The sequence below is a fragment of the Pseudomonas sp. RIT778 genome (assembly GCF_019718735.1).
In the GTDB taxonomy this organism is placed as follows: Bacteria; Pseudomonadota; Gammaproteobacteria; order Pseudomonadales; family Pseudomonadaceae; genus Aquipseudomonas; species Aquipseudomonas aphyarum.
In genome coordinates this window covers 1-42,149 of sequence record NZ_JAIHBA010000025.1, presented here as the reverse complement: position 1 = coordinate 42,149, position 42,149 = coordinate 1, and the positions used below count along the sequence as shown (strand labels likewise).

The window sequence follows — 42,149 nt, the reverse complement described above, 5'->3', positions numbered from 1 at the left end:
TCGATCTGGGTTGGCGAGGCATCGCGCTCGATGACGACATCGCCGACATTGTCGACGAAGTAGCTGTCGTTGCCCGCGCCGCCGTCCATGGTGTCGGCGCCTGCCATTCCGTTCAGGGTGTTGTCCTGGGCGTTACCGATGAGCACGTTGTCCAGACTGTTGCCGGTCAGACTGGCTGCGTTGCCGATCAACTGGCCTTCTTCGATATTGGCGCTCAAGGTGTAGTTGACGCTGGCCTGTACTGTGTCACGGCCCTCGTTCGCGGCTTCAACGATGATGTCGCCGGTATTGTCGACGATGTAGGTGTCGTCACCCAGGCCGCCGACCATGCGGTCGCCTCCTGCACCACCGTTGATCACATCATTGCCAGCGCCGCCGAACAGGTTGTTGGCCAGGGCATTGCCGATCAACACGTTGTCCAGTTCATTGCCGGCCAGGCTGATGGCGTTGCCGATCAACTGGCCTTCTTCGATGTTGGCACTCAAGGTGTAGTTAACGAAGCTGAGCACCGTATCGTAACCTTCGTTCGCCGCTTCGATGACGATATCGCCCGCGTTGTCGACGGCGTACGTGTCGTTACCCTTGCCGCCACTCATCGTGTCGACGCCGGCACCCCCGTTGATTTCATTGTTGCCGTCGTTGCCGATCAGAACGTTGTTCAATTCGTTACCGACTGCATAGGTATTTGCGGTGCCGGTCAGCGTCAGGTTTTCCAGGTTGGCACCCAGTTTCCAGCTGATCGATGATTTGACCGTGTCAATTTCGTTCGCCAGGATACTGGTTTCACTGATGACGTCATTGACGTTGTCGACGATGTAGGTGTCATTGCCGGTACCGCCAGCCATGAAGTCGGCACCCAGGCCGCCGTCGAGGATGTTGTTTCCGCTGTTGCCGGTGATGCGGTTGTTCAATGCGTTGCCGGTGCCGTTGAGGTTGTCGCTGCCCAGCAGGTTGAGCCACTCGACATTGGCGCCCAGGGTGTAATCGATCACCGAGTTGACGGCGTCGATCTGGGTTGGCGAGGCATCGCGCTCGATGACGACATCGCCGACATTGTCGACGAAGTAGCTGTCGTTCCCCGCGCCGCCGTCCATGGTGTCGGCGCCTGCCATTCCGTTCAGGGTGTTGTCCTGGGCGTTGCCGATGAGCATGTTGTCCAGATCGTTGCCGGTCAGGCTGGCGGCGTTGCCGATCAACTGGCCTTCTTCGATATTGGCGCTCAAGGTGTAGTTGACGCTGGCCTGTACTGTGTCACGGCCCTCGTTCGCGGCTTCAACGATGATGTCGCCGGTATTGTCGACGATGTAGGTGTCGTCACCCAGGCCGCCGACCATGCGATCGCCTCCTGCGCCACCGTTGATCACATCATTGCCAGCGCCGCCGAACAGGTTGTTGGCCAGGGCATTGCCGATCAACACGTTGTCCAGTTCATTGCCGGTCAGGCTGATGGCGTTGCCGATCAACTGGCCTTCTTCGATGTTGGCGCCGAGGGTGTAGTCGATATAACTCACTACCGTGTCGTAACCCTCGTTTGCAGCCTCAATGATAATATCGCCGACGCTGTCGACGGCGTAGGTGTCGTTCCCTTTGCCGCCGCTCATAGTGTCGCTGCCGGCGCCACCATTAAGAGTGTTGTTTCCGTCGTTACCGATGAGTACGTTGTTCAGCGCATTACCGATGGCATAAGTGTCTCGGGTACCGGTCAGAGTGAGGTTTTCGAGATTGGCACCCAGTGCGTAGTTGACCGACGAGTTAACCGTGTCGATCTCGCCGATCAGGGTGCTGGTTTCACTGACGATGTCGTTTACGTTGTCGACAATGTAGGTGTCATTGCCTGTGCCGCCAGCCATGAAGTCGGCACCGATGCCGCCATCAAGGATGTTGTTGCCGGCATTACCGTTGATACGGTTGTTGAGCGAGTTACCGGTACCGTTCAAGTTATCGGTGCCAAGCAAGGTCAGGTTCTCGACGTTGGCGCCCAGGGTGTAATCGATTGTGCTCATGACGCTATCGATTTCCGTAGGCGATGTGCCGCGTTCGATGACCACGTCGCCAACGTTGTCGACAAAGTACGTATCGTTACCGGCGCCACCATCCATGGTATCTGCACCTTCCAGACCCACCAGCGAATTATCCAGAGCGTTACCGATCAAGGTGTCATTGAAATTCGAGCCGAAGGCGTTTTCGATATTGGTGCCGTAAGCGATGGCCAGGCCTGAATTGAACAAGCTGCCATCTGGAGCCAGGAATGCTTTGCCGATAGTGCTGAACTGGCCTGGATTGAGGTTGATGCTGACGCCTGAAAGCTGATTACTGGCATCGATCGTGTCGGAGCCGCCACCATCCCAGATAGTTTCGAATACGGACTTTGTCGGCGCCCAGGAGTAGACGTTATTGCCTGCCTGCCACTGAGTATTGGCGCCATACAGACTCTGGATGGCGAGAATATCCAGCAGCATCGGAGTCGTGGGTTGATAGGAGTAAGAGTCGTTGTAACTCATGACGGTGAAGCGTACGTCGTCCAGTGACGGATCCAGCAGCAGCTTGTTGTCCGGCGTGGTGTCGAATGGGTGCTTGAGGCCCAGCGCGTGGCCGATTTCATGCACGAACGTCAGGTAGTCGAACGAGCCTTTTACCGGGTTTGGATCGTCGGTGGATGGGCCGATCCAGACATCGCCACCAGCAGGTGTTTCGTCGGGGAAGTACGCCCATGCGGCGTATTTGCTATCCATGCCCATGTAACCACCGAAGCGCAGATCTCCGACATTGGCAGCCGATTCAGGCACCAGGGAGAATTGCACGTTGGCGACAGCGCTCCAGCCACTCAACGCGCTGATGACAGCCGATTGTTGTGTGTTGGACAGCGTGAAACCGTTCAAATACTCATTCGACGGACTGTAGTCACGGGCGAAAAACGAACCGGTGTCGATGAAACTGTAGGTGAGTTTGACCGGCATTCCTCTCTCGTCCCAGCGGCCGGTCCAATGATCATCCGCCAGCAAGGCGTCGACAGACTTGTTACCGGTCATACTTGTAAAAGTGGTAAACGAATAGCGGAGAGGGCTTGGCATGGGACGTTCCTGGTTGATATCTGCGGTCCTTCCTGAACGCGACCGCTACAAAAATATGATTTTGCATGAGAAATTGTACATTTGACATCATTGAGCCACTATTTTCTGATTAGTGGCGTCAATTCTCTGACCTGGCGATCTGTGTCGGCGAGTGAAGTAGAATCCTTAGGCAAAACCCCAGCCGTTCGTCCAGGAAACTCATGACCTTGCCAAGCCCGTTCATTCGAGAAACCTTCCCCGTCGGCCCCTTGCAGTGCAATTGCACGATCATCGGCGATTCGATCACCAAAAAAGCCATCGTCGTCGACCCGGGCGGCAATCCTGATCTCATCATGGCCAGGCTCGACGCCCTGGGCCTGAAGGTTGTCAGCATCATCCACACCCACGCGCACCTCGATCACTTCCTCGCCTCTGGTCAGATGAAAGAGAAGACCGGCGCCACCCTGCACTTGCATAAAGAAGATCAGTTCCTGTGGGACAACCTCGAGATGCAATGCCAGATGTTCGGCGTGCCATATACGCCGGTGCCGTCACCGGATCGCTGGTTGAGCGACGATGAAGAGCTGGCCTGCGGCTGCGGCGTGGCCTTGCACACACCGGGGCATACGCCAGGTTCCATGAGCTTCTGGTTTTCCGAGGCTAAGCTGTTGATTGCCGGCGACACGCTGTTTCGTCGCGGAGTAGGGCGCACGGATTTGTGGGGCGGCGATCAGGCGACCATCGTGCGATCGATCAAGCAGCGGCTGTACACCCTGGATGAAGACGCGACTGTTGTGGCCGGGCATGGTCCGGATACGCGTCTGGGGGATGAAATGCGCGAGAACCCGTTTGTGCGTGCCTAAACATTTTGTCACGGGTGCCCAGCGGAATTTTTGTGCATTGTCATGATCCAACGCCCGCACGGGCCAGTTGCCAATGGCCGCTGCACCACAGAATGCAAAATGTAGGAGCACTCCATGTTCACCACGCGTCGTTTGATTATTGTCGCTACTGCCGTGGCCGTCTTGTCCGGCTGCGCCTCGCCCAACCCGTATGACAATCAGGGTCAGGCCGACGGTGGCTCCCAGGGCATGAGCAAAACCGCCAAGTACGGTGGGCTCGGTGCGCTGGCCGGCGCGCTGGCCGGTGCCGCCATCGACCACAACAACCGCGGCAAGGGTGCGCTGATCGGCGCAGCCGTCGTCGGTGCCTCGGCCGCCGGTTACGGCTACTACGCCGACCAGCAGGAGAAAAAACTGCGCGCCAGCATGGCCAACACCGGGGTTGAAGTGCAGCGTCAGGGCGATCAGATCAAGCTGATCATGCCGGGCAACATCACCTTCGCCACCGATTCGGCGAACATCGCTTCCAGCTTCTATCAGCCGCTGAACAACCTGGCCAACTCGCTCAAAGAGTTCAACCAGAACCAGATCGAAATCGTCGGTTACACCGACAGCACCGGCAGCCGTCAGCACAACATGGACCTGTCCCAGCGTCGTGCGCAGAGCGTGGCGACCTACCTGACTTCGCAAGGCGTCAGCGGTGCCAACCTGAGTGCTCGCGGTGCCGGTCCGGATAATCCGATTGCCAGCAATGGCGACGTCAATGGCCGCGCGCAGAACCGCCGCGTCGAGGTTAACCTCAAGGCCATCCCTGGCCAGCAGTACGGTGGCCAGCAACAGCCGGGTACGGTTCAGCAGTACCCGTAACCGTCAGGTACAAAAAAGCCCCCGGACAAGTGATTGTCTGGGGGCTTTTTGTTGGCGCGAAGGCTGATTACTTCTTCAGGCCGTAATGCTCGTCGAGCATGCCCGGCGAGTTCGGGGTCTTCGGCGCGTAGTCACGCGGCGGTTCCTGATCCCGTGGTGGCGTCAGGCGTTCCCGTGGAGCCTGTGCCGCGTCGGCGTGCAGCGAGGCGAGCAAGCGTTGACGGGTCTGCTCGTCCAGGGCCAGGCGGTTGGCGCCCTCGGCGAGGTGGTCCTGCACTTCCTGATAACTCTGGGTCAGTTTCTTGACCAGATTGGCGGTGCTGTTGAAGTGGGTCACCACTTCGTTCTGATAACTGTCGAAACGTTCCTGAATATCATCCAGTTGACGCTGCGTGCGGCTGGGCGCGGCGTTCGGCGCAACGCGAGCGATCAGGAAACCAATGGCGACACCCACAACCAGGGCAAGAGTCGGTAACAACCAAACTAAGAGCGAGTGTTCCACGAGTCCTTCCTCTATAAACGGCTTTGCTTTACGTTAACGGCTCGAACCTGCGCTGTATACCGCGATTCACTCGCAATAGACTGGCACAGACAATTTGCTAGACGAGTCGACCCGATTCGAGGTCACGGAGTTCCTTCCTTGCTGATGCGTGAAACCCCTGTAGTGATTGATGGCCCGGTGGGTCAACTTGAGTCTTTGTATCTGGACAATGAGCAGCCACGCGGCATCGCGCTGATCTGCCACCCGAACCCGGTGCAGGGCGGCACCATGCTCAACAAGGTCGTCTCGACCCTGCAGCGCACCGCGCGTGACGCGGGCCTGATCACCTTGCGCTTCAACTATCGCGGCGTCGGTGCCAGCGAGGGTTCCCATGACATGGGCACCGGTGAAGTCGACGACGCCCAGGCCGCTGCCGCATGGCTGCTGGAAAAACACCCGGATCTGCCGCTGACCCTGTTCGGTTTCTCCTTCGGCGGATTTGTTGCAGCAAGTCTCGGCGGTCGACTCGAAGCCCAAGGCATCACGCTCAAGCACCTGTTCATGGTTGCGCCGGCGGTGATGCGTCTGGGTGATCAGGATCAACTGCCGCAGCAGGGCGAGCTGACCGTGATCCAGCCGGAAACCGACGAAGTGATCGATCCGCAGCTGGTCTACGACTGGTCTGACAAACTCCAGCGCCCCCATGAGCTGCTGAAAGTGGCAGAATGCGGACACTTTTTTCATGGCAAGCTGACCGATCTCAAGGATCTGATCCTGCCGCGTCTCTCGAATTGATTGCAGTCTGACAAGCGATTACCCATGACGAACCGTACCCGCATCCTCACCGGCATCACCACCACCGGCACCCCGCACCTGGGCAACTACGCCGGCGCCATCCGCCCGGCGATTCTCGCCAGCCGCGACAGCAATGCCGACTCGTTCTACTTCCTGGCCGACTATCACGCCCTGATCAAGTGCGATGACCCGCTGCGCATCCAGCGCTCGCGTCTGGAAATCGCCGCGACCTGGCTGGCCGGTGGCCTGGATGTGGATCGCGTGACCTTCTACCGTCAGTCCGACATTCCGGAAATCCCCGAGCTGACCTGGTTGCTGACCTGCGTCGCCGCCAAGGGCCTGCTCAACCGCGCCCACGCCTACAAGGCTTCGGTGGACAAGAACGTCGAGACCGGCGAAGACCCGGATGCCGGCATCACCATGGGCTTGTACAGCTATCCGGTGCTGATGGCGGCGGACATTCTGATGTTCAACGCGCACAAGGTGCCGGTCGGTCGCGACCAGATCCAGCACGTGGAAATGGCCCGTGATATCGGCCAGCGCTTCAACCACCTGTTCGGCCAGGGCAAGGAGTTCTTCACCATGCCCGAAGCGCTGATCGAGGAAAGCGTGGCCACGTTGCCGGGCCTGGACGGTCGCAAGATGTCCAAGAGCTACGACAACACCATCCCGCTGTTCTCCAGCGCCAAGGAAATGAAGGACGCGATTTCGCGCATCGTTACCGACTCCCGCGCGCCGGGCGAAGCGAAAGATCCGGACAACTCGCACCTGTTCACTCTGTTCCAGGCTTTCTCCACACCGGCGCAGGCCGACGAATTCCGCAGCGAACTGCTGGGTGGTCTGGGTTGGGGCGAGGCGAAGAACCGTCTGTTCCAATTGCTGGATAACGAACTGGGCGAGTCCCGCGAGCGTTATCACCAGTTGATCGAACGCCCGGCAGATCTGGAAGACATCCTGCAACACGGCGCCAAGAAGGCCCGTGCGGTGGCGACGCCGTTCCTCAACGAACTGCGCGAAGCGGTCGGCCTGCGTTCTTTCGTCAATCAGGTTCAGGTGGCCGCGACCACCAAGAAGAAAGCCGCGAAAGCCGCACGTTTCGTCAGCTTCCGTGAAGACGATGGCAGCTTCCGTTTCCGTCTGCTGGCGGCTGACGGCGAGCAACTGCTTCTGTCGCGCAACTTCGCCGACGGTAAAACCGCCGGTCAGGTGACCAAGCAGCTGCAATCGGGTCAGGCGCTGGATGTACGCAGCGAAGACCTGAGCTTCAGCGTCTGGCTGGAAGGCGAGTGTGTCGGCGACAGCCCGGCGTTCGCCGACGTGGCTGCGCGGGATGCAGCTGTCGAGGCGTTGCGGATCGCTCTGACACCGGTTCAGGAATAATCAACGGGCCGGCCCGACCAAGGGCCGATTGCCATTCCCACGGGCCATCGCTACAGTGACGGCCCGTTTTTGTTGCCTTGCTAACGAATTATGACGCCCCTAGAACGATATCAAGCTGATCTGAAACGCCCGGACTTCTTCCATGATGCGGCGCAGGAAACTGCCGTGCGTCATCTGCAACGCCTGTACGACGATCTGATCGCGGCCGAGCAGAACAAGCCGGGTTTGCTGGGCAAGCTGTTTGGCAAGAAGGATCAGACGCCGGTCAAGGGCCTGTACTTCTGGGGCGGCGTGGGTCGCGGCAAGACTTACCTGGTGGACACCTTCTTCGAAGCACTGCCATTCAAGGAAAAGACCCGCACTCACTTCCACCGCTTCATGAAGCGCGTGCACGAAGAGATGAAAACCCTCGGCGGCGAGAAAAACCCGCTGACCATCATCGCCAAGCGCTTCGCGACGGAATCGCGGGTTATCTGCTTCGATGAGTTCTTCGTCTCCGACATCACCGACGCCATGATCCTCGGTACGCTGATGGAAGAGCTGTTCAAGAACGGCGTGACCCTAGTCGCCACGTCGAACATCGTGCCGGACGGCCTGTACAAGGACGGCCTGCAACGCGCGCGCTTCCTGCCGGCCATCGCACTGATCAAGCAGAACACCGAGATCGTCAACGTCGACAGCGGCGTCGACTACCGTTTGCGCCACCTCGAACAAGCGGAGCTGTTTCATTTCCCGCTCGACGAAGCTGCTCACGAAAGCCTGCGCAAGAGCTTCCGCGCGCTGACGCCTGAATGCACGGCGGCGGTGGAGAACGATGTGTTGATCATCGAGAACCGCGAAATCCGTGCCCTGCGCACTTGCGACGACGTGGCCTGGTTCGACTTCCGCGAACTGTGCGACGGCCCGCGCAGCCAGAATGACTACATCGAGCTCGGCAAGATCTTCCATGCCGTGCTGCTCAGTGGCGTGGAGCAGATGAGCGTCACCACCGACGACATCGCCCGCCGCTTCATCAACATGGTCGACGAGTTCTACGACCGTAACGTCAAACTGATCATTTCTGCCGAAGTCGAGTTGAAAGACCTGTATACCGGCGGGCGTCTGACGTTCGAGTTCCAGCGTACCCTCAGCCGTCTGCTGGAGATGCAATCCCACGAATTCCTGTCCCGGGCACACAAGCCTTAAGCGGATTCGGCAAACAAAAAGGGCCTGCAGATGCAGGCCCTTTTTTGTGTCTGGTCGAATCGTCAGGCAGCTTGCTGGAACTGCTGCCGGTACTGGTTCGGCGACAGTTCAGTGTGCTGGCGGAACAGGCGTGCGAAGAAGCTCGCATCGTCGTAGCCGACTTCGTAGCTGATGGTCTTGATGCTCTTGCGACTACCGGAGAGCAAGCCCTTGGCGGTCTCGATGCGCAGCCGTTGCAGATAGTGCAGCGGTTTGTCGCCGGTGGCGGTCTGGAAGCGGCGCATGAAGTTGCGGATGCTCATGCCGTGCTCGCGGGCCACGTCTTCGAAGCGGAACTTGTCGGCGAAATGCTCTTCGAGCCAGTGCTGGATCTGCAGGATGATCACGTCCTGGTGCAGCTTCTGGCCACCGAAACCGATGCGGCCCGGTGCGTAGCTGCGCTGCACTTCATAGAGAATGTCGCGGGCTACCGCCTGGGCCACATTGGCACCGCAGAAGCGCTCGATCAGGTAGATGTAGAGATCGCAGGCGGAGGTGGTGCCGCCGGCGCAATACAGGTTGTCGGCGTCGGTCAGGTGCTTGTCCTGATTGAGATAGACCTGCGGGAAGCGCTCGGCGAAGGCGTTGAAGAAGCGCCAGTAGGTGGTCGCTTCCTTGCCGTTGAGCAACCCGGCCTCGGCCAGCCAGAACACTCCGGTGGCCTCGCCGCAGAGCACGGCGCCCCGGGCATGCTGTTCGCGCAGCCACGGCAGGATCTGTGGATAACGTTGGCACAGCGTATCGAAATCGTCCCAGAACGCCGGGAGGATAATGACATCGGCATTTTCCAGGCCGCCGTCCACCGGCATGACCACGTCACTGAAGCTGTTCACCGGTTTGCCGTCAGGGCTGACCAGGCGTGTTTCGAATGCCGGAGTCAGGCCGTGGCCCAGTTGTTTGCCGTAACGTAGGCTGGCCAGATGGAAGAAATCCTTGGCTTGCATGAGGGTTGAAGCGAAAACCCGGTCGATCGCCAGGATGCTGACGCGCCGCAAGGGCGTGGAGACTTGCTTGGACATAATTCAACTTTTGTTTTTATAAGGGAAAGTGGTCACCAGACGGCTGGATCGTCTTATTTTTTGTCGGATGTGTCCAGTGTCCTGTATCGGAAGCGAGGCTTAGTCTCTGAAGGTCTGATCCCTCCAACAATAAAGAAAAGGTGCCGCATGATTCCCAGAACCTTGTTCAGCTCCGAGCACGAATTGTTCCGCGACAGCGTACGAACATTCCTCGAAAAAGAGGCCGTGCCGTTCCATGGGCAATGGGAAAAACAAGGCTACATCGACCGCAAACTGTGGAACAAGGCGGGGGAGGCGGGGATGCTCTGCTCGCACCTGCCGGAGGAATACGGTGGGTTGGGGGCGGACTTTCTTTACAGTGCGGTGGTCATCGAGGAAGTAGGGCGGCTGGGTCTGACCGGTATCGGTTTTTCACTGCATTCGGACATCGTCGCGCCGTACATCCTGCATTACGGCAGTGAGGCGCTGAAGCAGAAATACCTACCGAAGCTGGTGTCCGGCGAGATGGTGACCGCGATCGCCATGACCGAGCCGGGCGCCGGTTCCGACCTGCAAGGGGTCAAGACCACGGCGGTGCTGGATGGCGACGAATATGTGATCAACGGTTCGAAAACCTTTATCACCAATGGCTTCCTGGCGGATCTGGTGATCGTCGTCGCCAAGACCGATCCCAAAGCCGGCGCCAAGGGCACCAGCCTGTTTTTGGTGGAGGCGAACACGCCGGGCTTCGACAAGGGCAAGCGCCTGGAGAAGGTCGGAATGAAGGCTCAGGACACGTCGGAATTGTTCTTCCAGGACGTGCGCGTGCCGAAGGAAAACCTGCTGGGTCAGGCCGGGGCGGGATTTGCCTATCTGATGCAGGAGCTGCCGCAGGAACGTTTGACTGTGGCGATTGGCGGCCTGGCTTCAGCCGAGGCGGCGCTTCAGTGGACGCTGGATTACACCCGCGAGCGCAAGGCGTTCGGCAAGTCGATTGCCGACTTCCAGAATACCCGCTTCAAGCTGGCGGAAATGGCCACCGAGATTCAGATCGGCCGGGTGTTCGTCGACCGCTGCCTGGAGTTGCATCTGCAAGGCAAGCTCGATGTGCCGACGGCGGCGATGGCAAAGTACTGGGGCACCGACCTGCAATGCAAGGTGCTCGACGAGTGCGTGCAGCTGCATGGCGGCTACGGTTTCATGTGGGAATACCCGGTGGCCCGGGCCTGGGCGGATGCGCGGGTGCAGCGGATCTATGCCGGCACCAATGAAATCATGAAGGAGATCATTGCGCGGTCGCTTTGATCCGAGCGTGTGATCGTTCCCACGCTCTGCGTGGGAATGCCGCCATGGACGCTCTGCGTCCGCTTTGGGAGTGACGCGGAGCGTCACGGTATGCGTTCCCACGCAGAGCGTGGGAACGATCATCATCTAAAGATTAATCAAGGCGCCGGGTTCGGATGATCCTTGTGAATCGCTTCGATCCCTTCCAGCACTTCCCTCGACAGTTTCAGCTCGTAGCTGGCGATGTTGCTGTCCAGTTGCTCCAGCGTCGTTGCCCCGATGATGTTGCTGGTGACGAACGGTTGCTGGTTCACAAAGGCCAGAGCCATTTGCGCCGGATCCAGACCGTGTTCACGAGCCAGCGCCACGTAACGGCTGCACGCCGCTTCCGATTGCGGGTTGAAATAGCGGCTGAAGCGGCTGTAGAGGCTCAGGCGGCCTTTTGGCGGACGCGCCCCACCTTCGTACTTGCCCGACAGGAAACCGAACGCGAGCGGCGAATAGGCGAGCAGACCGCATTGTTCACGGATGGCGATTTCCGCCAGGCCGATCTCGAAGCTGCGGTTGAGCAGGTTGTACGGGTTCTGGATTGACACGGCGCGCGGCCAGCCACGGGCTTCGGCCAGGGCGAGAAAACGCATGGTGCCCCACGGGGTCTCGTTGGACAGGCCGATGTGACGGATCTTGCCGGCCTTCACTTGCTCATCGAGCGCTTCAAGGGTGTCTTCGAGCGGCGTCAGGTTGGCTTCGGTCTGGTGCTTGTAGCCCAGCTGTCCGAAAAAGTTGGTGCTGCGCTCCGGCCAGTGCAATTGATACAGATCGATGTAGTCGGTCTGTAGGCGCTTGAGGCTGGCGTCCACGGCTTCGGTGATGTGCTGGCGGTTGTGGCGCAGGTTCTTGTCGCGGATGTAGTCGATGGTGTTGCCGGGGCCGGCGATCTTGCTGGCGAGGATCCAGTCGGCGCGGTCGCCACGGCTCTTGAAGTAATTGCCGATGTAGCGCTCGGTGGTGGCGTAGGTTTCGGCTTTCGGCGGCACCGGGTACATCTCGGCGGTGTCGAGGAAATTGATCCCGGCCTCTTTTGCCCGCTCGATCTGGGCGAAGGCTTCAGCTTCAGTGTTTTGCTCGCCCCAGGTCATGGTGCCGAGGCAGATTGCACTCACGTTCAGGTCGGTACGGCCTAGCTGGCGATAGTCCATCGGGTGCTCCTTGGGCAAAACAAGCATAAAAGCAGGTTGAAATTTTTTTCGCAATCTGCATAATTGCCGACCTCTTTCTGCAGTGGAAGTGATGCGCCGCCGCCGAAGAATCTTGCCGTTGAACGGACGCGCCGACCCGAGCCCCCGAAAGCGTCTGTATCCGGCTGCCTTTGACTTGTCAAAGTACGCACTATTCAGTAAGATCCGCCGTCTTATTTACAGGCGGCCCCTGAGGCTATAAAGAATGAAAACTTTTACTGCTAAACCGGAAACAGTAAAGCGCGACTGGTTTGTCGTCGACGCTGCTGGTCAGACCCTGGGTCGTCTGGCCACCGAAATCGCGAGCCGTCTGCGTGGCAAGCACAAGCCTGAGTACACTCCTCACGTTGACACCGGCGACTACATCGTCGTAATCAACGCTGAGCAGATCCGTGTTACCGGTGCTAAAACCACTGACAAAATGTACTACTCCCACTCCGGTTTCCCGGGCGGCATCAAGTCGATCAACTTTGAAAAGCTGATCGCCAAGGCCCCTGAGCGCGTGATCGAGACCGCGGTTAAAGGCATGCTGCCTAAAAACCCACTGGGTCGCGACATGTACCGTAAGCTGAAAGTCTATGCGGGCGCTGCACACCCTCATACTGCTCAGCAGCCCCAAGAACTGAAGATTTAACGGAATAGTTCATTATGTCGGCGACTCAAAATTACGGCACTGGCCGTCGCAAGACCGCAACCGCACGCGTTTTCCTGCGTCCGGGTACTGGTAACATCTCCATCAACAACCGCTCCCTGGACACGTTCTTCGGTCGCGAAACTGCCCGCATGGTAGTTCGTCAGCCGCTGGAACTGACTGAGACTGTCGAGAAGTTCGACATCTACGTCACCGTCATCGGTGGTGGTGTAAGTGGTCAAGCTGGCGCAATCCGCCACGGCATCACTCGCGCTCTGATGGACTACGACGAAACCCTGCGTAGCGCTCTGCGCAAAGCTGGCTTCGTTACTCGCGACGCCCGTGAAGTTGAACGTAAGAAAGTTGGTCTGCGTAAAGCGCGTAAGCGTCCGCAGTACTCGAAGCGTTAATTTCGCTTCCACGTTCAAAAAGAACGCCCGATTCCTCACGGAACCGGGCGTTTTTTTATGCGTGCGATTTCTTGAATAATTGCGCTGTGACAACTTGCCACATTCGTAGACCCCCTATACTACAAGGCTTGAGGGCCAGCCCTCCGGGTAATTACCTTGTCAGAATTGGGGGTTTTCATTACCATTCGGCAAAATTTTTATAAGTACATAGTTTCAATTTAGTAGACGCCTGATTTAACAGGCCACAAAGCTGATGGGAGAGGACTGAATGAGCAATGACGGCGTGAATGCAGGCCGGCGTCGCTTCTTGGTAGCAGCCACATCCGTGGTGGGTGCTGCAGGAGCGGTGGGGGCTGCGGTCCCGTTCGTGGGGTCATGGTTTCCCAGTGCCAAGGCGAAGGCTGCCGGAGCACCGGTGAAAGTGAATGTCAGCAAAATCGAGCCAGGGCAGCAGATGATTGCTGAATGGCGCGGCCAGCCGGTGTTCATTGTCCGCCGTACCGAGGAAATCCTGGGGAATCTCAAGAAGATCGAGGGCCAGCTCTCCGATCCGACCTCCAAAAACTCCACGCAACCCACTTATGTCGACCCTGAAGTGCGTTCGATCAAGCCGGAAATCCTCCTGTTGATCGGGATCTGCACTCACCTGGGTTGCTCACCGACTTTCCGTCCCGAAGTGGCACCCGCGGATCTGGGCAAAGACTGGGTAGGCGGCTATTTCTGCCCTTGCCACGGTTCCCACTACGATCTGGCTGGCCGCGTCTACAAGTCGCAACCTGCGCCTTTGAACCTGCCAGTACCCCCGCATTCCTATGAGACCGATGACCTGATTGTCATTGGCGTCGATACGGAGAAAGCGTGATGAGCAAGTTCATGGATTGGGTTGATGCACGCTTCCCCGCCACCAAGATGTGGGAAGACCATCTCAGCAAGTATTACGCTCCAAAAAACTTCAACTTCTTCTACTTCTTCGGCTCGCTGGCGCTGCTCGTTCTGGTCAACCAGATCGTCACCGGTGTCTGGCTGACCATGAGCTACACCCCGTCGGCGGAAGAAGCGTTCGCTTCCGTCGAATACATCATGCGCGACGTCGAGTACGGTTCGATCTTGCGCCTGCTGCACTCCACCGGCGCTTCGGCGTTCTTCATCGTGGTCTATCTGCACATGTTCCGTGGCCTGCTCTACGGTTCGTACCAGAAACCGCGCGAGCTGGTGTGGGTCTTCGGCATGCTGATCTACCTGGCGCTGATGGCTGAAGCCTTCATGGGTTACCTGCTGCCGTGGGGCCAGATGTCCTACTGGGGTGCCCAGGTGATCATCTCGCTGTTCGGTGCGATCCCGGTCATCGGCAACGACCTGACCCAGTGGATCCGTGGTGACTACCTGATTTCCGGGATCACCCTGAACCGCTTCTTCGCCCTGCACGTGGTTGCGCTGCCGATCGTGATTCTCGGTCTGGTGGTGCTGCACATCCTGGCGTTGCACGAAGTCGGTTCGAACAACCCGGACGGCGTGGACATCAAGAAGCACAAAGACGAAAACGGTATCCCGCTGGACGGCATCGCCTTCCACCCGTACTACACCGTGAAAGATATCGTCGGCGTCGTGGTGTTCCTGTTCATCTTCTGCTTCATCGTGTTCTTCTTCCCGGAAATGGGCGGTTACTTCCTCGAAAAGCCTAACTTCGAGCAAGCCAACCCGTTCAAGACGCCTGAGCACATTGCACCGGTCTGGTACTTCACACCGTTCTACGCAATCTTGCGTGCGGTCCCTGACAAGCTCATGGGCGTTATCGCCATGGGTGCAGCGATTGCGGTGCTGTTCGTCCTGCCGTGGCTCGACCGCAGCCCGGTCAAGTCGATGCGCTACAAAGGCTGGATGAGCAAGATCTGGCTGGTGGTGTTCTGCATTTCGTTCGTGATCCTCGGCATTCTGGGCGTTCTGGCCCCGACGCCAGGCCGTACGCTGCTGTCGCAGGTCTGCACCTTCCTGTACTTCGCCTACTTCATTCTGATGCCGTTCTACACCAGGCTCGAGAAGACCAAACCGGTTCCGGAAAGGGTGACTGGCTGATGAAAAAGTTATTTTTTGCTCTGATTTTTGCTGCTCTGCCAGTGCTGTCTTTCGCGGCCGAACACGGTGGTCCGGAACTGGAAAAGGTCGACATCGACGTTTCCGACAAGGCTGCCCTGCAGGATGGTGCGCGTACTTTCGCCAACTATTGCATGGGTTGCCACAGTGCCAAGTTTCAGCGTTACGAGCGTGTGGCCGATGATCTCGGCGTTCCGCACGAACTGATGCTGGAGAAATTGGTGTTCACCGGCGCCAAGATCGGCGATCACATGAACATCGGCATGCAGCCGGCCGACGCCAAGACCTGGTTCGGCGCAGCGCCGCCGGACCTGACGCTGGTGGCTCGTGTTCGCGGCACTGACTGGCTCTACGGTTACCTCAAGTCGTTCTACGAAGATCCTGCACGTCCATGGGGCGTGAACAACAAGGTCTTCCCGAACGTCGGCATGCCTAACGTGCTGGTCGGCCTGCAAGGTCGTCAGGTCGTGGGTTGCAAACAGGTACAGATCGTCGAAGACGGCAAGAAGCAATATGACCCGCTGACCGGTACGCCTCTGACTCATGAAGCGTGCGATCAGTTGACCATCGTGCCGAAAACCGGAACCCTCAACGAAGAGCAGTTCGATGAGAAGGTCAAGAATCTGGTAACCTTCCTGGCTTACTCGGCTAACCCGGTTAAGCTGCAACATCAGCGCATCGGTACTTACGTCTTGCTGTACCTGGCGTTCTTCTTTGTGTTCGCCTACCTGCTCAAGCGTGAATACTGGAAAGACGTGCACTGATACGCTTCAAGCAATTGCTGTTAATCGCGCGCGCCCAAGGGCGCCTCTGAAAACGCAACGCCTGGTTCGCCAGCCGTTGCGGGAGGCGCCCTCTGGGCGCGCGCGTTTTTCCGGCTCCGACTATTTCAACAAGCGAGGAGGATCGCCATGGGCGTGACCAATCGGTTGGCCTGTTACTCCGACCCCGCCGACCACTATTCCCACCGAGTGCGCATCGTGCTTGCAGAGAAGGGTGTCAGCGCCGAAATCATTTTTGTGGAGGCTGGTCGTCAGCCGCCTAAACTGATTGAAGTGAACCCTTACGGCAGTCTGCCCACGCTGGTCGATCGTGACCTGGCGTTGTGGGAGTCGACCGTGGTGATGGAATACCTGGATGAGCGTTACCCGCATCCGCCATTGATGCCTGTGTACCCGGTGGCGCGTGCCAACAGTCGTCTGCTGATTCACCGCATTCAGCGTGACTGGTGTGGTCTGGTGGATCTGATTCTGGATTCGCGCACCAAGGAAGCGGCCCGTGCCGTGGCGCGCAAGGAATTGCGCGAAAGCCTGACGGGCGTGTCGCCGCTGTTTGCCGACAAGCCGTTTTTCCTCAGTGAGGAACAAAGTCTGGTGGATTGCTGCCTATTGCCAATACTCTGGCGTTTGCCGATTCTGGGTATAGAACTGCCGCGGCCCGCCAAGCCGCTGCTTGATTATATGGAGCGTCAGTTTGCGCGTGAGGCTTTCCAGGCGAGTCTGTCTGGTGTCGAACGCGACATGCGCTAAGGCTTAAGGAGCCGCTATGAACTCCAGTCGACCTTATCTGGTCCGCGCGCTCTACGAGTGGATTGTGGATAACGATTGCACCCCGCACATGCTGGTCAATTCCGAGTACCCGGCGGTGCAGGTGCCACAGGGATTTGCCAGTGACGGGCAGATTGTCCTGAACATTTCGCCAAGTGCCGTGCGGCACTTGCATATGGACAACGACGTTGTGACCTTCGAAGGTCGCTTCGGTGGCGTCCCGCACAGTCTGTACGTGCCGATTGCTGCAATTCTGGGGATCTACGCCCGGGAGAACGGTCAGGGCATGGTGTTCGATCTGGAGTCGCCGATGGATGACGAAGACGAGATCGAGCAGGATGACGATGTTCCGCCACCGGACAGCGAGCCGCCGCGCCCAAGCGGCCGGCCAAGCCTGAAAGTGGTGAAGTAATAAAAAAGGCGATCCGGTTGGATCGCCTTTTTTGTGCCCGTGGGAGCGAGCCTGCTCGCGATAGCGCTTTCGTAATCGCCACCGGGGGCAGGTCGTTCTCAGTCGATGTATTCGAACAGCTTCACAATCTTCTGCACGCCGGAGACGCCCTGAACCAGGTTGGTCGCCTGGGCGGCTTCCTGTTTGGTCAGCAGGCCCAGCAGGTAAACGATGCCGTTCTCGGTCACGACCTTGATGCGCGAGCCGGGAATGCTGGCGTCGGCGAGCATCTGGGTCTTGATCTTGGTGGTCAGCCAGGAGTCGTTCTGACGGGCAATGAAGCCTGAAGGTGCGATCACTTGCAGTTCGTTGTGAACCTTCTTCACGCGCTGGACGTTGGCGGCGGCCTGTTCGGCCTTCTCCTTGAGGTCTGCGCGCGGGGTCTGGCCGGCCAGCAACACGACACCGTTGAAGCTGGTGACGACGATGTGCGAGTCGTTGTCCAGGGCCGGGTCGGCCTTGGCCACGTTGACGCCGACTTTGGTTTCGATCAGCGAGTCATCGATCTTGCTGCCGAAAGTGCGGGTGCCACGGTCGTCTTCGATCGGCGCTTCACGGCTGGCATTCACCACCGAGGTGCAGCCGCTGATGCCGAGGCACAGGGTCAAGGCCAGAAGGCCAAGGCGATTAGGGGTCATTCTTCACTCCCGAACAGTTGGCTGTCGATCAGATCGCAAAGGCAATGGATCGCCAGCAAGTGGACTTCCTGAATACGTGCGGTGACGTTGGCCGGAACGCGAATCTCGACGTCTTCGGGCAGCAGTAGCGAAGCCATGCCGCCGCCGTCGCGTCCGGTCAATGCTACGACAATCATTTCGCGATCATGTGCGGCCTGGATCGCCTGAATAATGTTCGCCGAGTTGCCGCTGGTCGAAATCGCCAGCAATACGTCACCCGGCTGGCCGAGTGCGCGGATCTGCTTGGAGAACACTTCGTTGTAGCTGTAGTCGTTGGCGATCGAGGTGATGGTCGAGCTGTCGGTGGTCAGCGCGATCGCCGGCAGGCTAGGGCGCTCACGCTCGAAACGGTTGAGCAGTTCCGAGGAGAAGTGCTGGGCATCGCCGGCCGAGCCGCCGTTACCGCACGAGAGCATTTTGCCCTCGTTGAGCAGGGCGTTGACCATCACCTGGCTGGCTTGCTCGATGTGCGGTGCAAGTACGTCCATCGCCTGTTGCTTGGTGTCGATGCTGGCCTGGAAAAGCTGGCGAATTCGGGATTGCATGTCCATCTGTGTGACCTTAATTAGCGCGGCTGTCCGGCACGTGAATGTGCAGCCCGCAAAGCAAAGAGCAAAAGTGTTGAGTGAAAGTGTCCGGGTCGGAGCAGGCGGTCAACTGTCGAACGCATTCTGCAACCAGTTCAGCTGACCCTGGTGGCTGTCGATGGCCACCACGTCGAAGCGGCAGGGGGAATTGGCCCAACGCGACTCGCGCTGAAGAAAATACTGTGCGGCGAAAATCAGTTTCTGCCGTTTGCGCCCATCGATGCTGTCGAGTGCGCCACCCCATTGAGTGTTCTTTCGGTAACGGACTTCGACGAATACTACTGTATCGCCATCAAGCATGACCAGATCAAGCTCACCGCGTTTACATAACCAGTTCTGCGCCAGCAGGCGCAGACCCTGGTGTTGCAGATGCTCGAGCGCCTGGCGCTCGGCATCCTTGCCGCTTTGCAGGTGGGACCTGTCGGGCATCAGCGTGGAGTGTCCGGCAGGCGCTGGATCTGACCGCTGACGAATTGCGCCCATGGCAACTGACGGACGACGCGTTGGGACTGGGTCATGCCCAGGCTGCCCGACTGACCTTCGATGCGGCTGTCCGGCAGTGCCTTGAGCTGATCCAAGCGTGGCGCCAGGCGATAGGCATCGACGCCCATGGCGTACAGGCGGCCGAGGCTGCCGGCGGCTTGTGGCCATTGCGCGGTGACCTGCTGACGCAGCGGATCGCTGGTTTCCAGCAGCCATGGCGTTTCGCAGAAGCGCACGCCGTTCATGTCGTTGTACTGGTTCACGTCGCCGCTGGCGCTGAATACGTGGGAGGTCGCGTAAACCGGCACATCACCGGCGTACTGGAAGTTCAGTGTCGGCTTGATCTGCTGCGCCTGCTGCGGGGTGGCGGCGAGGAAGATGAACTCGATGTCCTGGCGACGCGACGGCTGGGCGGCAACGTTGGTGCCGGCAGCATTCTGCAGGCTCTTGGCGCGGGCTTCGCTCTGACGCAGCTGGAACATGTCGGCGATCTGCTGGGCCAGTTGCACCGGCTGATCGACACGTTCGGTGGCAACGATGCTGCCGCCGTTGGCTTGCCAGTCCTGGCTGAAGGCACGCAGCACACGATCGCCCCATTCGCCTTTCGGCACCATGATGGCGGCGCGATGCAGGCCGTCGGCACGGGCGCGGCGGGAGACTTCGCGGGCTTCGTCTTCAGCGGCCAGACCGAACTGGAACAGTTGCGCCGGGCCCTGATCACCTTCGCTGTAGTTCAGGGCGAGGGTGGTGATCGGCAATTGCGGGCGAGTGCTCAGCTGTTTGACCAGCGGCTTCTCCAGCGGGCCGACGACCAGTTGCACGCCATCGGCCTGGGCCTTGCGGTAGAACTCGTCGAGGTTGGTCAGTTTCGAGCTGTCGTAGAACTCGATGGCCGGTGGTTTCTGGCCGGCTTGCTGAGCCTGATAGTGCGCGGCCATGAAGCCGTCACGCAGGGCCTTGCCGACCGAGGCCAGTTGGCCGTCCTGCGGCAGGAGCAGGGCGATCTTGCTCAGGGGCTGGCTGGCCAGTTCCTTGAGTTTGGTCAGGGGCAGCGGCAGGTTGACTGCAGCTGGGTGTTTCGGATGCTGGTTGCGCCAGTTGTCGATAGCGGCTTGCTGCTGCTCCAGAGTGCCGGCAGTTTTCACTGCCAGGGCCAGGCTCATCCAGCCGCCGAGGTCATCGGTGGTGTTCGCTTGCAGTTGATCGGCGGGCAGCGACGCAATCAGGGTCCAGATCGCTTCGTGGTTCTTGCTGGCGGCTTCGCCTTCCAGCATCGGCGCGATGAAGATGCGCTCGCGTGCGGCAGCCAGGGTCTGGCCGTCGGCTTCAAGGGCGCGGGCGTGAACGGTGCCGGCGCGAACTTGCAGCGGTACGGACATTTCACTCAGGCGTTGCAGGCTTGGGTGGCTCAGGGCAGTCAGCGCGGCTTTCGGCTGATTGCGGGTCATGGCCAGTTCGGCAGACAGGGTGCTGGCGAATGCCTGCTGGCCGGGCTGGAGTTGTTCCATCGGCACTTGCTGCAGGATTTGCGCGGACTGTCCGGCATTGCCCTGGCGGTACGCCATGTCTGCCGCACTCAGGCGCAGCAGCGCAGCCTTGTCCGGCGATTTGGCCTGGGCAGCCTGTTCGAGCAGTTGCTCAATGGTGGCATCCGGGGTCCGTGGAAGTTCGCCAAGGCTGGAGGAAGGGGAGCTGGCGCAAGCCGCCAGCAAGGCAGCGAGGCAGAGGGCAGTGAACAGCCGCAGGCAAGCGATCATGTAAGTGTTCCTGATACTCGATCAAATTAGCGTCGAATTGTACCCAAGCACTGGCCGGGGCGCGATGTTACTGGCATGAAACCGTCAATTTAGCTGATACAAAGAGTGCGCAGCCTCACAATGGTGCGACAAACCGTGTCCGACCCGGACGCATCGTCCGGCGCACGACGCGCTACAATGGCGGCTTTTACCGATCATGAGGTGTGCGCTTTGACTGCTCCAGGTCCTTTGAATTCCGCTGCGGGCTCGCTTTATGTGGTGGCGACGCCCATCGGCAACCTGGATGACATCAGCGCCCGGGCGTTGAAGATCCTGCGCGAGGTGGCGCTGATCGCCGCCGAAGACACACGCCATTCCCAGCGCCTGATGCAGCACTTCGGCATCTCCACGCCGCTGGCAGCCTGTCATGAACACAACGAGCGCGATGAAGGCAGTCGCTTCATTACCCGTCTGCTGGCGGGCGACAACGTCGCACTGATTTCCGATGCCGGTACGCCGCTGATTTCCGATCCGGGCTATCACCTCGTGCGTCAGGCTCGTGCCGCCGGGATCAATGTGGTGCCGGTGCCGGGTGCGTGCGCATTGATCGCAGCGTTATCGGCTGCCGGTCTGCCGTCCGACCGCTTTATCTTCGAAGGCTTTTTGCCGGCCAAGGCCGTGGGGCGCAAGGCGCGTCTGGAAGCTATCAAGGAAGAACCGCGCACGCTGATTTTTTACGAGGCGCCGCACCGTATTCTGGAATGCCTGCAGGATATGGAGGCGGTGTTCGGTGCTGATCGTCCTGCATTGCTCGCTCGTGAAATCACCAAGACCTTCGAAACGCTCAAGGGATTGCCGTTGAGCGAGTTGCGGGCATTCGTCGAGGCCGACAGCAATCAGCAGCGCGGCGAATGCGTTGTAGTCGTGGCGGGCTGGACCGCGCCCGAATCCGAAGACGCCGTCAGCAGTGAAGCGATGCGTATCCTTAACCTGTTGCTGGAAGAGATGCCGCTCAAGCGCGCGGCAGCTCTGGCAGCGCAAATCACCGGTGAGCGCAAAAACGTGCTGTATCAGGTCGCGCTGGATCAGCAAAAAGACGCGTAACCCGTCGCGCAGACCGGTTTGCGGGCTATTAGCGCTTGTTCTTCGGCCGCTCTGCCGTTAACCTGCGCGGCGGAGAGTCGATCGGACAGTCGCTGCCCTCTATGAAAATTAGGGGGGGGAGGAAAGTCCGGGCTCCATAGGGCGAAGTGCCAGGTAATGCCTGGGAGGCGTGAGCCTACGGAAAGTGCCACAGAAAATAACCGCCTAAGCGCTTCGGCGCCGGTAAGGGTGAAAAGGTGCGGTAAGAGCGCACCGCACGTCTGGCAACAGTTCGTGGCTAGGTAAACCCCACTTGGAGCAAGACCAAATAGGGTCCCAAGGCGTGGCCCGCGCTGGGACCGGGTAGGTTGCTAAAGATGTCCAGTGATGGCCATCGTAGACGAATGACTGTTCAAGACAGAACCCGGCTTACAGATCGACTCTCCACCTTTTTCTTTTCCCTGCTTGAATTAAAGGCGACAGGGCTGTTTATTATCAGCAGGCCTGCGCTGGAAATCCGGTAGCGGCAGACGCAGTAATAGCCATTTCCCACCTTGCTTCAATCAACAGCAGAAGCGCTTTTGTAATACCGAAAAAATCTTACTCTTAACAAATTACTTTAACTTTCGAGCGCAGCTTTCAGTGCTGCTTCAAGTTATTGGATAAAAGCATCCGCCAGATTCTCGTTGCTCCTCCTTTTATGCTCCTAAATCTCCGTTCTGTAAGGGTTTTCCTTTAATCCGCGCCTTGACGGTGTGGTGGGCGCATTCCTATAGTGTGCGCAAGTGGCGGAAAGTGGCATGAAGTGGGTTTTTTGAGCTCAAAACGATAAAAATTGGAGAAACGCAGACGTGTTTCGCGGAGCTAACGCTATCAGTCTCGACGCAAAGGGCCGTCTCGCCATGCCGAGCCGGTACCGTGACGAGCTCGATTCGCGCAGTTCCGGCCAGTTGATCGTGACCATTGATGCCGTTGATCCATGTTTGTGTGTCTACCCGCTCGATGAGTGGGAAATTATTGAAACCAAGTTGCGCGCGCTTCCTTCGCTTCGCGAAGAGAACCGTCGTCTGCAACGTTTATTGATTGGTAATGCCGTTGACCTCGAGCTCGACGGCAGTGGTCGTTTCCTGGTGCCGCCGCGCCTGCGCGAATACGCGAAGCTCGACAAGCGCGCGATGCTGGTGGGCCAACTGAACAAGTTCCAACTGTGGGACGAAGATGCCTGGAACGCGGTTTCTGCCGCTGACCTGGCTGCCATACAACAACCGGGCGCCATGCCTGACGAACTGCGTGATCTGATCCTGTGACTATTGATAGCGGCTTTAACCACATCACCGTACTGCTTGACGAAGCCGTCGAGGCTCTCGCCGTACGTCCTGATGGCTGCTATCTGGACGGCACGTTCGGGCGCGGCGGGCACAGCCGGTTGATCCTCAGCAAGCTTGGGCCGGATGGTCGGCTCATCGGATTCGACAAGGATCCTCAAGCGATTGCCACCGGGCAAACGCTAGCGGCCGAAGACGGCCGCTTTGTCGTTGTGCAGCGCAGCTTTGCCGAGCTCGGTTCGGTGGTTGCCGAACAGGGTCTGGCCGGCAAGGTCAGCGGCATTCTGCTGGATCTGGGCGTCTCTTCGCCGCAGCTCGATGATGCCGAGCGCGGCTTCAGTTTCCTCAACGACGGCCCGCTGGACATGCGCATGGATCCGTCCCGTGGCATCAGCGCCGCCGAGTTCGTCAACACCGCGCCGGTGGAAGAAATCGCCCGTGTGTTCAAGGAATACGGCGAAGAACGTTTCTCCGGTCGCATGGCCCGTGCCGTGGCCGAGCGCCGTGACATCACGCCGTTCGAGCGCACCGCCGATCTGGCCGAAGTCCTGAAAGTCGCCAACCCGGCGTGGGAAAAGGGCAAGAACCCGGCAACCCGCGCCTTCCAGGGCCTGCGCATTCACGTCAATAACGAACTGGGCGATCTGGAAGCGGGCCTTGAAGCCGCGCTCGAATGCCTGGAAGTGGGCGGCCGTCTGGTCGTGATCAGCTTCCACTCGCTGGAAGACCGTATCGTCAAACTGTTCATGCGCAAGCTGGTGAAAGGCGAAGCCGACAACCTGCCGCGCAACCTGCCGGTTCGCCACGTTGCGTTCGAACCGAAAATCAAAGTCCATGGCAAAGCGCAGACGGCCTCCGACGCCGAACTCAAAGCCAACCCACGTTCCCGTAGCGCCGTCATGCGCGTCGCGGAGAAGCTGCGGTGAGCAAGCTTTTCGCCAAGCCACTGCCCGGCGGCAGCTTTTTCATGCTGCTGCTGTTCATTGGCGTGCTTGTGTCGGCCATCGGCGTGTCTTACAGCGCCCACTGGAACCGGCAGTTGCTCAACACCCTTTACAACGAACTGAGCGTGCGCGACAAGGCGCAGGCCGAGTGGGGGCGCCTGATTCTGGAGCAAAGCACCTGGACCGCCCACAGCCGGATCGAAGTGCTGGCCACCGAACAACTGAAGATGCACATCCCCGGCGCGGCTGACGTGAAGATGGTGGCGCCATGATGAAACTCGAGGGGGCTCTCTTCCCGTGGCGTTTCCGTCTGATGGTGGCACTGCTCGGCGTGATGGTCGCAGCCATCTGCTGGCGCATCATTGACCTGCAAGTGGTTGACCGTGACTTCCTCAAAGGTCAGGGCGACGCGCGCAGTCTTCGGCACATTCCGATTCCGGCTCACCGTGGTCTGATCACCGACCGTAACGGCGAGCCTTTGGCCGTGAGTACCCCGGTGACCACGTTGTGGGCGAACGCCAAGGAAATGCAGACCGCCAAAGAGAAGTGGCCGGCACTGGCTGCCGCGCTGGGGCAGGATCCGAAAGCCCTGGCCGAACGTCTCGAAGCCCAGGCCAACAAAGAATTCATTTATCTGGTGCGCGGGTTGACCCCCGAGCAGGGCCAGGCCGTGCTCGACCTGAAAGTGCCAGGTGTCTACGGCATCGAAGAATTCCGCCGGTTCTATCCGGCCGGTGAAGTGACGGCGCACATGGTCGGCTTCACCGACATCGATGACCACGGTCGTGAAGGCGTCGAACTGGCCTACGATGAATGGCTGGCCGGCGTGCCCGGCAAGCGGCAAGTCATCAAGGATCGGCGCGGACGGCTGATCAAGGATGTCCAGGTCACCAAAAACGCCAAGGCCGGCAAGCCCTTGGCGTTGTCGATTGACCTGCGCCTGCAATACCTGGCCAACCGTGAACTGCGCAACGCGATCATCGAGAACGGCGCCAAGGCCGGCAGTCTGGTGATCATGGACGTGAAGACCGGCGAGATTCTCGCGATGGTCAACCAGCCGACCTACAACCCGAACAACCGTCGCAACCTGCAGCCGGCGATGATGCGTAACCGCGCGATGATCGACGTGTTCGAACCCGGTTCGACCATGAAGGCGATCTCGATGAGCGCCGCGATCGAAACCGGCCGCTGGAAACCGAGTGACACCGTCGAGGTGTATCCGGGCTCCCTGCAGATCGGCAAATACACGATCAAGGACGTATCGAAGACCGAAGGTCCGGTACTCGACCTGACCGGCATTCTGATCAATTCCAGTAACGTCGGCATGAGTAAGGTCGCGTTCGACATTGGCGGCGAAACCATTTTCCGCCTCGCACAGAAAGTCGGCCTCGGCCAGGACACCGGCCTCGGCTTCCCGGGCGAACGTGTCGGCAACCTGCCGAACTACCGCGAGTGGCGCAAGGCCGAGACCGCAACGCTGTCGTACGGCTACGGTATTTCGGTGACTGCGATCCAGCTGGTGCATGCGTTCTCGGCGCTGGCCAACAACGGTCGTCTCGCACCGTTGACTCTGATCAAAACCGACAAGGCGCCGCAGACCACCCAGGTGCTGCCGGAAGCCGTCGCCAAAACCATGCAAGGCATGCTGCAACAAGTGATCGAAGCCCCGCGCGGCGTGTTCCGTGCGCAGGTGCCGGCGTATCACGTGGGCGGCAAGTCCGGTACCGCGCGTAAAACATCGGTCGGCACCAAGGGCTACGCCGAAAACTCTTATCGCTCGCTGTTCGCCGGCTTCGGCCCGATGAGCGATCCACGTTATGCAATCGTCGTGGTGATCGATGAACCGACCAAGGCCGGTTACTTCGGTGGTCTGGTCTCGGCGCCGGTGTTCAGTCGCGTGATGTCGGGCACTCTGCGCCTGATGAACGTCACCCCGGACAACCTGCCGACCACACAACAGGCCAACGCCACCCCGGCCGTTCCGCTGAAAGCCAATGGAGGGCGCGGCTGATGTCTCTGAGTCTGAACAAGATTTTCCCTCACGCCGGCCACGATCTGTTGATCCGTGAACTGGCGCTCGACAGTCGCAACGTACGCGCGGGTGACCTGTTCCTCGCGGTGCCGGGCGGCAAGTTCGACGGTCGTGCGCACATCGCCGACGCCTTGCAGCGCGGTGCTGCTGCCGTGGCCTATGAAGTGGAAGGCGCCACCGTGCTGCCAATCACCGAAGTGCCGCTGATTCCGGTCAAGGGCCTGGCGGCGCAGCTGTCGGACATCGCCGGGCGTTTTTACGGTGAGCCGAGTCATCACCTGAATCTGATCGGCGTGACCGGCACCAACGGCAAGACCAGCGTGACCCAACTGGTAGCGCAGGCGCTGGACCTGCTCGGCCAGCATTGCGGCATCGTCGGCACCCTCGGCTCCGGTTTCCATGGCGCGCTGCAAAGCGGCCTGCACACCACGCCGAATCCGATTGCCATGCAAGCGACCCTGGGCGACCTGAAAAAGGCCGGCGCGAAAGCCGTGGCCATGGAAGTCTCGTCCCACGGTCTGGATCAAGACCGGGTTACCGCGCTGGCATTCGATGTGGCGGTGATGACCAACCTGTCCCGCGATCACCTGGATTACCACGGCACCATGGAAGCGTACGCCGAGGCCAAAGCCCGGCTGTTCGCCTGGAATGACCTGAAGTGCCGCGTGGTCAACCTCGACGACGATTTCGGCCGGCAACTGGCCGCTGAAAAACGTGAGTCGCGGCTGATCACATACAGCCTGCTCGACAGCAGCGCCTATCTGTATGTGCGTGAAGCGCAGTTCGACGACCATGGCGTGCGTGCCACGCTGGTGACGCCGCAGGGCGAGCACCATCTGCGCAGCACGCTGCTCGGTCGTTTCAACCTTAGCAACGTACTGGCCGCCGTCGGCGCCTTGCTCGGTCTCGACTACGCGCTCGACGAAATCCTCAAGGTGTTGCCGAAACTCGAAGGCCCGGCCGGACGCATGCAGCGTCTCGGCGGCGGCACCCAGCCGCTGGTGGTGGTCGATTACGCCCACACCCCGGACGCGTTGGAAAAAGTGCTGACCGCGTTGCGCCCGCACGTCAAAGGCCAGCTGCTGTGCCTGTTCGGCTGCGGCGGTGATCGCGATCGCGGCAAGCGTCCGCTGATGGCGGAAGTGGTCGAGCGTCTGGCCGACCGAGTGCTGGTCACCGATGACAATCCGCGCACCGAAGACCCGGCGGTGATTTTCGATGACATCCGCGCCGGCTTCACGGCTGTGGATAACGTGACGTTCGTGGCTGGCCGTGGCCAGGCCATCGCGCAACTGATTGCCGGTGCTTCGGCGGATGACGTGATCGTTCTGGCCGGCAAAGGTCATGAGGACTATCAGGAAATCAACGGCGAGCGCCATGCGTTTTCCGATCTGGTCGAGGCGGATCACGCCCTGACCGCGTGGGAGGTGGCCCATGCTTAAGGCCCTGAAACTCAGCGAACTGACCAACGCGCTTGACGCCCGTCTGATCAGCGCCGACGCCAGTTTTGACGGCGTGAGCATCGACAGCCGCGCGATCAAGGCTGGCCAACTGTTTATCGCCCTGACCGGTCCGCGTTTCGACGGTCATGACTATCTGAATGAAGTCGCCGCCAAAGGCGCCGTTGCGGCATTGGTCGAGCGCGAAGTCGCCGACAGCGCGCTGCCGCAATTGCTGGTCAAGGACACCCGCCAGGCCCTCGGCCAGTTGGGTGCCTTGAACCGTGCCGCGTTCACCAAACCGGTCGCGGCCGTTACCGGTTCCAGCGGCAAGACCACGGTCAAGGAAATGCTCGCGAGCATCCTGCGCACGCGCGGTTCGGTGCACGCGACCCGTGGCAACCTGAACAACGACCTCGGCGTACCGCTGACCCTGCTCGAACTCGCCCCGGAACACAGCGCGGCGGTGATCGAACTGGGCGCCTCGCGCCTGGGTGAAATCGCTTACACCGTCGGGCTGACCAAGCCGCACGTGGCGATCCTCAACAACGCCGGGACCGCCCATGTCGGTGAGTTCGGCGGGCCGGAGAAAATCGTCGAAGCCAAGGGCGAAATCATCGAAGGGCTGGCGGCCGACGGCGTCGCCGTGCTGAACCTCGATGACAAGGCGTTTGGCATCTGGAAAACCCGCGCCGGCGCGCGCAAGGTGCTGACGTTTGCCCTGAGCAACACTCAGGCGGATTTTTACGCCAGCGACCTGGCCACCGATGCCCGTGGCTGCCCGGCGTTCAACCTGCACAGTCCTGAAGGTGTGGAACGGGTTCAACTGAACCTGCTCGGCACCCACAACGTCGCCAACGCCATGGCCGCCGCCGCTGCCGCTCACGCTTTGGGCGTGTCGCTGTTCGGCATTGCCACCGGGCTTGGCGCGGTACAACCGGTCAAGGGTCGCACCGTCGCGCAACTGGCGAAAAACGGCATGCGCGTGATCGATGACACTTACAACGCGAACCCCACCTCGATGTGCGCGGCCGTTGATATACTCGCCGGCTTTTCCGGTCGCACCGTCCTGGTGCTCGGGGATATCGGCGAGTTGGGCGACTGGGCGGAGCAGGGGCACCGCGACGTGGGCGAATACGCCCGGGGCAAGGTTTCCGCGCTTTACGCCGTCGGGCCGAACATGGTCCACGCCGTGAACGCATTCGGTAACGAGGCGCATCACTTCGGCACACAGGCCGAACTGATCCAGGCCCTCGGCGCCGAGCAGGACACAAACACCACCATTTTGATCAAGGGTTCGCGCAGCGCAGCGATGGAAAACATCGTTGCGGCCCTGTGCGGGTCCAGTCTGGAGAAACATTAATGCTGCTGCTGCTAGCGGAGTATCTGCAACAGTTCTACAAAGGCTTCGCGGTCTTCCAGTACCTGACCCTGCGCGGGATTCTCGGTGTGCTGACCGCGCTGGTCTTGTCGCTGTGCTACGGCCCGTGGATGATCCGCACCCTGCAGAACCGTCAGATCGGTCAGTCGGTTCGTAATGACGGCCCGCAATCGCACCTGTCCAAATCCGGTACGCCGACCATGGGTGGCGCGCTGATTCTGTCTTCGATCGGCGTCAGCACCCTGCTGTGGGCTGACCTGAGCAACCGCTACGTGTGGGTCGTGTTGCTGGTGACCCTGCTGTTCGGCGCCATCGGCTGGGTCGACGACTACCGCAAGGTGATCGAGAAGAACTCCCGTGGTCTGCCGAGTCGCTGGAAGTATTTCTGGCAATCGGTGTTCGGCCTCGGTGCGGCGATCTTCCTTTATATGACTGCCAGCACTCCGGTGGAAACCACCCTGATCCTGCCGATGCTCAAGGACTACAGCATTCCGCTGGGCGCAGGCTTCATCGTGCTGACGTACTTCGTGATCGTCGGTTCGAGCAACGCGGTCAACCTCACCGACGGCCTCGACGGTCTGGCGATCATGCCGACAGTGATGGTCGGCGGTGGCCTGGGCATCTTCTGCTACCTGTCGGGTAACGTGAAATTCGCTGAATACCTGCTGATCCCTTACGTACCCGGCGCAGGCGAGCTGATCGTGTTCTGCGGTGCGCTGATCGGTGCCGGCCTGGGCTTCCTGTGGTTCAACACCTACCCGGCGCAAGTCTTCATGGGTGACGTCGGCGCACTGGCACTGGGCGCGGCCCTGGGCACCATCGCGGTGATCGTCCGTCAGGAAATCGTCCTGTTCATCATGGGCGGCGTGTTCGTGATGGAAACCCTGTCAGTCGTCATTCAGGTTGCGTCCTTTAAGCTGACCGGTCGCCGTGTGTTCCGCATGGCACCGATTCACCACCACTTTGAACTCAAGGGCTGGCCCGAGCCGCGCGTGATCGTCCGTTTCTGGATCATCACCGTGATTCTCGTGCTGATCGGCCTTGCCACCCTGAAGCTGAGGTAGAACGAGTGTCTCTGATCGCTTCTGACCACTTCCGCATCGTTGTCGGCCTCGGCAAGAGCGGCATGTCCCTGGTTCGCTTCCTGGCGAACCGGGGCGTGGCGTTTGCTGTGGCCGACACGCGGGAAAATCCACCGGAACTGGCCACGCTCCAGCGTGACTATCCGCACGTGGAAGTGCGTTGTGGCGAGCTGGACGTCGAATTCCTGTGCCGTGCCGACGAGCTCTACGTGAGCCCCGGCCTGGCGCTGGCGACCCCGGCCCTGCAAGCCGCCGCGGCCCGTGGCGTGAAGCTGTCCGGCGACATCGAGCTGTTCGCGCGTAACGCGAAGGCGCCGATCGTGGCCATCAGCGGTTCCAACGCAAAAAGCACCGTCACCACCCTGGTCGGCGAGATGGCGGCTGCGGCCGGCAAACGCGTGGCCGTGGGCGGCAACCTCGGTACGCCGGCGCTGGATCTGCTCAGCGACGACGTCGAGCTGTACGTGATGGAGCTGTCGAGCTTCCAGCTGGAAACCACTGACCAGCTCAACGCCGAAGTGGCGACCGTGCTCAACATCAGCGAAGACCACATGGACCGCTACAGCGGTCTGCCGGCCTATCACCTGGCCAAGCACCGGATCTTCCGTGGTGCCAAGCAGTTCGTGGTCAACCGTCAGGACGCCTTGACCCGGCCGCTGATGGGCGAGGGCCAGCCGTGCTGGACCTTCGGCCTGACCAAACCCGATTTCAAGGCCCTCGGTCTGCGCGAAGAGAATGGCGAGAAATACCTGGCCTTCGAATTCCAGAACCTGATGCCGGTGCGCGAACTGAAGATTCGCGGCGCCCACAACCAGTCCAACGCCCTGGCGGCGCTGGCGCTCGGCCACGCGGTCGGGCTGCCGTTCGACGCCATGCTGGCAGCGCTGCGCACCTTCGCCGGTCTCGAACACCGTTGCCAGTGGGTGCGTGATCTGGACGGCGTCGGTTACTACAACGATTCCAAGGCCACCAACGTTGGCGCCGCACTGGCGGCCATTGAAGGCCTGGGCGCGGACATCGACGGTAAGGTCGTGCTGATCGCCGGTGGCGACGGCAAGGGTGCCGAATTCAAGGACCTGCGCGATCCGGTGGCCGCCCATTGCCGCGCCGTGATCCTGATGGGCCGCGACTCCGACAAGATCGGCGAAGCGATCGGCGATGCCGTGCCGCTGATTCGCGCGACCACGCTGGTCGACGCGGTCGCCCAATGCCGCGCCGCCGCCCAACCGGGTGACGTGGTGCTGCTGTCGCCGGCCTGCGCCAGTTTCGACATGTTCAAGAACTACGAAGACCGTGGTCACCAGTTCGTCCGCGCCGTGGAGGATCTGGCATGAGCTTGAGAAACATCATCAAGCCATACCCGTCGCCGCTGATCACCGGACGCGGGATCGACCTCGACTTCCCGATGCTCGCCGGTTGCCTGGCGTTGCTCGGCCTGGGCCTGATCATGATTGCTTCGGCCTCGACAGAAGTCGGCGCGGCGCAGTCGGGCAGTGCTCTTTATTACATGACTCGTCACCTGATCTACGTGGTGCTGGGCCTGGGCGCGTGCGTCGTCACCATGATGATCCCGATCGCCACCTGGCAGCGACTGGGCTGGCTGATGCTGATCGGTGCGTTCGGTCTGCTGGTGATGGTGATCATCCCGGGGATCGGCCGTGAGGTGAACGGCTCGATGCGCTGGATCGGTTTCAGCTTCTTCAACGTTCAGCCCTCCGAGATTGCCAAGGTGTTCGTGGTGATCTACCTGGCCGGTTATCTGGTGCGTCGTCAGAAAGAAGTGCGCGAGAGCTGGATGGGCTTCTTCAAACCGTTCATCGTGCTGCTGCCGATGGCGGGCCTGTTGCTGATGGAGCCGGACTTCGGAGCCACCGTCGTGATGATGGGCGCTGCGGCGGCGATGCTGTTCCTCGGCGGGGTCGGGCTGTTCCGCTTCTCGCTGATGGTGGTGCTGGCCGTCGGTGCGGTGGTGTTGCTGATTCAGATGCAGCCGTACCGGATGGCGCGTCTGACCAACTTCGCCGACCCGTGGGCCGACCAGTTCGGCGCCGGTTATCAGTTGTCCCAAGCCTTGATCGCATTCGGTCGCGGTGAATGGCTGGGCGTTGGCCTGGGCAACAGCGTGCAGAAGCAGTTCTACCTGCCGGAAGCGCACACCGACTTCGTGTTCTCGGTCCTGGCCGAAGAGCTCGGTGCCGTGGGTTCGCTGTGCACCGTGGCACTGTTCGTGTTCGTGTGTATTCGCGGCATGTACATCGGTCTGTGGGCCGAGAAAGCCAAACAGTTTTTTGCCGCTTATGTGGCCTACGGTCTGTCGTTCCTGTGGATCGGCCAGTTCCTGATCAACATCGGCGTGAACGTCGGCCTGCTGCCGACCAAGGGCCTGACCTTGCCGTTCCTCAGTTATGGCGGCAGTTCCCTGGTGATCTGCTGCGCCTGCCTTGGCTTGTTGCTGAGGATCGAGTGGGAGAGCCGGACCCACCTGGGCAGTGAAGAGATGGAATTCCATGAGAGCGACTTCGCCGAGGAGCCGAACCATGGGCGCTAACGTATTGATCATGGCCGGCGGCACCGGTGGCCACGTGTTCCCGGCGCTGGCCTGTGCCCGCGAATTCCAGGCGCGCGGCTACACCGTGCACTGGCTCGGCACGCCGCGCGGGATCGAAAACGATCTGGTGCCGGCGGCGGGTCTTGAACTGCACCGCATCAACGCCACTGGCCTGCGCGGCAAGGGCAAGCTGTCGTTGCTCAAGGCGCCGTTCATGCTGCTGAAATCGGTGTGGCAGGCGCGGGCGATCATTCGCCGCTTGCGTCCGGTGTGCGTGGTCGGATTCGGCGGCTATGTGACCGGCCCCGGTGGTCTTGCCGCCAAACTGGCCGGCGTGCCGGTGATCGTTCATGAGCAGAACGCCGTGGCCGGCACCGCCAATCGGTTGCTGGTGCCGTTCGCCGCCCGGGTGTGTGAAGCCTTCCCCGACACCTTTACCCTGTCGGACAGCCGCCGTACCACCGGTAACCCGGTGCGCAGCGAGCTGTTCCTCGAAACACCGCGCCCGGCCCTGGCCGGACGCAAGGCGCGTTTGCTGATCCTGGGCGGAAGCCTGGGCGCAGAGCCGTTGAACAAGTTGCTGCCTGAAGCCCTGGCACAAGTCGCTGCCGACTTGCGTCCGGAAGTGTTCCATCAGGCTGGCAGAAACCACGATGAAGTGACTGCAGAGCGCTACCGCGCCGCCGGCGTGGATGCGCAGGTGCAGCCGTTCATCAAAGACATGGCCCAGGCCTATGGCTGGGCTGACCTGGTGGTGTGCCGCGCCGGCGCATTGACCATCAGCGAACTGGCCGCCGCCGGTCTGCCCTCGATGCTGGTGCCCTTGCCCCACGCGATCGACGATCACCAGACCCGCAACGCCGATTATTTGGCCCGCGAAGGCGCTGCCTTCCTGATGCCGCAAAGAACGACTGGCGCCGCGGACCTTGCCGCGCGCCTGACAGAGGTCTTGATGCAACCGCAACGACTCGAACAAATGGCCCAAGCGGCCCGCCGTCTGGCGAAACCCGAAGCCACCCGAAGCGTGGTCGATACCTGTCTGGAGGTGGCCCATGGTTGAGAATCAGAAAGCCATGCCGCAACCGGAAATGCGCCGCATCCGTCGCATCCACTTCGTCGGGATCGGCGGCGTGGGCATGTGCGGTATTGCCGAAGTGCTGCTGAACCTGGGCTATGATGTGTCCGGTTCGGACCTGAAAGCTTCGCCGGTGACCGAGCGCCTGGAATCCTTCGGTGCACAGATCTTCATCGGCCACCGTGCCGAGAACGCCGCGGCCGCCGATGTGCTGGTGGTGTCGAGCGCCGTCAACACTTCCAACCCGGAAGTGGCGACCGCTTTGGAACGCCGCATCCCGGTGGTGCCGCGTGCCGAGATGCTCGCCGAACTGATGCGCTACCGTCACGGCATCGCCGTCGCCGGTACCCACGGCAAGACCACCACCACCAGCCTGATCGCTTCGGTGTTCGCGGCCGGTGGCCTGGATCCGACCTTCGTCATCGGTGGCCGTCTGAATGCCGCGGGCACCAATGCCCAGCTCGGCACCAGCCGTTACCTGATCGCCGAAGCCGATGAAAGCGACGCGAGCTTCCTGCACCTGCAACCGCTGGTGGCCGTGGTCACCAACATCGACGCCGACCACATGGCGACCTACGACGGCGACTTCAACAAACTGAAGAAAACCTTCGTCGAGTTCCTGCACAACCTGCCGTTCTACGGTCTGGCGGTGGTGTGCCTGGACGACCCGGTGGTGCGTGAAATCCTGCCGCAGGTCAAACGCCCGGTCGTCACCTATGGCTTCAGCGAAGAAGCCGACGTGCGCGCGATCAATGTGCGCCAGCAGGGCATGCAGACCTTCTTCACCGTTCTGCGCCCTGAGCGTGAGCCATTGGATGTGTCCGTGAACATGCCGGGCAACCACAACGTGCTCAACGCGCTGGCCACCATCTGCATCGCCACCGACGAAGGCGTCAGCGATGAAGCCATCGTCCAGGGCCTGTCCGGGTTCCAGGGTGTCGGCCGACGCTTCCAGGTCTACGGCGAACTGCCGGTGGACGGCGGCAGCGTGATGCTGGTCGACGACTACGGTCACCACCCGACCGAAGTCGCAGCCGTGATCAAGGCCGTGCGCGGTGGCTGGCCAGAGCGCCGTCTGGTGATGGTCTACCAGCCGCACCGCTACAGCCGCACCCGCGACCTGTACGACGATTTCGTCAATGTACTGGCCGACGCCAACGTGCTGTTGCTGATGGAAGTCTATCCGGCCGGCGAAGAGCCGATCCCGGGTGCCGACAGCCGCAAGCTGTGCAACAGCATTCGCCAGCGCGGTCAGCTCGACCCGATCTACATCGAGCGCGGCGTCGACCTGGCGCCGGTGGTCAAGCCGCTGCTGCGTGCCGGCGACATTCTGCTGTGCCAGGGCGCCGGTGATATCGGCGGTCTCGCACCGAAACTGTTGAAAAGCGAGTTGTTCGCCGGTGCCGTGGCGGCATCGGTCGAGGGGAAGTTGAAATGACTGCTGCCTACGCCAATCTGTTTTCCACCATCGCCCCGAAGGATTTCGGCCGTGTGGCCGTGCTGTTCGGTGGCCTGAGTGCCGAGCGTGAAGTCTCGCTGAAGTCCGGCAACGCCGTGCTCACTGCGCTGCAAAGCGCGGGTGTGGACGCGTTCGGCATCGACGTCGGCGCCGATATTCTGCAGCGCCTGCTGAGTGAAAAGATCGACCGCGCGTTCATCATCCTCCACGGTCGTGGCGGTGAAGACGGCAGCATGCAGGGCCTGCTCGAAGTGGCCGGCATTCCGTACACCGGCAGCGGCATCCTGGCTTCGGCACTGGCGATGGACAAACTGCGCACCAAGCAGGTCTGGCACACGCTAGGGATTCCGACGCCGCGTCACGCTGTGCTGCGCAGCGAGGCCGATTGTATTTCGGCAGCGACGGAACTGGGCTTCCCTTTGATCGTCAAACCGGCGCATGAAGGTTCAAGTATCGGGATGGCCAAAGTGACTTCCGCGTCCGAGTTGATCGACGCATGGAAAGCGGCCAGTACCTACGATTCGCAAGTGTTGGTCGAGCAATGGATCCACGGTCCGGAGTTCACCATCGCCACCCTGCGTGACCAGGTGTTGCCTCCTATCGCCCTGGGTACGCCACACACGTTCTACGACTACGACGCCAAGTACATCGCCAACGATACCCAGTATCGGATTCCGTGCGGGCTCGATGCCGCCAAGGAAAAAGAACTCATGGACCTCACGGCGCAAGCCTGCGAGGCGCTGGGTATTGCCGGTTGGGGCAGGGCGGACGTGATGCAGGACGCCGACGGCAAGTTCTGGTTCCTGGAAGTCAACACCGCTCCCGGCATGACCGATCACAGCCTGGTACCGATGGCGGCGAAAGCGGCCGGTCTGGATTTCCAGCAGCTGGTCCTGGCCATTCTGGCCGCCAGTGTCGATGCCGACGGCAAGAAAGAGGCGCGAGGTTAAGACCATGCAAGGCGCACAGCTCAGACATCAGCCACCCGCACCCGGCCGCAAGCCGGTGCCGCGGGGTGCCAGCCGAATGGTGGCCAAAGAGCCGATGTCCGCGCGCCTGCCAAAAGCCAACTTCGGCTTTTTGAAAGGTCTGTTCTGGCCGGTGCTGCTGGTGGCCCTGGGGTTCGGCACTTACGAAGGCGCACAGCGTTTGCTGCCGTACGCCGACCGGCCGATCACCAAGATCGCCGTGCAGGGCGACCTGAGTTACATCAGCCAGCAAGCGGTGCAGCAGCGGATCGCCCCTTACGTGGCGTCGAGCTTCTTCACCATCGACCTGGCGAGCATGCGCACCGAGCTGGAACAGATGCCGTGGATCGCCCACGCCGAAGTACGTCGGGTGTGGCCGGACCAGGTGGTGATCCGCCTCGAAGAGCAACTGCCGGTGGCCCGCTGGGGCGACGAGTCGTTGCTCAACAACCAGGGCCAGGCGTTCACGCCCAAGGAACTGGCGAACTACGAACACCTGCCGCAGCTGTTCGGTCCGCAGCGGGCCCAGCAGCAAGTGATGCAGCAATACCAGGTGCTGAGCCAGATGCTCCGGCCATTGGGCTTCTCGATTGCGCGGCTCGAGCTGCGTGAACGTGGCAGCTGGTTCCTGACCACCGGTGCCGGCAGTTCCGGCCCCGGGATCGAGCTGCTGCTGGGACGCGGCAACCTGGTGGAAAAGATGCGCCGCTTCATTGCCATCTATGACAAGACGCTCAAAGAACAGATTACGAACATTGCGCGCATCGATCTGCGCTATGCCAACGGCCTCGCTGTTGGCTGGCGGGAACCAGTAGCGCCGACGACAGCCCAACCCGCTGTCGCAAAGAATTAAGAAGAGGCAGGACCCATGGCAAACGTGCAAAGCGGCAAAATGATCGTCGGTCTCGATATCGGCACCTCCAAGGTGGTGGCGCTGGTCGGCGAGGTTGCGGACGACGGCACGCTCGATATCGTCGGGATCGGCACTCATCCGTCCCGCGGCCTGAAAAAAGGCGTGGTGGTCAACATCGAGTCCACCGTGCAGTCGATCCAGCGCGCGATCGAGGAAGCCCAGTTGATGGCGGGCTGCCGCATTCACTCGGCATTCGTCGGCGTGGCGGGCAATCACATCCGCAGCCTGAACTCCCACGGCATCGTCGCGATCCGTGATCGCGAAGTCAGTGCGGCTGACCTGGAGCGCGTACTCGACGCTGCCCAGGCCGTGGCGATCCCGGCCGACCAGCGAGTGCTGCACACCTTGCCGCAGGATTACGTGATCGATAACCAGGAAGGCGTGCGCGAGCCGCTGGGCATGTCCGGCGTACGTCTGGAAGCCAAGGTTCACGTGGTCACTTGCGCCGTCAACGCCGCACAGAACATTGAAAAATGCGTGCGCCGCTGCGGCCTGGAAATCGACGACATCATTCTCGAGCAACTGGCCTCGGCCTACTCGGTTCTGACCGACGACGAGAAAGAGCTGGGCGTATGCCTGGTCGACATCGGCGGCGGCACCACCGACATCGCGATCTTCACCGAAGGCGCGATCCGCCACACGGCCGTGATCCCGATTGCCGGTGACCAGGTGACCAACGACATCGCCATGGCGTTGCGCACCCCGACCCAGTACGCCGAAGAGATCAAGATCCGCTACGCCTGCGCCCTGGCCAAACTGGCCGGTGCCGGCGAGACCATCAAGGTGCCGAGCGTCGGCGACCGTCCGCCGCGCGAACTGTCCCGTCAGGCCCTGGCCGAAGTGGTCGAGCCGCGTTACGACGAACTGTTCACCCTGATCCAGGCCGAGCTGCGTCGCAGCGGCTACGAAGACCTGATCCCGGCCGGCATCGTGCTGACCGGTGGTACTTCGAAGATGGAAGGCGCCACTGAACTTGCCGAAGAGATCTTCCACATGCCGGTCCGCCTGGGCGTGCCGCATGGCGTGAAAGGTCTGGATGACGTGGTACGCAACCCGATTTATTCCACTGGCGTTGGCTTGTTGATGTACGGCCTGCAGAAGCAGTCCGACGGGATCTCGTTCTCGGGCATCGGCAGCCGCGACAGCTACAGCAACGATGAGCCGCAGGCGCCGTTGCTGGACCGTTTGAAGAAGTGGGTTCAAGGCAACTTCTAACGCTTTACCGCAGCACCGCAACAAACAGCAGTAGGCGAAAAAACTAGAGAATGTAAGGAGAGGGAAAATGTTCGAACTCGTAGACAACATCCCCGCAAGCCCGGTAATCAAAGTTATCGGTGTTGGCGGTGGCGGCGGCAACGCTGTCAACCACATGGTCAAGAGCAACATCGAAGGCGTGGAATTCATCTGCGCCAACACCGATGCTCAAGCGCTGAAAAACATCGGCGCGCGCACCATTCTGCAACTGGGCACCGGCGTGACCAAAGGCCTGGGCGCCGGCGCCAACCCTGAAGTAGGTCGTCAGGCCGCTCTCGAAGACCGTGAGCGCATTGCCGAAGTCCTGCAGGGCACCAACATGGTGTTCATCACCACCGGCATGGGTGGTGGTACCGGTACCGGTGCTGCGCCGATCATCGCCGAAGTGGCCAAGGAAATGGGCATCCTGACCGTTGCGGTCGTGACCCGTCCGTTCCCGTTCGAAGGCCGCAAGCGTATGCAGATCGCCGACGAAGGCATCCGCATGCTCTCGGAAAGCGTCGACTCGCTGATCACCATTCCGAACGAAAAACTGCTGACCATCCTCGGCAAGGACGCAAGCCTGCTGTCGGCTTTCGCCAAGGCTGACGACGTACTGGCCGGTGCCGTTCGCGGTATCTCCGACATCATCAAGCGTCCGGGCATGATCAACGTCGACTTCGCCGACGTACGCACCGTGATGAGCGAAATGGGCATGGCGATGATGGGCACTGGCTGCGCCAGCGGTCCGAACCGTGCACGTGAAGCGACCGAAGCGGCCATCCGCAACCCGCTGCTGGAAGACGTGAACCTGCAAGGCGCACGCGGCATCCTGGTGAACATCACTGCCGGTCCTGACCTGTCCCTGGGTGAGTACTCCGACGTGGGTTCGATCATCGAAGCCTTCGCTTCCGAGCACGCGATGGTAAAGGTCGGTACCGTTATCGATCCGGACATGCGCGACGAACTGCACGTGACCGTGGTTGCCACCGGTCTGGGCGCGAAAATCGAGAAGCCTGTGAAGGTCATCGACAACACCGTTCACACCTCGATGGCGGCTGCTCAAGTGCAGCAACCGGCACCCGCTCGTCAGGAGCAGCCAGCGGTGAACTACCGTGACCTGGACCGTCCGACCGTCATGCGCAACCAGGCTCAGGCCGGTGCTGCGACTGCCGCGAAGATGAATCCGCAAGATGACCTGGACTACCTGGACATCCCGGCTTTCCTGCGTCGTCAGGCCGATTGATGAAATGTATCAGGGGTATTCAGGTGATTGGTGTTCAGCAAAGGCTCGGTCTGCTATCATCGCCAGCCTTTGTTGATACCAGTTCGCAATTTGCGCTGAAGCGGCCCATGCCATGATTAAACAACGCACACTGAAAAATATTATCCGTGCCACCGGTGTAGGTCTGCACTCCGGGGAGAAGGTTTACCTGACCCTCAAGCCTGCACCTGTCGACACCGGGATCGTCTTTCGTCGTGCCGATCTCGATCCGGTTGTCGAGATACCGGCTCGTGCGGCCAACGTCGGCGAGACAACCATGTCGACGACGCTGGTCAACGGTGACGTGAAGGTAGACACGGTGGAGCACTTGCTCTCGGCCATGGCTGGCCTGGGCATCGATAACGCCTACGTCGAGCTCTCCGCGTCTGAAGTCCCGATCATGGATGGCAGCGCAGGACCTTTCGTATTCCTGATTCAATCGGCTGGCCTGGAAGAACAGGACGCCGCCAAGAAATTCATCCGCATCCTGCGTGAAGTGACAGTGGAAGACGGCGACAAGCGCGCCACTTTCGTCCCTTTCGAAGGGTTCAAGGTGAGCTTCGAGATCGATTTCGATCACCCGGTTTTCCGGGACCGCACCCAAAGTGCAAGCGTGGATTTTTCCAGCACTTCGTTCGTAAAAGAAGTCAGCCGCGCCCGTACTTTCGGTTTCATGAGTGACATCGAGTACCTGCGCAAGCACAACCTCGCACTCGGCGGCAGCGTGGAAAACGCGATCGTGGTCGATGCCGATGGCGTACTGAACGAAGACGGCCTTCGCTATGAAGACGAATTCGTGAAGCACAAGATCCTCGATGCGATTGGCGACCTGTACCTGCTGGGCAACAGCCTGATTGGTGAGTTCAAGGGCTTCAAGTCCGGCCACGCACTGAACAACCAGCTGCTGCGCAAGTTGATTGAGCAGAAAGATGCCTGGGAAGTCGTGACGTTCGAAGACGCCAGCACTGCACCAATCTCTTACATGCGCCCGGTTGCGGCGGTGTAAGTAAAAAGCCTCTCTAGTTTTTTGAAGGCCACCTTTGGGTGGCCTTTTTTTATGCCTGTTTTCAGGCCACCACGACCCGGTTTCGCCCACCTTCCTTGGCCTGATACAACGCCTTGTCCGCCGCGAACAACAGCTGCTCCAGGCTGATCTCGCTCGTCGCCGTCCAGGTGCTGATGCCGATGCTTACGGTCATCGGTGACCGGTCTTCATTGACGCTTGGCAGTTGTTCCACCGCTGCGCGAATGTGCTCGGCGATCTGCTGCGCCCCGACGCTGTCGGTTTCCGCGAGAATCACCGAAAACTCCTCACCGCCATACCGCGCCACCAGGTCCGCCGGGCGCCGCACATTGGAGGTGATTACCCTCGCGAGTTCACGCAACGCCTGATCCCCGGCCTGGTGTCCGTGCCGGTCGTTGAAGGCCTTGAAGTGGTCGGCATCGATCATCAGCAATGACAGCGGCTTGGCCGAGCGCTGGGCGCGGAACCACTCGTGGCGCAGCGACTGATCGAGCATCCGCCGGTTGGCGACCCCGGTCAGGGCATCGGTCGCCGCCAGTTGCGCCAGTTCGCGTTCGGCCCGCTGGCGCAGGCGCAGCTCCCGGGCCAACAGCCAGGTCAGCCATAGCAGGCCGGCACACAGCACGCCGGTGGCACCGCTGATCAGGATCGCCGTGCGTCGCCACGCGCCGAACACTTCCTCGCTGGACAGGGCAACGATCACCGTCAGCGGCAGATTGCCGACCCGCGAATAGGTGTACAGCCGTTGCTGATAATCCATGCTCGAAATGCTGTTGAAACTGCCATTGCCGTTGCTGTCGCGCAGGATCCGCACCACATTGGGCCGGGCAGCAAAGCTCTTGCCGATCGAATCGCTTTGCAGATAAGGCTTCTGTGCCAGCAGGATGCCGTCGTTGTTGATGATGTTGAGGGTGCTGTCGATGCCGATGTCGAGGCTGTTGAACAGTTGATCGAAGTAATCCAGTTTCATCGACGCCACGGCCACGCCCAGAAACTCGCCGGTGTCCGAAGAGATGCGCCGACTGAAACTGATTCGCCACTGGTTCGCGTCATCGCAATCGCAGCGGGGTTTGAACGGACGGCTGATGAACATGCCGGTGTCGCGCTTGAAGGCGTGGGCGAGAAAGTAGTCGCGGTCGGCGAAATTGCCCGGCAGCGGATCGACCCGCGAGGAGTCGGCAATCACGTCGCCATACTTGTCGAGCAACAGGATGTCGCCCTTGAAGCGCGCCGTGGTGGAGCGGTCGAACAGCGCCAGATGACGGATCTGTGGCGACACGTCTTTCAGGTCGTCACGCTGGGCGGCGGCGATCAGCCCTTGCAGCGTCAGGTCGTACAGCTCGACGGTGCGCAGCACGTCGGCGTCGATCAACTGGGCGATGGTGGTGGCGCCCCGGGTGGCCGATTCCTGCGCGTTGGCGTGTTCGCGGATCAGCAGGAACGTGACGATGCACACAATCGCGATCACGCTCAGCAGGCTGCCGAGGATCAGCAGCAGCTCGGAGCGTCCGGTCGTGCCGGAAACGGTAGGGGTGCGGCTCGCGATCATGGTTCGGTTTCGGTAAGGGATTCTTGTAAGCGTAGTTGTACCCGCTTCGCTGCCACAG

39 protein-coding genes and 1 other RNA gene are annotated in these 42,149 nt (G+C 60.6%); 31 read left to right on the top strand and 9 right to left on the bottom strand.

Going from position 1 to position 42,149, the window contains the following annotated elements; all coding sequences use genetic code 11:
- Positions 1 to 2,957 (bottom strand): M10 family metallopeptidase (locus tag K5E37_RS18215; RefSeq protein WP_260404291.1); only part of this gene is annotated, 2,957 nt, incomplete at its 3' end.
- 314 nt (positions 2,958 to 3,271) lie between these two features.
- Between K5E37_RS18215 and K5E37_RS18210 the strand changes: the two genes are divergently transcribed.
- Together K5E37_RS18210 and K5E37_RS18205 are read left to right on the top strand one after the other, a co-directional pair.
- Complete coding sequence (locus tag K5E37_RS18210; protein ID WP_221534747.1) at positions 3,272 to 3,913, top strand: MBL fold metallo-hydrolase; 642 nt, start codon at positions 3,272 to 3,274, stop codon at positions 3,911 to 3,913.
- 114 nt (positions 3,914 to 4,027) lie between these two features.
- Positions 4,028 to 4,759, top strand: a complete 732-nt coding sequence (locus tag K5E37_RS18205) for an OmpA family lipoprotein (RefSeq protein WP_007956806.1) — start codon at positions 4,028 to 4,030, stop codon at positions 4,757 to 4,759.
- A gap of 67 nt (positions 4,760 to 4,826) precedes the next feature.
- Here the strand turns inward: K5E37_RS18205 and K5E37_RS18200 are convergent, their stop codons facing one another.
- Positions 4,827 to 5,261 (bottom strand): YhcB family protein, encoded by a 435-nt coding sequence (locus tag K5E37_RS18200; protein WP_007956803.1) that lies wholly within the window; start codon positions 5,259 to 5,261, stop codon positions 4,827 to 4,829.
- A 144-nt stretch (positions 5,262 to 5,405) separates the two neighbouring features.
- Between K5E37_RS18200 and K5E37_RS18195 the strand changes: the two genes are divergently transcribed.
- From K5E37_RS18195 to zapE, 3 genes are all read left to right on the top strand, one after another.
- Complete coding sequence (locus K5E37_RS18195) at positions 5,406 to 6,035, top strand: alpha/beta hydrolase (RefSeq protein ID WP_085607037.1); 630 nt, start codon at positions 5,406 to 5,408, stop codon at positions 6,033 to 6,035.
- A 24-nt stretch (positions 6,036 to 6,059) separates the two neighbouring features.
- On the top strand, positions 6,060 to 7,415 hold the full coding sequence (locus K5E37_RS18190) for a tryptophan--tRNA ligase (RefSeq protein ID WP_007956800.1): 1,356 nt from the start codon (positions 6,060 to 6,062) through the stop codon (positions 7,413 to 7,415).
- 90 nt (positions 7,416 to 7,505) lie between these two features.
- Positions 7,506 to 8,600, top strand: coding sequence for a cell division protein ZapE (zapE, locus tag K5E37_RS18185; protein WP_085606932.1), 1,095 nt, complete (start codon positions 7,506 to 7,508; stop codon positions 8,598 to 8,600).
- A 62-nt stretch (positions 8,601 to 8,662) separates the two neighbouring features.
- Here the strand turns inward: zapE and K5E37_RS18180 are convergent, their stop codons facing one another.
- The gene (locus K5E37_RS18180) at positions 8,663 to 9,559 is read right to left on the bottom strand and encodes a GlxA family transcriptional regulator (RefSeq protein WP_170929381.1); all 897 of its coding nucleotides are present in this window, start codon (positions 9,557 to 9,559) and stop codon (positions 8,663 to 8,665) included.
- A 246-nt stretch (positions 9,560 to 9,805) separates the two neighbouring features.
- Between K5E37_RS18180 and K5E37_RS18175 the strand changes: the two genes are divergently transcribed.
- Positions 9,806 to 10,942: an acyl-CoA dehydrogenase family protein gene (locus K5E37_RS18175; RefSeq protein WP_007956797.1), complete on the top strand. Its 1,137-nt coding sequence runs from the start codon at positions 9,806 to 9,808 to the stop codon at positions 10,940 to 10,942.
- Between the two features lie 137 nt (positions 10,943 to 11,079).
- Here the strand turns inward: K5E37_RS18175 and K5E37_RS18170 are convergent, their stop codons facing one another.
- On the bottom strand, positions 11,080 to 12,120 hold the full coding sequence (locus tag K5E37_RS18170; RefSeq protein ID WP_085606928.1) for an NADP(H)-dependent aldo-keto reductase: 1,041 nt from the start codon (positions 12,118 to 12,120) through the stop codon (positions 11,080 to 11,082).
- A gap of 244 nt (positions 12,121 to 12,364) precedes the next feature.
- Here K5E37_RS18170 and rplM point away from each other — a divergent pair, with 244 nt between their 5' ends.
- From rplM to K5E37_RS18135, 7 genes are all read left to right on the top strand, one after another.
- Positions 12,365 to 12,793 carry a 50S ribosomal protein L13 gene (gene rplM / locus K5E37_RS18165; protein ID WP_003228062.1) on the top strand — a complete coding sequence of 143 codons (429 nt, stop codon included), beginning with the start codon at positions 12,365 to 12,367 and terminating at the stop codon, positions 12,791 to 12,793.
- 14 nt (positions 12,794 to 12,807) lie between these two features.
- Positions 12,808 to 13,200 carry a 30S ribosomal protein S9 gene (gene rpsI / locus K5E37_RS18160; protein ID WP_007956794.1) on the top strand — a complete coding sequence of 131 codons (393 nt, stop codon included), beginning with the start codon at positions 12,808 to 12,810 and terminating at the stop codon, positions 13,198 to 13,200.
- Positions 13,201 to 13,468: 268 nt separating this feature from the next.
- Complete coding sequence (gene petA / locus K5E37_RS18155; protein ID WP_007917031.1) at positions 13,469 to 14,062, top strand: ubiquinol-cytochrome c reductase iron-sulfur subunit; 594 nt, start codon at positions 13,469 to 13,471, stop codon at positions 14,060 to 14,062.
- A complete protein-coding gene (locus K5E37_RS18150; RefSeq protein WP_007956792.1) occupies positions 14,062 to 15,273 on the top strand; it encodes a cytochrome bc complex cytochrome b subunit in 1,212 nt (403 codons plus the stop codon). Before petA ends, K5E37_RS18150 begins: the two co-directional genes overlap by 1 nt.
- Entirely contained in the window at positions 15,273 to 16,055 is a 783-nt protein-coding gene (locus tag K5E37_RS18145; RefSeq protein WP_007956790.1) for a cytochrome c1, read from the top strand. Before K5E37_RS18150 ends, K5E37_RS18145 begins: the two co-directional genes overlap by 1 nt.
- Positions 16,056 to 16,202: 147 nt before the next feature.
- Positions 16,203 to 16,820: a glutathione S-transferase N-terminal domain-containing protein gene (locus tag K5E37_RS18140; RefSeq protein ID WP_011335872.1), complete on the top strand. Its 618-nt coding sequence runs from the start codon at positions 16,203 to 16,205 to the stop codon at positions 16,818 to 16,820.
- Between the two features lie 16 nt (positions 16,821 to 16,836).
- Positions 16,837 to 17,250, top strand: coding sequence for a ClpXP protease specificity-enhancing factor (locus tag K5E37_RS18135; protein WP_007956787.1), 414 nt, complete (start codon positions 16,837 to 16,839; stop codon positions 17,248 to 17,250).
- A gap of 98 nt (positions 17,251 to 17,348) precedes the next feature.
- Here the strand turns inward: K5E37_RS18135 and K5E37_RS18130 are convergent, their stop codons facing one another.
- From K5E37_RS18130 to K5E37_RS18115, 4 genes are all read right to left on the bottom strand, one after another.
- Positions 17,349 to 17,927, bottom strand: coding sequence for a BON domain-containing protein (locus tag K5E37_RS18130; protein WP_085606924.1), 579 nt, complete (start codon positions 17,925 to 17,927; stop codon positions 17,349 to 17,351).
- The gene (locus tag K5E37_RS18125; RefSeq protein WP_007928463.1) at positions 17,924 to 18,517 is read right to left on the bottom strand and encodes a phosphoheptose isomerase; all 594 of its coding nucleotides are present in this window, start codon (positions 18,515 to 18,517) and stop codon (positions 17,924 to 17,926) included. The genes K5E37_RS18130 and K5E37_RS18125 overlap by 4 nt, the downstream gene beginning before the upstream one ends.
- A gap of 102 nt (positions 18,518 to 18,619) precedes the next feature.
- Complete coding sequence (locus K5E37_RS18120; RefSeq protein WP_007956783.1) at positions 18,620 to 18,982, bottom strand: YraN family protein; 363 nt, start codon at positions 18,980 to 18,982, stop codon at positions 18,620 to 18,622.
- Positions 18,982 to 20,793, bottom strand: coding sequence for a penicillin-binding protein activator (locus K5E37_RS18115; protein ID WP_221534745.1), 1,812 nt, complete (start codon positions 20,791 to 20,793; stop codon positions 18,982 to 18,984). The genes K5E37_RS18120 and K5E37_RS18115 overlap by 1 nt, the downstream gene beginning before the upstream one ends.
- 177 nt (positions 20,794 to 20,970) lie before the next feature.
- Between K5E37_RS18115 and rsmI the strand changes: the two genes are divergently transcribed.
- The 18 genes from rsmI to lpxC all read left to right on the top strand — a co-directional run bounded on the left by rsmI (position 20,971) and on the right by lpxC (position 40,524).
- Positions 20,971 to 21,876 carry a 16S rRNA (cytidine(1402)-2'-O)-methyltransferase gene (rsmI, locus tag K5E37_RS18110; RefSeq protein WP_074690999.1) on the top strand — a complete coding sequence of 302 codons (906 nt, stop codon included), beginning with the start codon at positions 20,971 to 20,973 and terminating at the stop codon, positions 21,874 to 21,876.
- Positions 21,877 to 21,949: 73 nt separating this feature from the next.
- Positions 21,950 to 22,303, top strand: an RNA gene (gene rnpB, locus K5E37_RS18105) — RNase P RNA component class A.
- 403 nt (positions 22,304 to 22,706) lie between these two features.
- Entirely contained in the window at positions 22,707 to 23,162 is a 456-nt protein-coding gene (gene mraZ / locus K5E37_RS18100) for a division/cell wall cluster transcriptional repressor MraZ (RefSeq protein WP_007917012.1), read from the top strand.
- Positions 23,159 to 24,106 (top strand): 16S rRNA (cytosine(1402)-N(4))-methyltransferase RsmH, encoded by a 948-nt coding sequence (gene rsmH / locus K5E37_RS18095; RefSeq protein WP_039766256.1) that lies wholly within the window; start codon positions 23,159 to 23,161, stop codon positions 24,104 to 24,106. Before mraZ ends, rsmH begins: the two co-directional genes overlap by 4 nt.
- The gene (gene ftsL, locus K5E37_RS18090; RefSeq protein WP_007956777.1) at positions 24,103 to 24,396 is read left to right on the top strand and encodes a cell division protein FtsL; all 294 of its coding nucleotides are present in this window, start codon (positions 24,103 to 24,105) and stop codon (positions 24,394 to 24,396) included. Before rsmH ends, ftsL begins: the two co-directional genes overlap by 4 nt.
- The gene (locus K5E37_RS18085) at positions 24,396 to 26,135 is read left to right on the top strand and encodes a penicillin-binding protein 2 (RefSeq protein WP_170929382.1); all 1,740 of its coding nucleotides are present in this window, start codon (positions 24,396 to 24,398) and stop codon (positions 26,133 to 26,135) included. Before ftsL ends, K5E37_RS18085 begins: the two co-directional genes overlap by 1 nt.
- The gene (locus K5E37_RS18080; protein ID WP_221534743.1) at positions 26,135 to 27,598 is read left to right on the top strand and encodes a UDP-N-acetylmuramoyl-L-alanyl-D-glutamate--2,6-diaminopimelate ligase; all 1,464 of its coding nucleotides are present in this window, start codon (positions 26,135 to 26,137) and stop codon (positions 27,596 to 27,598) included. Before K5E37_RS18085 ends, K5E37_RS18080 begins: the two co-directional genes overlap by 1 nt.
- A complete protein-coding gene (gene murF, locus K5E37_RS18075) occupies positions 27,591 to 28,958 on the top strand; it encodes a UDP-N-acetylmuramoyl-tripeptide--D-alanyl-D-alanine ligase (RefSeq protein WP_221534741.1) in 1,368 nt (455 codons plus the stop codon). Before K5E37_RS18080 ends, murF begins: the two co-directional genes overlap by 8 nt.
- Entirely contained in the window at positions 28,958 to 30,040 is a 1,083-nt protein-coding gene (gene mraY, locus K5E37_RS18070; protein ID WP_007956769.1) for a phospho-N-acetylmuramoyl-pentapeptide-transferase, read from the top strand. The genes murF and mraY overlap by 1 nt, the downstream gene beginning before the upstream one ends.
- Before the next feature lie 5 nt (positions 30,041 to 30,045).
- Positions 30,046 to 31,392, top strand: coding sequence for a UDP-N-acetylmuramoyl-L-alanine--D-glutamate ligase (gene murD, locus K5E37_RS18065; RefSeq protein WP_221534739.1), 1,347 nt, complete (start codon positions 30,046 to 30,048; stop codon positions 31,390 to 31,392).
- Positions 31,389 to 32,606 carry a putative lipid II flippase FtsW gene (ftsW, locus tag K5E37_RS18060; protein WP_007956765.1) on the top strand — a complete coding sequence of 406 codons (1,218 nt, stop codon included), beginning with the start codon at positions 31,389 to 31,391 and terminating at the stop codon, positions 32,604 to 32,606. Before murD ends, ftsW begins: the two co-directional genes overlap by 4 nt.
- Positions 32,596 to 33,666, top strand: a complete 1,071-nt coding sequence (gene murG / locus K5E37_RS18055; RefSeq protein WP_011335863.1) for an undecaprenyldiphospho-muramoylpentapeptide beta-N-acetylglucosaminyltransferase — start codon at positions 32,596 to 32,598, stop codon at positions 33,664 to 33,666. The genes ftsW and murG overlap by 11 nt, the downstream gene beginning before the upstream one ends.
- Positions 33,659 to 35,119: a UDP-N-acetylmuramate--L-alanine ligase gene (gene murC, locus K5E37_RS18050; RefSeq protein WP_221534738.1), complete on the top strand. Its 1,461-nt coding sequence runs from the start codon at positions 33,659 to 33,661 to the stop codon at positions 35,117 to 35,119. Before murG ends, murC begins: the two co-directional genes overlap by 8 nt.
- Positions 35,116 to 36,090, top strand: a complete 975-nt coding sequence (locus K5E37_RS18045; RefSeq protein WP_064383956.1) for a D-alanine--D-alanine ligase — start codon at positions 35,116 to 35,118, stop codon at positions 36,088 to 36,090. The genes murC and K5E37_RS18045 overlap by 4 nt, the downstream gene beginning before the upstream one ends.
- Before the next feature lie 4 nt (positions 36,091 to 36,094).
- Positions 36,095 to 36,961 carry a cell division protein FtsQ/DivIB gene (locus tag K5E37_RS18040; RefSeq protein ID WP_007956757.1) on the top strand — a complete coding sequence of 289 codons (867 nt, stop codon included), beginning with the start codon at positions 36,095 to 36,097 and terminating at the stop codon, positions 36,959 to 36,961.
- Positions 36,962 to 36,976: 15 nt separating this feature from the next.
- Positions 36,977 to 38,236: a cell division protein FtsA gene (gene ftsA / locus K5E37_RS18035; RefSeq protein ID WP_127799830.1), complete on the top strand. Its 1,260-nt coding sequence runs from the start codon at positions 36,977 to 36,979 to the stop codon at positions 38,234 to 38,236.
- A 67-nt stretch (positions 38,237 to 38,303) separates the two neighbouring features.
- Positions 38,304 to 39,500 (top strand): cell division protein FtsZ, encoded by a 1,197-nt coding sequence (gene ftsZ / locus K5E37_RS18030; protein WP_085606919.1) that lies wholly within the window; start codon positions 38,304 to 38,306, stop codon positions 39,498 to 39,500.
- 112 nt (positions 39,501 to 39,612) lie between these two features.
- Complete coding sequence (lpxC, locus tag K5E37_RS18025) at positions 39,613 to 40,524, top strand: UDP-3-O-acyl-N-acetylglucosamine deacetylase (protein WP_007956752.1); 912 nt, start codon at positions 39,613 to 39,615, stop codon at positions 40,522 to 40,524.
- 61 nt (positions 40,525 to 40,585) lie between these two features.
- On the opposite strand, the gene K5E37_RS18020 is transcribed toward lpxC, so the two are convergent.
- Positions 40,586 to 42,091, bottom strand: coding sequence for a sensor domain-containing diguanylate cyclase (locus K5E37_RS18020; RefSeq protein WP_221534736.1), 1,506 nt, complete (start codon positions 42,089 to 42,091; stop codon positions 40,586 to 40,588).
- Between the last annotated feature and the right edge of the window lie 58 nt (positions 42,092 to 42,149).

Coding starts and splice junctions, on each gene's coding strand:
- K5E37_RS18120 (WP_007956783.1), bottom strand. CDS start 18,982: ATGCCCGACAGGTCCCACCTGCAAAGCGGCAAGGATGCCGAGCGCCAG.
- K5E37_RS18190 (WP_007956800.1), top strand. CDS start 6,060: ATGACGAACCGTACCCGCATCCTCACCGGCATCACCACCACCGGCACC.
- petA (WP_007917031.1), top strand. CDS start 13,469: ATGAGCAATGACGGCGTGAATGCAGGCCGGCGTCGCTTCTTGGTAGCA.
- K5E37_RS18115 (WP_221534745.1), bottom strand. CDS start 20,793: ATGATCGCTTGCCTGCGGCTGTTCACTGCCCTCTGCCTCGCTGCCTTG.
- K5E37_RS18145 (WP_007956790.1), top strand. CDS start 15,273: ATGAAAAAGTTATTTTTTGCTCTGATTTTTGCTGCTCTGCCAGTGCTG.
- K5E37_RS18195 (WP_085607037.1), top strand. CDS start 5,406: ATGCGTGAAACCCCTGTAGTGATTGATGGCCCGGTGGGTCAACTTGAG.
- ftsZ (WP_085606919.1), top strand. CDS start 38,304: ATGTTCGAACTCGTAGACAACATCCCCGCAAGCCCGGTAATCAAAGTT.
- K5E37_RS18150 (WP_007956792.1), top strand. CDS start 14,062: ATGAGCAAGTTCATGGATTGGGTTGATGCACGCTTCCCCGCCACCAAG.
- K5E37_RS18170 (WP_085606928.1), bottom strand. CDS start 12,120: ATGGACTATCGCCAGCTAGGCCGTACCGACCTGAACGTGAGTGCAATC.
- K5E37_RS18205 (WP_007956806.1), top strand. CDS start 4,028: ATGTTCACCACGCGTCGTTTGATTATTGTCGCTACTGCCGTGGCCGTC.
- rplM (WP_003228062.1), top strand. CDS start 12,365: ATGAAAACTTTTACTGCTAAACCGGAAACAGTAAAGCGCGACTGGTTT.
- K5E37_RS18175 (WP_007956797.1), top strand. CDS start 9,806: ATGATTCCCAGAACCTTGTTCAGCTCCGAGCACGAATTGTTCCGCGAC.
- K5E37_RS18210 (WP_221534747.1), top strand. CDS start 3,272: ATGACCTTGCCAAGCCCGTTCATTCGAGAAACCTTCCCCGTCGGCCCC.
- K5E37_RS18045 (WP_064383956.1), top strand. CDS start 35,116: ATGACTGCTGCCTACGCCAATCTGTTTTCCACCATCGCCCCGAAGGAT.
- murF (WP_221534741.1), top strand. CDS start 27,591: ATGCTTAAGGCCCTGAAACTCAGCGAACTGACCAACGCGCTTGACGCC.
- murG (WP_011335863.1), top strand. CDS start 32,596: ATGGGCGCTAACGTATTGATCATGGCCGGCGGCACCGGTGGCCACGTG.
- K5E37_RS18140 (WP_011335872.1), top strand. CDS start 16,203: ATGGGCGTGACCAATCGGTTGGCCTGTTACTCCGACCCCGCCGACCAC.
- K5E37_RS18080 (WP_221534743.1), top strand. CDS start 26,135: ATGTCTCTGAGTCTGAACAAGATTTTCCCTCACGCCGGCCACGATCTG.
- K5E37_RS18020 (WP_221534736.1), bottom strand. CDS start 42,091: ATGATCGCGAGCCGCACCCCTACCGTTTCCGGCACGACCGGACGCTCC.
- K5E37_RS18125 (WP_007928463.1), bottom strand. CDS start 18,517: ATGGACATGCAATCCCGAATTCGCCAGCTTTTCCAGGCCAGCATCGAC.
- K5E37_RS18130 (WP_085606924.1), bottom strand. CDS start 17,927: ATGACCCCTAATCGCCTTGGCCTTCTGGCCTTGACCCTGTGCCTCGGC.
- K5E37_RS18040 (WP_007956757.1), top strand. CDS start 36,095: ATGCAAGGCGCACAGCTCAGACATCAGCCACCCGCACCCGGCCGCAAG.
- lpxC (WP_007956752.1), top strand. CDS start 39,613: ATGATTAAACAACGCACACTGAAAAATATTATCCGTGCCACCGGTGTA.
- murC (WP_221534738.1), top strand. CDS start 33,659: ATGGTTGAGAATCAGAAAGCCATGCCGCAACCGGAAATGCGCCGCATC.
- ftsW (WP_007956765.1), top strand. CDS start 31,389: ATGAGCTTGAGAAACATCATCAAGCCATACCCGTCGCCGCTGATCACC.
- mraY (WP_007956769.1), top strand. CDS start 28,958: ATGCTGCTGCTGCTAGCGGAGTATCTGCAACAGTTCTACAAAGGCTTC.
- K5E37_RS18135 (WP_007956787.1), top strand. CDS start 16,837: ATGAACTCCAGTCGACCTTATCTGGTCCGCGCGCTCTACGAGTGGATT.
- ftsA (WP_127799830.1), top strand. CDS start 36,977: ATGGCAAACGTGCAAAGCGGCAAAATGATCGTCGGTCTCGATATCGGC.
- rpsI (WP_007956794.1), top strand. CDS start 12,808: ATGTCGGCGACTCAAAATTACGGCACTGGCCGTCGCAAGACCGCAACC.
- zapE (WP_085606932.1), top strand. CDS start 7,506: ATGACGCCCCTAGAACGATATCAAGCTGATCTGAAACGCCCGGACTTC.
- K5E37_RS18085 (WP_170929382.1), top strand. CDS start 24,396: ATGAAACTCGAGGGGGCTCTCTTCCCGTGGCGTTTCCGTCTGATGGTG.
- rsmI (WP_074690999.1), top strand. CDS start 20,971: ATGGCGGCTTTTACCGATCATGAGGTGTGCGCTTTGACTGCTCCAGGT.